Origin of the sequence: Streptomyces iconiensis, assembly GCF_028657195.3 — a bacterium.
In the GTDB taxonomy this organism is placed as follows: domain Bacteria; phylum Actinomycetota; class Actinomycetes; order Streptomycetales; family Streptomycetaceae; genus Streptomyces; species Streptomyces iconiensis.
Genome location: NZ_JANCPR020000046.1, coordinates 1 through 57,671 on the forward strand (window position 1 = coordinate 1; position 57,671 = coordinate 57,671).

The window sequence follows — 57,671 nt, forward strand, 5'->3', positions numbered from 1 at the left end:
GGTCTGTGTCATTTTCAAACCAGACGGACTTCCGGGAGCAGAAGCGGCCGGGACGGGCGTCGGTCCTCCCGGCGAAGCCTGAGACACATGCCGCCTACGCCTCGAAAGCTCTCAAAGTGGGGCAGGGGTGAAAGCCGCATGACGGAACAAGCCTGGGCAAACGCCCTCTGAGAGGGCGGTTCGTGTGGTTTTGAGTGGCTCTGCTGTCGCCTGATGGCCCGCGTCATGGAGTTGCGGTATTGCCAACCGCTGTTCATGGCCGCTCCCTTGGTCTCCTTCGCGAAGGAGAAGCGGCCCACGCTGTCGTTGGTGGTCTTCTTACTGCCGGGCGCGGTGAGTTCGGTCAGACGGTTGGCAGCGTCGTACGCGTAAGCCGTCTTCCCGCCCGGGTCCTCGTACGACTCGACGTTCCCGTCCAGCGTGCAGTGAGGACTGTCTGAGAGCCGTGCGACGGAGAGGGGGTTGCCCTCGCGGTCGGCCTTACCGGTGCGGCGTTGGGTGGGGATGAGGGTGGTAACCGGGCGTCAGGTCACCCGTTTCCTCACCCGTTTCCGCTGAACGGCCAGGAGTGACGGTGGCGGTCCGATCCGGTTCAGGACTCGGTGAACTTGTCTGCCAGGCCCCGTTCCAGGTAGTCGTCCGGCAGGTCCTGGACGACCAGCTCGGCCTCGGTGCGCCCGGTGTGCAGTCGCCAGTAGGCGTCGGCGATCGTCTCGGGCTGGGAGTCGTGGCCGCCCTGGCCGATGTAGGCGGCGATCGCCACGTGCGCGGCGTAGACGCCGGTGCCGGAGAGCGCGGCGTGGAGGTTGAGGATCCAGTTGCGCATTCCGGCGGTGGCGATCTGCACGTTGGCCACCTGCGGGACGATCAGCGGCCCGGAACCCGCGCCGCTGCTGACCAGGACCGTCCCGGTGCCGCGTTCCAGCATGCCGGGCAGAACGTGTCGCACCGCCGCGATGCCACCGAGCAGGTAGAGATCCATCTGGTCGAGGACCGAGTCGACGGTGACCTCCGTGGCCTCGACGAGCGGTGCCCTGCGCAGGTCGGCGGGGGCCGGCGCGGGCGAGTACTCCAGCACGTCGATCGGTCCCAGCCGCTCCTCGGCGGCCGTCAGCGCCGCCAGCAGAGCCGACCGATCGGTGATGTCGGCAGGGAACACCCCGACCCGAGTGCCCGCACCGGACAGATCCTCGGCCACCGCCTCAAGCGTCGTCCGGGTGCGGGCGATCAGCGCCACGTCGAACCCCTCGGCGGCGAACCGCCGGCCGATCGCCCGGCCAAGCTGCGGACCTGCGCCGATGATCGCGATCGTGCTCACTTTTCCACCTCGTTACGATCGTTCTGGTTCACGACTGAACCGTAGGAAGGCGTTGGTCGCGCGGGCTTGGATCGGCGCGACAACCTGGACGGAAGATTCACGACACACGATGAGCTGCACGATCTCGGTGAGTCTGAGCGGTGCGCACGCGTTCAGCGACTTCGCCCGCGAATGGCAGAACCGGATGGGCGAGACCTTCGCGCTGGCGCCCTACAGCCGGGCGACCGTCGCCGGCTTCGGGGCACGCTCCCGGGGTTTCCGGCTGCGGGACATGATGTTCAACCGCTTCGCCAACACGGCCGCACTCCGGACGAAGGGGCCGCGGGTCGGGGCCGACGATCATGTGCGCCTGTGGATCGTTCACCGGGGCGCTTGGCACGTCAAAGAGCCAGGAGGAACCGAACACACGGTCCCGGCCGGCCGCTTCCTGCTGCAGGCGGGGAGGCTGTCCCACTTCGCCGCGACGCCGCACAGCAGCGTCCAGGTGCTCGTACTGCCCGCCGCCGAAATCCGGCATCAACGGGGCACGACAGGCTCCGGCCCGGCCGACACCGCCGAACTGCGGCTGCTGACCGCGCACGCCACCATGGTGAGCCGGATGGCGGACGACCTCGGTCCGGCCGGGATCGACGCCGCCCGCAGCACCCTGGCCGAACTGGCCCGGGCCGCGGTACGGACCGGCCTCGACGACGTGGAGCCCTCGCTGGCGCCGGCCCTGGCCCAGGCCGCGCGGGACTTGGCCGACCGGCGGCTCACCGACCCCGCCCTCTCCCCCACGGCTCTCGCACGGGAACTGAACGTCTCCGTGCGCACCCTGCAACGCGCCTTCGCCACCGAAGGACAGCCGCTGAGCGCCTACATCCGCACCCGCCGCCTGGCCGAGGCACGCCGCGCCCTCATCGCACCGCACCGGCGCACGACCATCGCGGAGATAGCCGTCCGTTGGCAGTTCGCCGACAGCAGCCACTTCGTCCGCGCCTTCCGCAGCCGCTACGGCCAGACCCCGACCGACTACGCGGCGACCGCCGCTCCGGAAACGGACAGCAGGTAGCAGCTCGATGTCCGCAACTTGACCCGTACCGGGTCGCCGCGTCGAGGGCTGGTGTGCACCCGGCGGACCCATCGGGCCTCGGTCCCGGGGCCCTGGGTACCCGGCTCAGGCCGGGTCTTCCAGGGCTTCGATGAGGAGATGGGACAGACGGCGGAACTCCTCGGTGTTGGCCCTGTCGAACTTCTCCAGTGCCGGAGCCAGTCGGGCCTCAATCTGGGTGAAGGTCTCATCCATCACCTTGTGTCCCTTGGCCGTGAGGTGGTTGTCCACCACCCGGCCCCGGGCCGGGGAGCGCTCCACCAGGCCCTCCTCCTGCAGGGTCCGGACGAGACGGCTGACGGCCTGCGGCGTGTGGACCGCGGCGCGCGCGAGCTCTGAGGCGGAGGCGCCGGGTGTCCGCTTCAGCTCCCGCAGCACCGTCCACTGCCCGAGGGTGAGTCCCAGAGGGTGGATGACCTGCTCGATCCGGTCGGCGAAGTGTTGCCGAATGATCCTGGACAGTGCACCGATTTCGATCCCCTGGGGTAGCGGGTCGGCCGAGTTCTTCATGTTTGACATGGTACTCGTCGCGCTCTATATTGAATCACAGTTCAATATGGAATCCCGATTCTAGATCAGCCGGCTGCTCGCTCGACCGGTCGAGGTGTCCGCTTCAGGCCAGGGCACAGGTCCTGGTCCGGCCGATCCGTGGAGTCGACCCGGCTTCCGCCCCTCCCCACGTCCGCATCCGGAGATGGACAATGCCCGTGCCCACAGACGCCCGTGCCACACCGGAGTCAACCCCGCGACAGAAAGCCCTGCCGGGCTGGCTGGTCGTACTCCTGGCCACTTCCTGCGGGCTGACCGTGGCCAACCTCTACTACGCCCAGCCGCTCCTGGAGATGCTGCGCCGCGCCTTCCAGCTCCAGGACTCGACCGCCGGCCTGCTGATCACCCTGACCCAGCTCGGCTACGCCGCCGGCATGGTGTTCCTGGTCCCGCTCGGCGACCGCATCGAGAACTCCCGTCTGGCCTCCGTCCTGCTCGTCGTCACGGCCCTGGCCATGGCCGCCGGCGGCCTCGCCCCCACCTTCACCGTCCTGCTCGTCGCCGCGCTCGTCGCGGGCACCACCTCCGTCGTCGCGCAGATCCTCGTCCCCTACGCCGCCGACCTCGCCCCCGATCACCTGCGCGGAGCCGTGGTGGGCAAGGTCATGAGCGGACTGCTCGCCGGGATCCTGCTCTCCCGCACCGTCGCCAGCCTGCTCGCGGACGTCGCAGGCTGGCGCACCGTCTACCTGGTCTCCGCAGCGCTGATGGCGATCCTGGCCGTTGTCCTGCGCCGCGTGCTGCCCCACCGGGCCCCCACCAGCACCGATTCCTACACCGCGCTGCTGCGTTCCACGGCCCGCCTGATCCGCGTGCACCCGCGGCTGCGCCGCCGGTCCTTCTACCACGCCTGCATGTTCGCCGCCTTCAGTGCGTTCTGGACGACCATCTCCTACGTACTGACCACCGCGCCGTACAACTACTCCCAGCTCCAGGTCGGTCTGTTCGCCCTCGTCGGCGCCGCCGGCGCGCTCGTCGCCCCTCTCGCGGGCCGCCTCGCCGACCGAGGGCTCACCCACCGGCTCACCCCCGTGACCTGCCTGCTCGCCTCCGCCACCCTCATCTGGGCCGGCCTGGCCGCCCACCAGATCCTCGTCCTCGCCGCCGCGGCGGTCCTCCTGGACTGCGCCGTGCAGTGCTCCCTGATCTTCGGCCAGCACACCATCTACCAACTCGACGCAGACGCCCGCGCCCGCATCACCAGCGTCTACATCGCCACCTTCTTCATCGGCGGCGCCATCGGCTCCCAACTCGGCACCCTCGCCTACCACTTGGGTAACTGGCATACGGTCACCCTCACAGCGGCGGCCTTCCCCTTCATCGCCCTGCTCGCCTGGACCACCGACCGCACCCATACCGGCAGGGAGGCGAACAAAGCAGTGGGTACGGGCGCTTCGGACTAGGTGACCAGCTCGGCCCTGGCGGCGGACGGGCGGGAGGGATCACCGAACGGCTCCAGCCCAGCATGTCGGGTCGGCGCCCCCGCTGCCCCCCAACTGCTCCCCGCTGCCGAGGCGGTGGGGAGCAAAGCGACCGTACGCCGGGGCACCAACCGGTGGCAGGTCAGCCGCGCATCACCGGCGACAGGTCGTCCGCGATGTCCTGGACGATACGCGGCCAGTGGTCCGAGCCAGGGTCCGGGCGAGTCCCGTGACGTCGCGCACCAGCGGCCCCCCGCTTCTGGTCCCGTGTCCTGGTACCTCCAAGGAGCACAGTCCGCCGGACTCCGGGAGAGCTTCCGCCGGCGGGAGGCAGAAGGCGGCGGCCCCCAGAAAGGGAAAGCAGTACAGCCGCATGCGTGGCTCGCGCCGCCGCACCCTGGCGGACGTCCACAGCGCTTGCTGTGACGGTGCGGGTGCCGTTGGGGACACGCGGCCGAAGAACGGTGCCTTCACAGAAAAACTCCCACCGGACGGCGGACGGCGGACGGCGGACGGCGATTTCCCCTACTGGCACGCCCGGGCACCGCGCTCAGCGCTCTTCCGCGCGGACGCGGTGTCCGGCCGTGTGAAAACGCCGGGTCAAGGCCCGGTAGCCGCGCACGGACAACGGCCACAGGGCGGTGTTGCGCCCGCTGCGGGAGTCCAGGTACCAGCTGTGGCAGCCACCGCGGGACCACACCGTGCGGCGCGCGCGCTCGTGGAGCCAGGAGCTGTAGGCGCTGTAGGTCTCGGAGAGCACCTCGACCTCGGCGAGACCGCGCCGCGCCAACTGGCCGAAGCAGTCCAGCACATAGTCGAGCTGAGCTTCGAGCAGCAGGGTGAGAGAGCTGTGGCCCAGTCCGCTGTTGGGCCCGAGCAGCAGGAACATGTTCGGGAAGCCCGGGACCATGACGTTGCGGTCGGCCGCCATCCCGCCGCTCCACGCGTCCGACAGACGCTGTTCGGCGTGCCCCACGATGCGTCGGGCGACAGCCGGCTGGTCGGCCTGGAAACCGGTGCCGAGGACGACGACGTCGGTCGGCCGGACGGTGCCGTCGCGGGTGACGACGGCGTCCGGGCTGAGGTGGGCGATGGGGTCCGTGACCAGCTCCACGCCCGTACGCCGCAGCGCCGGATAGTAGTCGTTGGACAGCAGCACACGCTTGCAGCCGAGAGGGTAGGACGGGGTGAGACGGCGGCGCAGTTCCCGCTCGGGAACCTGACGGCGCACATGCGCCCGGGCGAGTACCGCGGCGCCGGCGCCGACAGCACGGTGCGCGGGTCCGGTGAAGCAGAGCAGCCAGCTCTCGCGCAGCCAGTAGACGGCGGCCCTGACGAACCTGCGCAGGCGTGGCCGGCGCCGGTACAGGGCCGATTCGACGGCCGGGACGCGGCGTTGCAGGCGCGGAAGCACCCAGGGCGGGGTGCGTTGGTAGACGGAGAGCGCCCCGGACGCCTTCGCGAGATGCGGAACGCACTGGACGGCAGAGGCGCCCGTCCCGATCAGGGCCACCCGCTTGCCGGCCCAGTTGCAGGAGTCGTCCCAGCGGGCGGTGTGGAGCACCGGGCCCCGGAAGGTGTCAAGGCCGGCCAGCTCGGGCACATGCGGTTCGCTGAGCAGCCCGGTGGCCACGACGAGGAACCGGGAGCGGTACCGGCCGCCGACCGCGCGGATGTCCCACCGCCCTTCGGGCGCGTCCCAACGGGCCTGTTCGACCTCGCTGTTCAGCCGCAGGTGCCGTACGAGACCGAAGTCGGTCACACAGCGACGCAGATACCGGTGGATCTCGCGGGCCGTGGGAAGGGTGGTGCGCCACTGGGGAGCCGGAGCGAAGGAGTAGGCGTACAGGTGGCCCGGCACATCGCAGGCGGCCCCCGGGTAGCGGTTGTCACGCCAGGTGCCGCCGACGTCGTCGGAGCGCTCCAGGACGACGAAGTCCTCGATGCCCGCTTGCCGTAGCCGGATGGCGGCGGCGACACCGGACATACCCGCGCCGATGATCACGGTGTGGCACACCTCGGCCGCGGCGGTTGGTTCGTCCTGGCTGGGCGGCACACCCGGTTCCGGCTGGGGAGAGTCGTACATGGGCGAGATCCGTTGAGTCGGCGGAGACGGTGGAGACGGTGGAGGGGATTGTGGCCGGGCTCGCCTCGCGCTCACCCGGTCACTTGTCCGTGCCGTGCGGCATGTTGCGGTGTCTCAGGCCGGACTCGGTTCCATGACGCAGCCGAGAGCCCGTGCGAGGTAGGCGCTGTCGATGGGGTCCGGGTCGGGAAGGTCGCCGGCGATCCGGAGCAGGTTCGTGCGGTCGTAGGTGCGGCGGTGCATGGTGAAGGTGAGCAGGTCCGCGCCATGGCTGGCCGCCAGCGCTTCGAAGGGCGTGGGATGGGCGAGGGTGGGGGTCACCGTCACGTTGACGCCTTGGTACAACGCCTCGAAGGCGGAAGCGGCGCTGTCGAACGTGGTGTTGTGCGGGTGTGTGACATGCACGGTGCGTACGCCTGTACGGGGAGGCGAAGCTGCCGCGCGCACCATGGCCCGTGCCGCGTGGTCGACCTGAATCAGGTTGAGGGTGCCTTCCGGATCGCCCTTGACCCGGAAGTGCAAGGCGCTGCCGTGGAATCCGTCCTCGCTGAGAAGGTTGACCAGCGCCTCGTCCTCGGCCGTCCTGACCCGCACCAGATCGTCGACGAGCCGGGCGAAAACGGCGAGGGGCTGGTGGGGCTGCCCTTCCGGAATGGGCTGATCCGTGGCGAGCAGGCTGGGCCGCAGAATGGTAGCCGTCCTGCCGGTGCGCCGGGCCCATGAGTGGATCATGCGCTCGGCGGTGTGCTTGGTCTCCTCGTAATAGGTCTGGAATCCGTACTCCTCTGTGAGTTCGTCCTCCATGACGTGGCCGGTCCTGCGGCAGCCGGCGACGTAGGCGGTGCTGATGAACAGCAGATGCGCAGCGGGCGCTTTGTCGGCGAGGGCCAGCACTTCTCGTGTTCCCAGCACGTTGGCCCGGTACAGAGAAACCGGATCGCCCTGGAGATTGAGGTAGGCCGCGCAGTGCCATACGGCGGTCAGGTCTTCCGTGACGTGGTCCCGGTCGGTTTCACTCAGGCCGAGGCCCGGACTGGTGAGGTCGGCGCTGACGAAGCGCAGGCGGTCGAGCGCGTCCGGTGCGGTCGGCAGGAGTCCCGCCCCTGACAGAGCGGCCTCGACACGCTCGCGGAGTTCGGCCGGGGTGCCACGTCCGAGGACGGTGATGGCGTCGGTCTCCTGAGCCAGCAGTCCACCCAGGATTCGACAGCCGAGAAACCCGGTGGCACCGGTGATCAGAACGGACATACGGGAATTCCTTTCAGTGGCGGAGCAGGAAAAGCCGAACAACGGTATGCCCGCGCCGACTTCGTCATCGGGCAGCGTGACAGGCGCGGGCGAGAGGCACAGGACACCGGGAGGGGAATGCGTCCGGGGCAATCGCGGGATGAACAGGCGCGTACTGGCGAGGCCGTCGGCAGCTCATCACTTCTCAAGGATGAAGGAGAGTTCCGGGGTCACCAAAATCCCTGGGGGTGAATATCCAGTTGCCGCCCCCGGACGAGTGACTGTCGGCGATCTGCACCTTTGTTCGCTCGCTAAGGTGCGGGGCAGCCTGACACAGACAGGGAAGCGGAAGGCGCTCCACCGCTGCATTCCGTACGGAAGAAAGGCAACGCACATGAATGGAAAACTGACCGCTTCGACGGAGCGGGCAATCGCCGTCGTCGGCGTGGCATGTCGTCTGCCTGGAGGCATCACCGGCCTCGGCGATCTGTGGAACGTATTGCAGGAGCGCCGGGATGTGGTGGGACAGGTACCCGAAGACCGGTTCGAGGTGAACAGGTTCGTGGACACCTCGATGCCCCGGACCGGAAAGAGCTATACCGCGGCCGGTGGGTTCTTGGACGACATCGCCGGTTTCGACGCCTCCTACTTCGGTATCTCGCCGAAAGAGGCGGCCCACATGGATCCGCAGCACCGACTGCTGCTGGAACTGACCGCCGAGGCACTGGACGACGCGGCCATTGACCCCGGGGTGTTGGCCGGGTCCGACACCGGTGTTTACGTCGGCATCTCCGACGCCTCCTACGGCGGCATGCAGATGGCGTCGCTGCGGACCGTCAATGCGTACACGATGTCGGGTGCCGCTTCCTCCATCGCGGCCAACCGCCTGTCACACGCCTTCGACCTGCGCGGCCCGAGCATGGCGATCGACACCGCCTGCTCCTCCTCACTGCTGGCCCTGGATCAGGCCTGCCGCGCCCTGTGGACAGGCACCAGCCGCACCGCACTGTGCGGCGGCGCCAACATCCTGCTCAGTCCCTTCCATTACGTCGGTTTCTCCCAGGCGTCGATGCTGTCGCTGCGGGGCAAGTGCGCGGCCTTCTCCGCCCAGGCGGACGGATTCGTACGCGCCGAAGGAGGCGGCGTGGTCCTGCTCAAGCGGCTCAACGAGGCGCTTGCCGACGGCGATCGCGTCCACGGTGTGATCCTGGGCAGCGCTTCCAACAGCGACGGCCGGACCATGGGGCTGTCCCTGCCCAACCTGGAGTCGCAGGAGGACCTGCTGCGCCAGGTGTACGCGGACGCCGGAGTGCATCCGGACGAGCTGGTGTACTTCGAGGCGCACGGTACCGGCACGCTGGTCGGTGACCCGATGGAGGCCCATGCCATCGGACGGGCCCTGGGTATCCGCCGGATCACCGGCGAGCTGCCGATCGGCTCGGTCAAGAGCAACGTGGGGCACCTCGAACCCGCCTCCGGCATGGCCGGGCTGTGCAAGGCGCTGCTGGTGCTCAAGCACCGCGCGGCGCCCGCTTCCCTGCACACCGATCCTCCGCACCCCGAGATCGACTTCGCGGGGCTGGGGCTGAGTGTGGCCTCGGAGCAGCGGGTTGTCCCAGCCACCGAGCGTCCTGTCGTGGGCGTCAATTCCTTCGGTTTCGGCGGCGCCAACGCGCACGCCATTCTCACGTGTGCCCCGGAGCTCCCGGCGCCGGTCGCTTGCGACCCACCGCCGGAGGGCCTGCCGGTACTGGTGAGCGCCCGTTCCGCACGGGCGCTGTCCGATGCGGTGGTGAAGATGGCGGCACGTCTGGAGGGCGCCGCCCAGGAGGAGTTCTACGACATCGCCTACACCTCGTGCCTGCGCCGGGGCAAGCACGAGCACCGCGCCGCCGTGCTGGCCCACACTCCCCAGGAGGCCGCTCGGGAGCTGTCCGCTCTGGGCACCGAAACCGCGGCACGTCCGGACGGAACCCCGGAAGGGCAGGCACCCGCCACTGCGGCGGGTGCCACTGCGGCGGGTGCGACGGCCGAGGCCGTCAACAGCGGCCAGGTCGCGTTCGTTTTCGCCGGCAACGGATCACAGTGGGCGGGCATGGGCGCTGACCTGCTCGCCCAGGACAGCGTCTTCCGCGACACAGTGGCCACTGTGGATACAGAGATGGCCCCCTACCTGGGCTGGTCTGTGGCCGAGGAGCTGGCAGCTTCCCCGGCGGGACACCGCCTGTCGGCCACCGAGGTGGCGCAGCCGTTGCTGTTCGCGGTACAGCTCGGTGTCGTGGAGGTACTGCGCTCCCAGGGAGTGAAGCCTTCCATGGTGATCGGCCACAGCGGCGGCGAGGTGGCCGCCGCGTATGCCAGTGGTGCGCTCAGCCTCGCCCAGGCCGCGCAGGTCATGGCGGAGCGCAGCCGCATCCTGGCCGCGACGGCCGGCAGCGGCCGGATGGCAGCGGTCGGCCTTCCCGCGCACCAGGCGGCCGAGGAACTGGCCCCGTACGGTGGGCGGTTGGAGATCGCCGGTGTCAACAGCCACAGTGACGTGACCGTCACCGGAGACGCGGAAGCGCTTGCCGCCCTCGGTGAGGAACTGCAGCAACGCGGGGTGTTCTTCCGCGACCTGGACCTGGACTACGCCTTTCACAGCCGCGCCATGGACTCCTGCGGGGAGGCGCTCACCACGGCTCTGGCCGGCCTGGTGCCCGGACAGCTGACCGTCCCGTTGTACTCGACCGTCACAGGCGTACGGGTCAGGGGCAGCGACCTGGACGCGCGGTACTGGCAGCACAACATGCGCCGGCCGGTGCAGTTCGCCTCGGCGGTCGAACGGGCGATGGACGACGGCGGGGACATCTTCCTGGAGATCGGCCCCCACCCGGTGTTGCGGAGCTATCTGCGGCGGATCGCCACCGGGCGCCCTGGTCCGTCCGTCGCCGTCCTGCCCACACTCCGCCGTGACAGCGACGGCCCGCGCGCGCTGAATACCGCGCTGACGGCACTGATCGCCTCGGGCGCGGCCATCGAGTGGGAGCGGTACTTCCGGTCACCGGGGCGGGTGGCTGACCTCCCCGCCTATCCCTGGCAGCGCGAGAAGCACTGGAGCGGCACACCGCAGTCGTGGGTCCGTTCCGGCGGCAGCGGGATCATGGAGCACCCGCTGCTGGGCGAAAGGCTCACCGCCCCGCTGCCCGTCTGGGAAGGAGCCGTCGAACCCGCGGTGGTGCCCTGGCTGACGGACCACCGCGTGGCCGGCTCGGTCGTCATGCCTGCCACCGGCTACGCCGAAATGGCCCTGGCCGCCGGACGCGCCACGTCGGGCGGTCCGGTGGAGGTCGAGCGCCTCGACATCAGCAGCGCCCTCGTTGTGCCCTGGGCGGACGCGTCCGCCGTGCGCCTCCAGGTCTCGCTGACCCCTGACGACGGAACCGTGACCATCACCAGCGCGGACGACAGGGCCGAGGAACCCCGCCCGCACGCCAGGGGCCGCGTCCGGTCGCTCCTGCGACCGCGCCCCGCGCCGCTCGACCTTGAGAGGCTGCGGAAGACCTGTACGCGGTGGATCGAGGGCGAGGAGCACTACCGCGCCTGTGCGGTGGCGGGACTCGGCTACGGACCCGGCTTCCAGGTTCTCCAGCACCTGCAAGCCGGCGAAGGTGCCGTGGTGGCCGCCTATCGCCACGACGCACCGGGCGGGCCCTACACCGTGCACCCCGCCCTGCTGGACGGCGCGCTCCAGGCCGGGGCACCCCTGATGGCGGAGAGCCTCGCCGACGGCCATGCCTACCTGCCCACCGCGATCGGCGCCGTCCGGGTCTGGAGCACCCCGGCCACCACAGGTGCTGTGTGGGTCCGGCAGCGCAGCCGGACCGGGGACGAGGTCTGCTGGGACATCACCCTCACCGACGAGGACGGCACCGTCACCGTGGAGCTGAGCGGTTGCCGCTTGCGGCGCCTCGCCGCCGGGCGCCGCACCCCCGTCACCACCCACCACACCGTGCTGCGTGCCGCGCCGCACACCGAAATCCCGTGCCCGCCTTCCCCGTTGCCCTCTCCGGCCCGGATCACGGCGGCGGCACAGGAGCGGATCGCCGAGCTGCGCACCGAGTGGCGGCAGATGGGCTATGGGCGATACATCTCCCTGTCCAAGAAGATCGCGGCCCATCGTCTGGCGGGCGCCCTCGCCAGCCTCCTGCCCGACCCGGCCGGGCCCTTCTCGATGGACGATCTGGTGACAGCGGGCATGCGGGACCAACACCGGCGCCTGATCAGGCTGGTGGTCCCCTCGCTGGAACGGCACGGCGTCCTCGCCCTCGAAGACGACGGGCGATGGAGACTGACGACGACGGACTTCGCCGCCGAGCCCTTGTCGTGGAGCGTCGTGACGGCGGATCCCGGCTTCGTCACTGAGCTGTCTCTGGGCGCCCACCTGGTGCGCAGCCTCCCCGAAGTGCTGCGCGGCACCATCGATCCCACGGAACCGCTGGTCTCGGAGACCGCCGCCCCGGCCCTTGAGCAGTTCTACGACACCGCCCCTGTCTGCCGGTTCCACAACCGGATCGCCCAGGCGCTGCTGAGCGAGATGGTCAGCAACTGGCCTGCTGACCGCCCGCTGCGCGTGCTGGAAGTCGGGGCGGGCACGGGCGGCGGTACCGCAGCGCTGCTGCCGCTGCTCCCCGCGGACCGCACCCGGTACTGCTTCACCGACGTGTCCCCGTTCTTCTTCTCCCGCGCCCAGAAGCGGTTCGCGGCCCACGACTTCGTGGAGTACCGCACCCTGGACCTGGATCTGGACCCCCTTGAGCAAGGCTATTCGGCACAGGGATTCGACCTGGTGGTGGCCGTCAACTCCCTGCATACGGCAAAGGACCTGCACACCGCGCTGACCCGCATCGGCACGCTGCTGGCTCCCGGCGGCCAGCTCCTGATCAGCGAGACTCACGACTCGGAGTCATTGGTGCCGTACTTCGGCGCGCTGGACAGCTTCCACGCTCAGACCGACACCGATCTGCGCCCCGATTCCGTCCTGCTGGCAGGCGACCAGTGGCCGCCTCTCCTCGAACGCTGCGGCTACACCGGTGTCGTCCGGACCGGCGACGACGAGGCGCCCGCATGTGACGACTACTCCGTCCTGCTCGCCGCGATCCCCGCCGACCGGTCTCAAGCCGCGCCGGCCACGCCCGCCGCGCGGACGGGCACGGCCTTCGTCGTGGCGGCGGAGACCCCGCAGGAAGAGCCACTGACCCATGCCGTGGCCGACACCCTGTCCGCAGGCGGCAACAACCCGGTACGCGGGCTCCTCGCGGGCACGGATCCCGGGGACTGGGAGTCGCTGCTGGACATCGCGGACGGCACTTCGGGAACCGGCGCCGCGGTCGAGACGGTGTCCGTCGTGCTCGTACTCGCCGACACCCCGCAGGCCGACCCGGAGGCGCTGGTCCAGCACGGCTCCCGGCGCGGGGACCTGTTGCGTGCCGTCGCCGACGTCTGCCGGCGCCTGCCGCAAGAGGTCAGCGGCGAGCTGTGGCTGGTGACGCGCGCCGGCGGGGCGGTGCCCGACCCCGGCGAGATCACCCACCCCGCTGACGCGATCCCCTGGGCGGTGGCCAGGTGCCTCCCCAACGAGTATCCGGGCCTGCAAAGCCGCCGTGTATGCCTGCACCGCTCCGCAGACATCGCCGCCGACGCCCGGCGCCTGGTCCGCGAACTGCTCACCCCCACCGACGAGGAGGAGATCGTGCTGGCCTCCGGTGGCCGGTTCGTCCCCCGCGAGAAGAAGCGCACCAGGGCTCGGGCAGTGACCGGGAACCCGTCGTTCGCACTGAAGGTCCGCAACCCCGGCCTGACGTACGAGTTGGCCTGGGAGGAAACGGCCTCGCCCGAGCCAGGTCCTGGACAGGTCGTCCTCGATGTCCGTGCCGCGGCGCTGAATTACCGCGACATGCTGCAGACCGTCGGCATGCTGCCGGCCGAAGTCGTCGAAGGCACCATGTCCCAGGAGGGACTGGGCTTCGAGTGCGCAGGCGTCGTCCTCGCCTGCGGAGCGGGAGTGACCGGACTCCGGCCGGGCGACCGGGTCGCCGGTGTGGCGACCGCCTGTCTGGCGTCACGCACCGTGGCCAGCGCACAGGCCGTCCGGCGCATCCCCGACCACCTCACCTACGCCGAGGCCGCCACAGCCCCTGTGGCCTTCGCCACCGTCCACTACAGCCTGGGGCACCTGGCCCGCCTGCGTCCCGGAGAGACCGTACTGGTGCACGGCGCCGCCGGGGGCGTGGGAATGGCGGCCGTCCAATACGCCAGAGCACACGGCGCGCAGGTGATCGCGACAGCGGGCAACGACCTCAAGCGTGACTTCCTGCGTCAGCTCGGTGTCCGCCATGTGCTGGACTCCCGCTCGCTGGAGTTCGCCTCCCAGGTCATGGACATCACCGAGGGACAAGGCGTGGACATCGTGCTCAACTCCCTTGCGGGAGAAGCGATCACACGGAGCCTCGAACTCCTGCGGCCGGGTGGCCGCTTCCTGGAACTCGGCAAACGGGACATCTACGAGAACAAGCCGCTGCTCCTGGGCCCCTTCGCCAACAACATCGCCTTCTACGGCGTGGATCTCACCAAACTCCTGGAAGACCCCCAGCAGGCGCTCCCCTTGCTCGCCGAGATCGACGACCTCATGCTGGCGGGCAAGTGCCATCCACTGCCGCACAGCGTCTTCCCGGCGGCCCGTGTCGGTGACGCCTTCCGGCTGATGCAGCACTCCCGGCACATCGGCAAGGTCGTCGTCGCCTTCGACCCGCTGGATGAGCCCGTCCCCGTCGAACACGCGCCGGTCAAGCCCCGGTTGGACCCGGAGGCCACCTACCTCGTCACCGGCGGAACCAGCGGCTTCGGAGCGGCCACGGCCGAGTGGCTCGCCACCCTCGGCGCCCGCCATCTGGCACTGGTCAGCCGCCGCGGCGCGGAAGCGCCCGATTCCGCAACCGTGCTCGCGCGGCTCGCCGACCGCGGAATCGACGCCACCGCCTACGCGGCAGACGCCAGTGATCTGGAGGCCATGCGCGGCGTCGTCGACAAGATCGACGCCGGAGGGCACCCGGTGCGCGGCGTGGTGCACTGCGCGATGCACCTCGACGACGCCCTCCTCGCCGACCTCGACCACGACCGGTTCGCAGCCGTGCTGGCCCCCAAGGCGGGCGGCGCGGCCGTCGCGGACACCCTCCTGCGGGGCAGGGAGTGCGATCTGTTTCTGCTGTACTCCTCCACCGCCGCCCTGGTCGGCAACCTGAAGCAGGCTCCTTACTGCGCGGGGAACCTCTACCTCGAAGCGCTGGCCCGCCGCCGCAGCCGCCGCGGTGACACCGGCCTCGCCATCGCCTGGGGCACCATCGGAGACACCGGCTACGTCGCCCGTAACGGACTTGAGGACCTCCTGAGGGCGCTCGGCTACGAGCCGATCGACCCGCACGAGGCGTTCGCCGCCGCCGAAGGGCTGCTGAGCGCACACGCTGATGTCGCCGGTGCCCTGCGCTGCGACTGGGCACGAGGTGGTCTGATCGCCTTCGGAAACAGCCCACGCCTGAGTGACCTGATCACATCACGTTCCGAACACACCGGTCCCAGCCGCGACGAACTGATCCGCAGTCTCGGACAGATGTCCCCCGAGGACGCCGTGGCGTGTATCGCGCAACATCTCACCACGCTGCTCGCTGAAGTCCTGCAGATGGAGCCGGAACGGCTCGACCACCACCGAAGGATCGACGAGTACGGTCTCGACTCCCTGATGGCCACCGAACTTCTGGTCTCCTTGCAGCACCGCTTCGACATCGACATCCCCCCGATGGAACTCCTGCGCAGCAACGGCACCATCGCCGAGCTCGCGCAGATCATCCACCTGCGCCTCGGTCTCGCCCAGACCACCGGCACCGTCCCCCTCCCCGGCCAACCGGCGCCGGCCCCCTCACCGGTGGCCCGAACCACCGCCAAGCTGCCCGCTCAGCAGGAGGCGCCCCTCTCCGAGTCGGTCACGGGTTAGCACTCCGGTGAGGCGTCACCTCAGCTGAACGCGGCGGCGCGCGCTCATCCACCGCAGGTGGGTGGGCGCGCATGCGCTCGGGCGTCGGCGTCGGCGTCCCTAAGTTCGGGCGCGTGCCGCCGGCACCCCGTTCTGCGCCAGGGGGTCGACGGATCGTGGCAGCCACTGCGAGGCGGGGTGGACGGTGCGCCAGTGGCGGGCGATGTCCACGCGGCGTGTGACCCACACCTCGGGGTGGCCGGCTGCGAAGTCGAGGAACCGGCGCAGGTCCGCTGCGCGGCCGGGGCGCCCACTGATACGCAGGTGCAGCCCGACACTCATCATGCGTGGGGCCTGCGCACCCTCTTCCAGGAGGAGTTCGAGGCCCCGTATGAGGTATGCGGAGAACGACTCGGACTGGAATCCGTAGGTGTTGACGTAGCGGCCGTCGTTGTTGTCGAGGGTGTACGGGAGCACGAGGTGGGCGGTGCCGCCGACGTCGGTCCAGTACGGCAGGTCGTCGCTGAAGGAGTCCGAGTCGTAGAGGAAACCTCCGTGTTCGACGACGAGGCGCCGCGTGTTCTCGCTGTTGCGGCCCGTGTACCAGCCGAGCGGCGCCTGACCGCACACCTCGGTATGGATCCGCACGGCCCGCTCGATGTGCTCGCGCTCGACCTCCGGATCCAGCTCGGCGTAGTTGATCCAGCGGAGCGAGTGCGAAGCGATCTCCCACCCGGATTCCCTTGCTGCGGCCACCAGTTCAGGGTTGCGGCGCAGCGACTCCGAGATACCGAAGACCGTCACCGGCAGACCGCGTTCTTCGAACAGCCTGCGCAGCCGCCAGAAACCCGCTCGGGTGCCGTACTCGTACTGGGACTCGACGTTGAGGTTGCGGCGGCCCCGCAGCGCGGTGGTCGGTTCCTCGGTGAGGAACGCCTCCGACGCCTCGTCGCCGTGCAGGACGTTGTTCTCCCCGCCCTCCTCGACGTTGATGACGAATTGCACGGCCACCTTCGCTCCGCCTGGCCACTGTGCGTGCGGAAGCTCGCTGCCGTAGCCGGCGAGGTCTCGGGGGTAGTCGCTGGAGGGGAAGGCGAGCGTCATCAGCAGTCCCTGCCTTGATCGCGGAAGGCCGTGCCGCCACAGGAACAGGCACGGTATCCTGAGAACGGCAGGCGTTGGTCAGTTTTGACTAACCATGGTCGCCCGGGGGTTCCGAGTCAAGCGCCCCGCCTCGGCGGCCTGCCCCTCGCCACGGGCGAGGATGGGCCGGGCGGCGAACGAGGCGTCCGGCAGGACGAGCGAGGGGACGATCATGAACGACCGCGAAGGGGCGATGCTTGCGCTCCTGCAGCTGATGTCGGCATCGGGCGGACCGCTGGGCACGCGCAACGCCCAGCGCGAACTGGCCGGACGGGGCAGGGAGTTGAGCGAGTCCTCCGTCTCGCGCCTGCTGCGGGAGATGGACGCGCGCGGGTGGACCACGCCCGTGGGCACCAAGGGGCGAACGCTGGCCGCCGAGGGGAGGCGCCGTGCGGCCGAAGCGGTCCTCACCCACCGCGCTTCGGGCTCGGTACAGCACGCGGTGCGCGACACCAAGGACCTCCTCGACCTGCTCAGGGCACGCCGCGCCGTCGAGAGCGCGGTCGCGGGCGACGCCGCCAGGGCACCGGAGGAGGACCAGGTGCTGGAGTTGAGGGACCTGTGCGACCAGCACGCGGGCGCCGTCGGCAGCGCTCCGCTGATCGAGCAGCCAGGGCTGCGGTTCCACCGGGCCGTGGTCGAGATGTCGACGAACAGGATGCTCAAGGTGGCGGCCGAGATGATGCTCGCGCCGCACCTGGACCGGGTCGAGGCGGTGCTCGACACGATCCTGGCCACCCGCAGGGACGAGGAGAAGGTCGTCGCCGAGCACCAGGCGGTCCTGGACCGGATCGGGCACCGGGACCCGGCCGGCGCCGAGGACGCCATGAGGGCGCACTTCGAGGCGATGATCGCGGCCGTGGAGACGTCGATCGTCGGGGGCAACGAGGTGCTCGTCCAGCGACTGCTGGACTGGGTGCCCGGGTGATCGGCCTGGATGGTCGGCCCGGGAGGGACCTCCGGACTCCTGGGCTTCTGGACTTCTGAGCCCCTGCCGCTGCCCTTGCCCTTGCCCTTGCCCTTGCCCTTGCCCTTGCCCTTGCCCCTGGTCATCGTTAGTCACTATTGACAGACGCTAACCCCTGCTCAACACTGTCGTGCACCGTCGCACGTTCGACGATGCGCCACCACCCACGACAGGAGCAGGCATGCCCCAGGCAGGCACCATGTCCCCCGCCCGGATCCTCTCGCGCCCCACCGGTGCCCGGTATCAGGACGAGCACCGCAAGTGGCAGGGCATCCCCTCGGTCGAGCGCACCGACGGCGGCCGGCTCTATGTCAACTGGTACACCGGGATGGAGACGGAGACCGGGGGGAACTTCCTCGTCGTCACGAGCAGCGACGACGACGGCACCAGTTGGGCCGGTCCCCGGTTCGTCGTCGAGCACGACGACCCCGAGGTGCGCGTGTACGACCCCTCCCTCTGGCGGGACCCCACGGGCAGGCTCTGGCTGATGTGGAACCAGAGCCGGGACTTCTTCGACGGCAGGATCGGTGTCTGGGCCGCCACGAGCGCCAACCCCGACGACGACGAACCCGCCTGGTCCGAGCCGCGCCGGATCGCCAACGGGATCCTGATGAACAAGCCCACGGTGCTCTCCGACGGCACGTGGCTGTTCCCCGCAGCCATCTGGGCCTGCCACACCCCCACCGAGCAGCACGCGCTGGAGGCGGAGCGGTTCTCCAACGTGTACGCCTCGGCCGACGACGGCAGGACGATCACCTACCTCGGTGGGGCCGATGTGCCCAACCGCAGCTTCGACGAGCACATGGTCGTCGAGAAGCGCGACGGCAGGCTGTGGATGCTCGTACGGCGTTTCGACGGCGTGGGCGAGAGCTTCTCGGAGGACGGGGGCAGGACGTGGTCGCCCGGCCGCCTCAGCCACATCGACGGTCCCTGTTCCCGCTTCCACATCCGCCGGCTGCCGTCGGGCCGCCTGCTCATGATCAATCACGCGGACTTCGGTGACCGGCGGTCCCGCGAGGAGATCGAGCGGCAGGGCAATGTCAAGGAGTGGAAGGGGCGCACCAACCTGACGGCGTTCCTCAGCGACGACGACGGCGCGACCTGGCCGCACCGGGTCCTTCTGGACGACCGCGACGACGTCTCCTACCCCGACGCCGCCATCGGCCCTGACGGCCGGCTCTTCGTGGTCTACGACCACGACCGCTTCGGTGACCGTGGCATCTACCTCGCCCGGTTCACCGAGGACGACGTACTGGCCGGCCGGATGGACGGCGCGGGCTCCGCCGCCCGCGTCCTTGTCAACCGCGCCCTCGCGCTGCCCGCACCCGAGAGCGGCACACCGTCGGGGGCGAGCACTGCCGCCACCGGGTGACCGGGCGCCCGCTGTGATCGTGCCGACCACCTTCGAGGGCTCACATCGACGTCCGCACCTGCTCGCACCAGCAGAGGAAAGACCCATGGCGACGACAACGGCAATGCCGGCGAAGCGGTGGACGACGCTGCCCAACTGGAAGTTCCGGCTGCTCCCCCGGGACACCCGCACGATCATCACGTGCGTGTTCCTCGGCCTGACCATGGCCGTGATCTCCCAGATCACCGAGCGTCTCGATCTGGCTCTGACCGGCGGCAGCATTCCCCTCGTTTCGGCGATCGTCGTCTGCGCGATCTGGGTTCCCTCCGCGGCGTTCTACGGACTCACCGGGGCGCTGATCACCGCGTGGATCAACCCGGTCATCTCCAACCTCACGGCCTCCCAGCCGATGGCGCCGTTCCTGTTCCTCACCAACGCCGCCCACACGGTCCCGGTGGCGCTGCTGGTGTGGCTCATGAAGTCCCGCGCCAAGGGCATGAAGCCGTGGCAGCTCATCCTCATCGGACAGGTCGGCGGCCTGTGTGACGCGCTCATGTTCGGCCTGGGCAACCGGGTCATCCTGCACCTGCCCTGGGACTTCGTCACCGGCCAGATTCTCGTCGTCCAGCCGTGCTACCTCATCGGCTCCCTCATCACCTACCGGATCATGCGCCGGCTGATCGACACCGGACTCGTGAAGAAGGAACGCGACCTCAAGGCGGCTGTCGATGCGATCTGACCGGCCGTCACGAACAAGGGGGAACCCGCGATGAGCGGAACGCTGCTCTACCAGCCAGGACACACCTTTCTGCATCGCGCCGACGCCCGCGCCAAGATCGCCGCCATCATCGTCGTCCTCGTCCTGGCGCTGACAACGACGCGCATCGACGTCCTCGTCGCGCTGACCGCCGTCGTCGTACTCGGCCTCGCCGTGCTCGCACGGATCACTCCGGTCTCCTACGCCAGGGCCCTGCTCCTCATCGTCCCGTTGATCCTGCTGCTCACTCTGCTGCAAGCCCTGGTGCAGGGCGGACCGGCGCTGGCCACGGTCGGTGGCGTCTCCCTCTCCCAGGAGGGCGTACTGCTGGGGCTGGGCATCGGGATGCGCCTGTTCGCCATGGGCATCTGCTTCTACGGGTTCTCGCTGACCACCAGCCCCTCCGACATCGCGCTCGCACTGCACAAGGCCGGTCTGCCCTACAAGTTCGCCTACCTGACGAGCTTCGCTTTCCGGTTCCTGCCCCTGCTGCAGGACGAGGCAAGGACCTTGCTCACGGCCATGGCGGTCCGCGGATCGGCCGAGACCAGCTCACGCCACCCGATCCGCCGGGGCCGGGCGATCGTCCGCATGCTCTTCCCCATGCTCGCCGGCTCCATGAAGCGCAGCAGCGAGATCGCCCTGTCGATGGAGCTGCGCGGCTACAGCCTGCCGGGGCCGCGGACGTTCTACCGGACGCACTCCTTCCGGACGGGCGATGCCTTCCTGGTCGTCGGCGTGCTCCTGCTGGCAGCCGCGCTGCTGGTCATGCAGTGGCAGCTGCCCGCACCGTTCACCGAAGGGGCATGAAACATGACTGCACCAGCAATCGCGGTCTCCGGCCTGTCCGTTCGCTACGACGGTGCCGACCGGCGCGCGCTCGACGAGGTCGCCTTCGAGGCCGTCCCCGGGGAGATCCTGGGCATCCTCGGTCCGACCGGTGCCGGGAAGTCCACCCTCATGCAGTGCCTGTCGGGCGTCATCCCGCGCCACGAGGAAGACGCCGCCATGCGGGGCGACATCGAGGTGTTCGGGCGCCCGCTGCCGGACTTCGCCGGCCTCTCCGAGATCACCGAGAGCGTCGGCCTCGTCATGCAGGACCCGGAGGTGCAGCTCGTGAACACCATGGTGCGGGAAGAGCTGGTCTGGGGCATGGAAAACCGTGGCATCCCGGTACCGGAGATCGAACGGCGCCTGCGGCGGGCCTGCGACCTGTTCGACATCGGCGGCCTTCTCGACCGGTTCACGCACGCGCTGTCCGGCGGGGAGAAGCAGCGCGTCGTCGTCGCCTCGGTCTTCTGCCTCAGTCCGCGGATCATGCTCCTGGACGAGCCGACGTCCGAGCTGGACCCCGCCGGTACCGAAGGCGTCATGGACGCCATCCGCGTGCTCGCGGACGAGGGCGTCACCGTCCTCGTCGTGGAACACAAGATCGAGGAACTGGCCGTACACGCCGACCGTCTCCTCGCCATGCGGCGGGGTCGCGTCGAGGCGATCGGCACGCCACGGGACGTGCTCATGGGCTCCGCCGCACCGGACCGGCCCCAAGTGCTGGACATCGCCCTGCGGTTGAGGGAGCGAGGGCACTGGGACGGCGAGGTCCCGCTGTCCGTACCCGCGGCAGCGGCCACCTGGCAGTCGATGACGAACGACCCGCGCAGCGACAGGAACCGCTCATGAGCCCTCAGGAAACCGTCATCGAGATCACCGACGTCGAGCACACCTACGGCCGGGCCACCACGGCCCTGGCCGGAGTGAACCTGAGGATCGGACGGGGCGAATTCGTAGCGGTCATCGGCAGGAACGGCTCCGGCAAGACGACTCTCGCCAAGCACTTCAACGGCCTGCTCCGGCCGACCAACCCCGGCGGAACGGTCCGTCTGCACTCGCGGGACGGCACGGCCACGGACACCCGCGGCGCACGGCTGCACCACCTCGCCGCGACCGTCGGATACGTCTTCCAGAACCCGGACCGTCAGATCTTCCACGACACCTGCCGTGAAGAGCTCGCCTACGGCCCGCTCAACCTCGGCGCCGACCCCGAGGCGTCGGCCAAGAGGTGAGCGCGACCCTGGAGTTGGTGGGGCTGGAGGGGCATGAGGAGACCAACCCCGTCCACCTCTCCCGTGGCGAGCGCCAGCGCCTCGCCATCGCCTCGACCCTGATCATGGGATGCGACGTCGCGGTCATCGACGAACCCACCACCGGGCAGGACCGGGCCGAGTCACGCAAGATCCTCGACGCGCTCGCCCACCACCACGCCCACGGCCGGACGGTCGTCATCATCTCCCACGACATGGCGCTGGTCGCCGAGTACGCGACCCGGGTGATCGCCATGCGCCAGGGCCACGTCCTCATGGACGGCACACCGGCGGAGGTCTTCTCGCGGCGTGAGGTCCTCCAGGAGACCAACATCCGGCCACCCCAGGCAGCGGTGCTCGCCGCCGAACTCGGCCTGCCGGGCGTGCTGACGGTCGATGACGCGGTCCGCGGGATGAGCGACGTCCTCACCCGGGCACCGTCACCCGGCGCACCCGCTCCCCACGACGACAGGGTCCACTGAACATGCACTATCTGGTCACCGGCGCCCGGGGCTTCGTCATGAGCGTCCTGGTCAAACAGCTGCTCACCGCCGAGCCCGACGCCACCGTCACCGCTGTCGACCTGCACCCACCCGACGACGTACTCACCGCTTTCCTCGCGGGGCACGAGGACCGTGTGCGCTGCCTCCAGGCCGACGTCACCGACGGCGAGGCGGTGCAGGACACGGTCACGGAAGCCGCACCTGACGCGGTGGTTCACGGCGCCACCGTCACCCACGACGCGTCGAGCGAACACAATGACCCCGAGCGTTTCGTCCGGGTCAACGTCGGAGGCACGACGAGTGTGCTGGATGCCGCACGGCGCACAGGCAGTGTGCGGCGCGTCCTTCTCATCAGCAGCGGCGCTGTCTACGGACGTTCACCGCAGCGGCTGCTGACCGAGGACTCCCCGCCGGCCCCCGACGAGATGTACGGCATCAGCAAGACGGCCGCCGAGCTGATCGCACAGCGGTTCGGCCAGCTCTACGGCCTTGAGGTCCCCATCGCACGGCTGACCAAGATGTTCGGCCCCATGGAGCGGCCCAGCTCAGGCCGCGCCGTCATGTCCCTGCCGTACCACCTCGCGGCAGCGGCGCTCAGGCGGCAACCCGTCAGGCTGACGGAACGAACACTCCGGGCGGGCGGTGACTGGCTCAGCGTCACCCAGGCCGCCCACGTCCTCCACCTGCTCGCCCGCGGGCAGGGCGAAGGCAAAGGGGTCTACAACGTCTCCAGCGGCATCCGCACACGCGTCCCCGAACTCCTCGCGCTCTTCGGCGTCGAGTGCGACCTAGCCCCGGCCGACACCGCCGACGCCGACATGGACCCCGCCACCGAGACCGGCAAGAACGGCATCTACGCCTGCGACCGGGCGCGGCACGAACTCGCCTGGAGGCCGACCGGCGTCGAGGACCAAGTGGCCGAGTACCTCGGCTGGGCTCGGGAACATCCGGACTTCTTCATGAACGGCCGGTGACCGCACCCTTCATGAACGGCCGGTGACTCCGGCCGTCCGCGAACGGCCGGAGTCCGCACCCGATGTGACGCGGCGACCCGGCCTCGCCGTCGCCCGTTCCCCTACTCCGCGAACAGTTTCCGTGCCGCGGCACGCGCGTCGAACTCCTCCAGCCGGGCCTGGGCATCCGGAAGGTGGTCGCACATCGCCTCCAGCAGCATCCTGCCGAGCAGCATGGGGCCACAGGCGGTGTCGAACGCGAGGCCGGTGCCGACTGCCGCCGGCAGGAGCACATCGGAGTGGCGGGCGACCGGCGCCAGGACGGAGTCGGCCACGGTGACGACGTGCAGGCCCCGTTCGCGGGCGTGCGCGAGGGCTTCGACCACCTCACGCGGGTGGCGGGGGAACGCGAAGCAGAGCAGGGCCGTCGCCCCGGCGCGTGCCGCGTTGTCGATGCGGTCGCCGAGCATGCTGCCGCCCTCGTCCAGCAGCCGCACGTCGCTGTGCACCTTGGCGGCGAAGTAGGCGAAACCGAACGCCTGCGACGCGGCGGCCCGCAGGCCGAGGACGGGCAGGGGGGTCGAGGCGGCGAGCAGCCGGCCGGCCTCGGTCACAGGACCCGGGTCGGCGAGCGCGTTGGCGAGCTGCTGGAGGTTCTCCACCTCCCCCGCGACCGCCTGCTGGTACTCGTTGACCGTGACGTCGGGTGTGGACCCCTCGGGGGCGTTCTCGCGCAGGTGGCGGCGGAGCGCGGGGTAGCCGTCGAAGCCGAGCGCGGCGGCGAAGCGGGTGACCGAGGGCTGGCTGACACCGGCCAGCTCCGCGAGTTCGACGCTGGACATGAACGGTACGGCCGCCGCGCTGCGCACCATGCTGTGTGCGATACGGCGCTGGGTCGGCGTGAGCCTGTGCCCTTCGAACAGTTCCTGGAGCCGGGCCGCCGGGCTGTTGCTCATTGCTCGTCCTCCTCGCGGGGCACGCGGCCCGCCGTACCACCACGGTGCGTTCATCCTGCCTCAGGCGGTGCCGGTCGGCGGCGGTGGGGGTCCAGGGCCGAGGAAGTCCGCTGGAGCCAGGGTATTGCATTCCATTCAGTCAACAATAAACTTGCATACTTATATGCAGGGTCGACGCGAGCAACAACTCCCGCGCCCTCCTCGACGGTCGGTCCGTGGTGTGCCCGTGATCCGCGACCCACGCCCGATCCCCATGCCGCCGGACCACGGTCCGGCGCCGTCAGGACGGAGCCCCCCCCATGCCGCAACCAGTCGTCGAACGACGCTCCATAGATGTGGTGCCGGACGCGGAACGCCACGGCACGGCCTTCTCCCAGTTCACGCTGTGGCTGGGCGCCAACCTCCAGATCACCACGGTGGTGACCGGCGCCCTCGCGGTGGTCTTCGGGGGCGATGTGATCTGGTCCGTTGTGGGGCTGCTGGTCGGCAACCTCCTCGGCGGGGCGGTGATGGCACTCCACTCGGCGCAGGGACCGCGGCTCGGACTGCCGCAGATGATCTCCTCCCGGGCCCAGTTCGGGGTGCGGGGCGCCGCGGTACCGCTGGCGCTCGTCGTGGTGATGTACGTGGGCTTCTTCGCGAGCGGCTCGGTGCTGGCGGGCCAGGCCGTAGGCAAACTGACCCACCTCGGAGCGGTGCCGGGCATCATGCTGTTCGCCCTGATCACCGCGGTGACGGCGGCCGTGGGCTACCGCGTGATCCACGTCCTCGGGCGGGTCGCGAGCGTCGTCGGAGCCCTGTCCTTCGTCTACCTCGGCATCCGGCTCCTGGACCGGATCGACGTCTCCCACGTCCTGCACGAGCAGCACTTCGCACTGCCGATGTTCCTCCTCGCCGTGTCGCTCTCGGCCTCCTGGCAGCTCGCGTTCGGCCCCTACGTCGCGGACTACTCGCGCTACCTGCCGCGGAACACCTCGCCGCGCTCCACGTTCTGCTGGACGCTGGCGGGGACGGCGCTGGGCGCCCAGTGGTCGATGACCTTCGGCGTGCTGGTGGCGGCCACGGCCGGCACGGCTTTCGTGGACGACCAGGTCGGTTACGTGGTGAGCCTCGGCGGCACCGGCGTTGCCGCCTCGGTGCTCTACTTCGTCATCGCCCTGGGCAAGTTGACGATCAACGTGCTCAACACCTACGGCGGCTTCATGGCGGTCGTCACCGGTGTCAGCGGTTTCCGCGGCCAGCGGACGCTGGGGAGCCGGGGCCGGTCCCTCTACGTCGGCGGCATCATGGTGCTGGGTACGGCACTCGCGCTGCTCGGACGGAACTCTTTCCTGGACTCGTTCGCCGACTTCCTGCTCTTCCTGCTGGCCTTCCTGACGCCGTGGTCGGCGATCAACCTGGTCGACTACTACCTGGTCTCGCGCGAACGCTACGACCTGGCGGCGCTCACCGACCCCGAGGGGCGGTACGGCGCCTGGCGGCCCGGCGCGCTGATCGTCTACACGGTCGGCCTGCTCGCCCAACTGCCCTTCCTGGCGACCAGCTTCTACACCGGCCCACTGGTGGGGCCGCTCGGTGGCGCGGACATCTCGTGGCTCGTCGGCCTCGCCGTGCCGGCCGCGCTGTACGGGGTGGTCGGCACGCGCCGCGCCCGGCAGCTGCCCCCGCTGCCCCCGGCCGCTCCCGGCGGCCCAGTGGTTCCGACGGCCCCGACGCCGGCCGGGACCACGACAGCCATTGACTAGATCCCATTCATGATGTGAACATCTGAATGAATATTGAATAGAAGCCTGGAGGCAAGGATGTCAGGAGCAAGGCCGGTGCGGGCCCCCCGCGGCAGTGAACTCACCGCGCTGGGATGGCCGCAGGAAGCCGCCCTCCGCATGCTGCAGAACAACCTCGACCCGGAGGTCGCCGAACACCCCGACAAACTCGTGGTCTACGGCGGCACCGGCAAGGCGGCCCGCGACTGGCGTTCCTTCGACGCCATGGTCCGTACCCTGCGCAACCTGAAGCAGGACGAGACCATGCTCGTCCAGTCCGGGCGCCCGGTCGGCGTGATGCAGACCCACGAATGGGCACCGCGCGTGCTCATCGCCAACTCCAACCTGGTCGGCGACTGGGCCAACTGGGAGGAGTTCCGGCGCCTGGAGCAGCTCGGCCTCACCATGTACGGGCAGATGACGGCCGGTTCGTGGATCTACATCGGCACCCAGGGCATCCTCCAAGGCACGTACGAGACGTTCGCCGCTGTCGCGGCGAAACGGTTCGGTGGCACCCTCGCGGGGACCATCACCCTGACCGCGGGACTCGGCGGCATGGGCGGCGCACAGCCGCTCGCCGTCACCATGAACGACGGCGTGGCGATCTGCATCGACTGCGACCCCCGGGCGATCGAGCGCCGCATCGAACACCGTTACCTCGACGTACGCGCCGACAGCCTCCAGCACGCCCTGGCCCTGGCCACCGAAGCGCGTGAAGCCCGCCGTCCGCTCTCCATCGGCCTGCTCGGCAACGCGGCTGACCTGCTGCCGAGGATGCTCGCCGAGGGCGCGCCCATCGACATCGTCACCGACCAGACCTCGGCGCACGATCCCCTCGCCTATCTGCCCGCAGGCGTCGACTTCGCCGACATGGCCGCGTACGCGCAGGAGAAGCCCGCCGACTTCACCACCCGTGCGCGCGAGTCGATGGCGACGCACGTCGAGGCGATGGTCGGCTTCCAGGACGCGGGCGCCGAGGTCTTCGACTACGGCAACTCCATCCGGGGCGAGGCCCAACTCGCCGGCTACGCCCGGGCCTTCGACTTCCCCGGCTTCGTCCCCGCCTACATCCGCCCCCTCTTCTGCGAGGGCAAGGGCCCCTTCCGCTGGGCGGCGCTCTCCGGCGACCCCGCCGACATCCACCGCACCGACCGGGCCGTCCTCGACCTGTTCCCCGAGAACGAGTCCCTCGCCCGCTGGATGCGTATGGCCGCCGAACGTGTCCACTTCCAGGGGCTGCCGGCCCGCATCTGCTGGCTGGGGCAGGGCGAACGCGCGCTCGCCGGCGAGCGGTTCAACGCCATGGTGGCCTCCGGCGAACTCTCCGCGCCCGTCGTCATCGGCCGCGACCACCTCGACACCGGCTCCGTCGCCTCGCCCTACCGGGAGACCGAGTCCATGCTCGACGGCTCCGACGCCATCGCCGACTGGCCGCTGCTCAACGCCCTCGTCAACACCGCCTCCGGTGCCTCCTGGGTCTCGATCCACCACGGCGGCGGCGTCGGCATGGGGCGTTCCCTCCACGCCGGACAGGTCAGCGTCGCCGACGGCACGCCGCTGGCCGGGGAGAAGATCCGCCGGGTACTGACCAACGACCCCGGCATGGGCGTCGTCCGGCACGTCGACGCCGGCTACGAGATCGCCGAGCGCACCGCCGCCGACCAGGGCATCCGTATCCCGATGCGGGAGGGTGACGCCAAGTGAGCGCCTCCTTCCACGAGATGTGGGCCGATCTGCGGCCCATCGGACGGGACGGTGGGACCGGCGGCTACCACCGCTACGCGTGGACAGGTGCCGACGCCGACTGCCGCGCGTGGTTCCGCGCGCAGGCCACCGCGCGCGGCATGACCTACGAGACCGACCGCAACGGCAACCAGTGGGCCCACCTCGGCGACCCCACCGCTGGGGACGCCGTAGCCCTCGGCTCCCACCTCGACTCGGTGCCGTCAGGCGGCGCCTTCGACGGACCGCTGGGCGTGGTCTCCTCCTTCGCCGCCATTGACGAACTGCGCCGCAAGGGGGCGGAGTTCACCCGGCCCGTGCGCGTCGCCAACTTCTCCGACGAGGAGGGCGCCCGCTTCGGCCTGGCCTGCGTCGGCTCCCGACTCGCCGCCGGAGCCCTCGCCCCCGACGCTGCCCGTGCCCTGCGGGACGCCGACGGCACCACGCTGGCCGCCGCCATGGAACGCGCGGGCCAGGACCCCGAAGCGCTCGGCCCCGACCCCGAACGCCTCGCCCGCATCGGCGCCTTCGTCGAACTCCACATCGAGCAGGGCAGGGCGCTCGACCTGACCGGCGACCGGATCGGTGTGGCCTCGGCGATCTGGCCGCACGGCCGCTGGCGCTTCGACTTCCGCGGCGAGGCCAACCACGCGGGCACCACGCGCCTGGAGGACCGCCGCGATCCGATGCTCGCCTACGCGGCGACCGTACTCGCCGCCCGGCGAGCGGCGGCTTCCGCCGGTGCGCTGGCCACGTTCGGCAAGGTCGCCGTGGAACCGAACGGCGTCAACGCCGTCCCCTCCCTCGTCCGAGGATGGCTCGACTCACGCGCGGCCGACCACACCACCCTGGAAGCGCTGGTGACCGCGGTGGAACAGGCGGCGAGCGAGAGCGCGGCACAGGAGGGCACCACCGTGGACGTCGTACGCGAGTCCTTCAGCCCCGAGGTCTCCTTCGGCGCCGGGCTCCGCGACACCCTGGTGGAACTCCTCAACGGCGCCGTCCCCGTGCTGCCCACCGGCGCGGGCCACGACGCCGGCATCCTCTCCGGCACCCTCCCCAGCGCGATGCTCTTCGTCCGCAACCCCACCGGCACCTCCCACTCCCCTGCCGAGAACGCCGCCGAGGACGACTGCACCGCGGGCGTCACCGCACTCGCCGACGTACTCGAAGGGCTGGCCTGCGCATGACGAACGACCCCGGAACAGCGGCCGGTTCACCCGCGCCGGAACCGGCCGCCGCCACCGGACCCGCCTACTGGCTGGAACACGCGTGGCTGGGGGACCGGGTCGCCGCCGGCGTGCTGCTGCGTACCGCCGGCGAGCACATCACCGAGCTGCGCACCGGCGTGGCCACAGCCCCGCCCCGCACCGTCCCGCTGCGCGGCCTCACCCTCCCCGGCCTCGCCAACGCCCACTCCCACGCCTTCCACCGGGCTCTGCGCTCCCTCGCCCAGACCGCTCCCGACGGCGGCCCGCCGGGCTGCGCTCCGGACTCCTTCTGGGCCTGGCGCGAGATCATGTACGCCACCGCCGCCCGTCTCGATCCCGACAGCTATTACGAACTCGCCCGCGCCGTCTACGCCGAGATGGCGCTGGCCGGGATCACCGCGGTGGGCGAGTTCCACTACCTCCACCACTCCCCCGACGGCACTCCCTACGCCGACCCCAACGCCATGGGCCTCGCCCTGGCCGCAGCCGCCGACGAGGCGGGCGTGCGGCTCACTCTCCTGGACACCGCCTACCTCTCCTCGGGCTTCGGCGCGCCGCCCGAGGCAGGACAGCGGCGCTTCAGCGACGGCACGGCCGACGCCTGGGCGACGCGCGCCGGCGACCTGAAGGACGGCGAACGGCTGCGGATCGGCGCCGCCGTCCACTCGGTACGCGCCGTGCCCGCGGACGAACTCGGCACGGTGGCCGCCTTCGCGGCCGAGCGGGACGCACCCCTCCATGTCCACCTCTCGGAGCAGACCGCCGAGAACGAGGCGTGCCTGGCCGTTCACGGCACCACGCCCACCCGGCTCCTCGCCGACCACGGAGTGCTGGGCCCGTCCACCACGGGCATCCACAACACCCACCTCACCGAGGCGGACATCGCCCTCCTCGGCTCCACGGGAACCGGCACCTGCATGTGCCCCACCACCGAACGCGACCTCGCCGACGGTATCGGCCCCGCCGTGGCGCTCGACCGGGCCGGCTCGCCACTGAGCCTCGGCAGCGACAGCCACGCGGTGATCGACCTCCTGGAGGAGGCACGCGCACTGGAACTCGACGAACGGCTGCGGACCCGGACCCGCGGCCACTGGACAGCGGCCCAACTCCTCGCCGCCGCCACCAGCGGCGGCCACCGCGCACTCGGTTGGCCCGAAGCCGGGCGCCTGGCGGTCGGCGCCCTGGCCGACCTCACGACCGTCGACCTGACCTCGGTACGGACCGCGGGCGCCGACCCGCGCCACGGGGCCGAGACCGCGGTCTTCGCCGCCTCGGCCGCAGACATCCGCCACACGGTGGTCGGCGGCCAGCACCTCGTCCGCGACGGTATCCACACCAAGGTCGCCGACGTGCCGGGCGCTCTCGCCGGGGCCATCACCGCACTGCGCGGCTAGGGTGTGTCCGAAGGATCGTGGTCGGAGCGTGTCGAGCAGTAGAGCCAGCTCCTCGCGACTTCCCTGGCTAACCCGTGAATCGTCTGCCTACAGGCCGGGCCGGTGCGCAGAGGGGGATTCGCTGCAAGCCAGCTGTACCGGCTGCACGATCCGCCGAGGCCGCGTCGCGTCCCGAGCAGCGGTTTCAAGGACCGGGTCGCCGCGAGCCAGCACCCGCTTCGATTGTCAGTGGATCGTGTGAGGCTGTCCGAGACCCACCGTACTGATCACCGGAGTTCAGGTATGACGACCCCTTCGCCCCTGACGGTCGCGGAATGGCGCGCGTTCCTCAGCGACTACAACGCCAGGCACATCAACTCGGACGAGGTCCGTGAGGCCATCGAGGACCATCGCCAGGTCATCAGCAAGAAGCGGCTGGAGGCCGGGTGGGCCGGCGCCGAACCGGCGGGCGAGGAAGCGATCGTGGCCGCCGAGGAGCGGCTCGGGGTGAGGCTTCCTCTCTCGTACCGAAACTTCCTCCAGGTCAGTGACGGCTGGGAAGACATCGGGTCCGTCGACCTGTTCCAGGTCAGGGACATCGGCTGGTTCGCTGACCTGGACGCCGACCTCATCAAAGCGTGGTCGGACAGCGACTCCTTCGTGGACCAGCTCGCCATGCTCAAGCGGTGCCTGCTGATCGGCGACGACGACGGCGGCAGCGGCTGCTACTGGCTGCTGCACGCCGACGGCGTCGGGGAAAACGGCGAGTGGACCGCGTATGTGTGGTGGCCCGGTGACGGTGACGACCCCGAGCCTTACCACGACTTCGCCGCCATGGTGCGGGAAGCAGTGCACTCCTAGTGATCTGAGTCAGATCACTAGCGCTGTAACCCTGGGGTCACCGGATCGGTGGCCGTGGCATGGCGGTTGGACGTTGCGGTGACGCCCGGCGCGACCGTTGCTCACCGACGGCGAGGCTCGCCCGTGAGCGTGATGTGAGGTGCCGTTCGCGCACCGGTTCGCGGCCACGTCGCTGCCGCGCCGTCCCGCGCGCTTGCCGCCGCCCGCCGTTCACCGCGCCCGTGTGCGTTGCCGCTTCGCGGCCCACAGGGGGAGTGACCGGGCGGCGCCTCGCGTGGCCGGACCGTGAGGAGGTCGGTTTCCGGGATCCTTGCGAGCCAATCGTCTCGCGCAGGTACGGTGTTCGACTGCTGGAGCTGACAAGCAGAGCGCGCCGAGTGCTCAACTCGCGGGCAGCACAGGCGATTTGACGGCAGAGAGGCCGGACTGGCGATGTTATTCGAACAGCCACCGAACGACCCCGAGTTACCGCTCTCCCCCACGCCTTGGCCTCCGCCGCCCCCGCCTCCTCCCCCGGGCAAGTCCCGGACGTGGAAGGCCGTGGTCATCGTGACCGCGATTCTTGTGCACCTGGGCGGGGCCGGGCTCGCCGTGGTCAGCTTCCAGCAGTTGTCGGAACCGGGCCCGGACGCGAGCGGTCCGGCGCCTACGTACAAAGTCCGACTGCACAAGAAGCTGAAAGGCGCGGGGCTCAGCTTCGTCAGCAACAGGGAGGCCAAGGAGCCCAACGTCGGCCGCTACTCAGGGAAAGGCGCGATCTCGGGGACCTACAAGAGCGATGGGGGAACCGTCGAGGTCCTCATCATCGCGGTGAACTCCTCGTCCATGAAGAACGGCCTGGCTGCCGACGATCTCCTGGAAACAACGGGAAGCCGGTTGAACGGCGAAGGCACAAGGAAGCCACAGGACTTCAGGCGAGGAGGCGCGAAGGATCCGCTCCGCTGCGCCATCCATGTCGATGAGGGCCCGGGCCTGGACACCACTCCGTTCCCGGTCTGCGCCTGGGACGACAACGGCTCGGCAGCGCTCGTGTTCGACTTCTCCGAGAGCACCATTGAGAACGATCCACTCGCGTACGATCTCGGCGAACTGGCCGATCAGACGGCACGGATACGCGCCGCCGTACGCGAGCCCGTCAGCGGCGCCGTACACGAGCCCGCAAGCGCCGACAGCTAGACCATTTCTGCCGGCCCTCTTCGAAGGCAGCGTCACCCCCTGTCCCGGCAAGGCGGGCGGTGCCTCAATTGGGGAGGCAGTGGCGCTGCCGGAGAAGTGGTTCGGCTCGTAGCTCTCCGGCACATCGCAGGTCTCGGGCCGACCACCGATCTCGACATCGCGGCGCGAGCGGATTTCCCAGCGAAACCGGCGTGGCGGCGCCGGTGACGCGGATGGCGCCGGCGTCACCGGCGTCACCGGCGTCACCGGCCATTACGGTCATGAATCGACGCGGGGTAAATCCGGGGGGCATCTCCGCTGCTTTCTCCTCAGTGCGATATGTGCGACCGCAGCAACAGCCGCGGTGATGACGCCGGCTGCCACGAGCCCGGCGCAGATGGCGACAACGGGGTTCACCCAGCCGGGAACCAGGTCGAAGTCGGCGTTGCACTTGTTGTGCAGCGGGAACCAGTGGTCCATTTCCCCGGCGTGCTGCTGCCGATAGCCGGCGTCATAGGACTCCTGCTGGACCATGCACGCCTTACGCATGTCCAGGGCGCCGGCAAAGGCGCCGACGGCGTACGAGACGAGCAGTCCGAGCAGGGCCACGGGTGCCGTTGCCGCGCCGAGCGCCAGCCACGTTCCGGGGCGCCGGCCCTTCCCCGCACGCAGCGCCGAGGCGCCCCGCCGGGCGGCCCGCGCGATGAGGAAGCCGACCGAGCCCAGCGCCGAAGCAACCGCCGCGAGTACCACAGCGGGCCAGCCGATGGCGAAGAGCATGAGAAGGCCCATGACGGCGACACCGCTGAGGTACAGCCACTTTTCCGGGTTCCGGCTCCCCACGGATCAGCCCTTGATTTCTGCCGACGGGACGGACTTTCCGTTGCTCCCCCAGGTGGTGCGGTTCTGGAAGCAGCCGTTGCGCGGTTGCGGGCCGCGCCCGCCGGTGCCGGAGTACGCCGTGACCGTAGACATACCCATCTGCCGAGGCAGCCCTGTGATCAGGGAGTGCATGGTGTCCCAACCGCTGCGGTCGTTCTCGGGGCAACCTGCTCGTCCATGCCGCATACCTCTCAGTCGTTGGGTCCCGCACGCCAACAAAAGGCACACCCACCAGTTTTCGGGCCCGGCCCGCCGAAAGCATTCCGGAAGGCCACAGCGACGATAGACATGCAGCAAGCCACACCGCAGCACTCAACTGACAGCCAGAACACCGAAAGGCGGGCATAGGGCCCATTCGGTCGCGTAGGAAGAGTCACGGTTGCCCGGAAAAGCGGCACAGAACGATAAAGATCCCCACACCACGGCTCAACGCGTCACCGTAGGCCAGGTTTTCGCCTTCGACGAGTCCGGCCCGCGTACTCCCCCGCGTAGAGGGCCGCCCTGAGCCACCTCTTCAAGGCGCGAGCACAGCAGTTGCCGGTGGGCCCGGTCGAACAAAGCGTCCGCGCAGAGACTGTCGGCCTGCCGGAGCAGCGCGGTGACATCAGCTACAGCTACAGCTACAGCGAAGGTGTGCGGAGAGCTTTGCCATGCCGGGCGCGGGCCCGTTCGATCTGCTGAGTACCGAGGTCGACTCCCACCGCGTCACGCCCGCCCCCTGCACGGGAGTCTCCCTCGACGCGCCTACGGGGCACAGGTGGACCGCGGGCATGAGTGGGACCGCGGGCATTGATGAGACCGCGGGTCGATGGGACTTCGGGCATGGGTGGACCGCCGCTTCGGGTGTCAGTCGACCGGGCGCCCCTCGCCGGCCTCGATCGCGCGGAGTCGCGCAATGGGCGTGGCCAGGGCGAGCGCGAGTGGGACCACCCCGGCGAGAAGGAGGGCGAGCCCGGTGCCCGAGCGGTCGATGACGATGCCCGCACCAGCGGATGCCAGTGAGGCGCCCAGGTTGATGGCGGTGTTGATCCAGGTCGACGCCTCCGTCCGGCTGCCTTCCGGAGCGATGGCATCGGCGATGAGGTATCCGGTGACGAGGGAAGGGGCGAGGAAGAGGCCGACGAGGACCAGGCCGGCGGCGAAGAGCCCGAGCGGGGTGATCCAGGAGACGCTGACCGTGGCGATCCCCATGCCGGTGCTCAGGGCGAACAGCCTCGTTCCGACCCCCGCCTTGAGGTTCAGCCGGCCGTAGAGCAGGCCGCCCAGGGCGCTTCCAGCGGAGAAGGCCGCCAAGAGCCAGCCCGCTGCTGACGCGGCATCATGCTGTGCGGCGACCGCCGGAGCCACGACCTCCACGGCACCGAGCACGGCGCCCGCGCCCAGAAGGACGAGCAGCACCCGGCCGAAGCCCGGCCGGCGCAGCACGCGTTCACGCCGTACCGCGTCCCGGCGGGTCCCCCGCATCGCCCCCGAGGCCGGGCTGGAGACCATCGCCACCGTTCCCAGGAACACGGTCGCCGCAGTCACTCCCAGTCCGAAGCCGGGCGAGGTGGCACCGATGACCGCACTGATGAGGACAGGACCGGCCAGGAAGAGAAGCTCCTCGGACACCGCATCGAAGCTGAAGGCCCTCTTCCGCTGGTCCCCGGCCTGTGTGAGGGACGCCCAGACCATGCGCATCGCGGCTCCCAGAGGCGGGGCCGTCAGGCCACCTTCGGCGCTGAGAACCAGCAGAAGCCAGGGGGCGGCGTCCTGCCTGCCGTCGACGAGGAGCGCGAGGGCGAAGAACCCCGTGGCTTGGCCGGTTGCCATCACCGTGAGGGCTCGCCGCTGACCGAAACGGTCGATGGCTCGGGCCCGCCAGGGTGCGCCGGCAACGGTGGCGATTCCGAAGGCGGCCGTCGCAAGACCGCCCTGCGCGAAAGAGCCCGTCTTGTCCTGGACTGCCAGGAGAAGCGCGAGACCGCTCATGGCGAGGGAGGAACGCCCGATCAGGGCGGGGAGGAAGGCGCGCAGGGCGCCGGGGAGAAGAAGCACTCCGAACACCGGGACACTCCGATGATGGGCGACCGGCATCGTGGGCACGGTCGGCGAGGTCTGAAGGTCGGTGGAGATCCGGAAGGCGCGGCCAAGCGCGCCCTCAACGGATCAGGATCTGGGCGGGCGATTTCCCAGGACCGTCAGATGAACATCGGAATGCGCACCCGGCGAGGGTACCTGACCGTCCCGTGCCCCTGCCGGTACCGGCGTCGGGGCCGTGCTGGTGCTCGGCGACCACCGCTGGCGGGGCCGCACGTACCGCGTCAACGATGTCCGGCTTACGGGTCAACCGCCGGGCTCCCGCCGCCTGACGCGCCGTCAGGGAAGTGCCCCGCCTGCGCGCCACTCAGACTTCCCCCGCGCGCCGAAACCCGTAAGACCAGGCTCCGAAGACCGCTCGGTTCCACGAACCGCCGCCCCTCCACCCGCTACGACGTGAGTAAAAGCGTGAAACGCCCCCGTCAAAGCGATTCCTGGTGCCCAACAAGGGCGCACGTTGGATCGCGGCCAACCGCTGACACGCGGAGATCGACTTCACCCAACTCGGCAATCAGGTCACACAACTCGTCACCACGCACGCAAGTACACAGCCGCCTCATCCGTGGCAGGAAGAGCGTGATTCACGTACCCACTATGCCCCGCCGGCGCAAGCGGCGTGACCGGGCACCGAAAATGACCTTATGCCTGCCCCTCCGTGTCTCGAATTTTCTGGCGGACTCGGTGATCCCGCAGAATTGATCTTTCATGGGATTGGTTACTGACCTCGGAGAACAGGCATCCCGCCGGGACTGATGACCATTCCGGCGAAGGGGCTGGAAATATATTGTCTGCGCCTTCGGAGATGGGCTTAAATTGTGCTGCGCCGAGCGACCGGCCCGGGGGGCTTCAGATCTGAACGGGCGCCCTCGTGATCTCTCCCGGCCACATCGATGTAAGCGCACAGCACGCTCCCGCCAAAGAATCTTGGAAGAAGAAGGCCATGACGAACGAGGACTTCATCCGCTCCCGTGAAGAGGGAGAGGCCGCCACTAAGTGGTAATGGCCGGACATTGAGCGACGGAGCCGGGCGACGCGGGAAATCGGTCGCCCGGCTCTGAAATGGCGCACCTCCCACTACGGCGATGCAGGAGCCACGTGTGTTCGACCATCTCGTGAGTCCACCGGTCCTGGCACCCCTCGACGACGCCGCCTACGCCGAGCGGCTCCGGGAGCTGGAAGCGGCGCTGGCGGCGCGCTCCGACAGCCGGGAGCTGCTGTCCCTGCTGTGCGACTGGACCTCGGGTCACCGGGACTGGAACGTGCGGCGCATCGCCGTGGAGACGCTCGCGGCCCGGTTCGTCAAGGAGGCCGAAGCACGTGAGGCCATCTGCGCCGCGACCCACGATGACGTCGACTGGGTGGCCTTCACCGCCATCAAGGCCGCTGGTGAGCACCGGCTGCCGGAGGCCGTCGAGCACATGATCAGGATCTCGGGCTGGCCGAGCAATTTCAGTCGGCCCGCCTACACGAGAAAACCTGTCGGCTGCGGGGCCGCCTTCACCAAGAAGGCACTCTGGGAGTTCTTCGGCACCCGGGACCCGGGCGCGCTGCGTGCCCTGGAGGACAAGCACTTCGCCGAGAAGCACGCCGCTGTCGCGGCGGCCCGGCGGGAACCCGACCTCAGAGACGTGGTCACGGTCCCTGCCGGCCCCTTCATCGCGGGTGCGAACGTCCAGGAGGCCGGCCCCTTCCAGACGGACGACACCGACAATCCGCTGCGCGTCGTCGATCTTCCGGCCTTCTGCGTGGACCGCACTGCGGTGACCAATGCCCGCTACAAAGAGTTCCTCCTGGAAGCCGCTCCGGGAGGCGAGTTCGCACACCCCGACGAGCCCCTGGACAAGGACCACACACCGGCGCACTGGCGTGACCCCCGCTGCAACGCTCCGGAGCTGCCGGCGATCGGTGTCGACTGGTACGACGCCTACGCCTTCGCGCGCTGGGCGGGCGGGCGGCTGCCCTCGGAGGACGAGTGGGAGAAGGCCGCCCGGGGGACCGACGCAAGGACCTATCCGTGGGGCAACACCTGGGACCCCGACAAGGCACGGTGCGTGTTCGGCGCGTACGGGCGTGAGGAGATCCGCGACCTGGAGGAGCTGGAGGAGCTACTCGTCCGCACCACCAGAGCGTGGCCGCCCGAGCCCGTCCTGCCCGCCGACGCGTTGCCCGACGGCGCGAGCCCTTACGGCGCGCTGAACATGGCGGGCAACGTCTGGGAGATCACGCGCACCAATTTCTTCACCCGAGCGAACATGGCGCCCTTTTTCAAGGGACGGAAGAACCCGGAGTTCATGAACCGGCCGGAGGGTTTCCATGTACTGCGCGGCGGCACGTGGACATCACCACCCGTCTGTCTCACCACCTTCTACCTGGGGAAGGACCTTCTCACCGACCGGCACAACGAGGTCGGATTCAGGTGCGCGTATGACGCACCTGTTCAGTGACTGAGTGGCGGTCGACGACGGAGTGACGGTCGATCATTCACGCGCAACGGCCACTGAATTCGCACGGCCGTCCTTTTCCGCGACGCCCCGCTGCCGCGAGGTTTATCGAGCTTGTCGAAGGGAGCCCTGCTCCATGGTGGACCGGAACATCACAGCCCGACGCATTCACTTCACCCGCAAGAACGGCACATTCGCGTCTTTCGACGGCGCACAGTTCGACGTGGAGAAATTCCTCTCCCGCGCTCTGGTCGGGCGTCTGGCGATGAACGGGCCGGTCGTACGCCCCTTTTGGTTCGTCTGGGAGGAGGAGGCATTCTGGATGATCACGGGCTCCTGGTCCATCCTGGACGAGCGGCTGTTGGCCGACCCCTCGATCGAACTCGTGATCGACACCTGTGATCTGGAGACGGGAGAGACGCTCCAGGTCATCGGGCACGGGCGGGGACATGTCGTCGACTTCGACGTGGAACGGGGCCGCCGCATCCTCACCAAGTACGCCGGATCGGACGAGGACTACTGGGACGCCCGGTTCCAGTTGCGCCCGGACCCGTCCATCTATGGCACCCGAATGGCCAAGCTGGTCCCGGACGACATCTGGACGGTCGACCTCTCCTTCGTGCCCGCGCCGGACGCCCGGCGGCTGGCCACCGGAGCTGCCGACAACGGAACGCAGCAGTAGGCCGCCCGATGCCCTCCCTGTCGACGATCCTCGTCTTTCTCGCTGCGAGCATCGGACTGCTGCTGATCCCCGGGCCCGTCGTCGTCTACCTCGTGACCAGAAGCGTGTCCCAGGGCCGCCGTGCGGGCCTGATCTCCCTGGTCGGCGTGCACCTCGCGACGGCGGTCTACGTCCTGCTGACGACTCTGGGACTTGCGACCCTGCTGACCGCGTCACCGACGGCCTTCGCCGTGGTCCAGTACCTCGGTGTCGGCTATCTGATCTGGCTCGGCGCCCGCAAACTGTGGAACGCCCGCGCGAACCGCGTCGACGACGTCGACGCCCCACTGCCCCGGGAGTCGCTTCCACGCGTGCTCCGGGACGGCTTCGCCGTCAACATCCTCAGCCCGAAGAGCCTCATCTTCTTCACCGCGTTCCTGCCGCAGTTCGTGGACACCGGCCGAGGCCCCGCCTCCTTCCAATTGCTCTTCTTCGGGGCCCTGTTCACTGCCGTCGCCGTACTCAGCGACGGCACCTACACCCTTGTGTCCAGCGCACTCGCGGGCAGACTGCGTCGCAGCCCTACCGTTCAGCGCCACCTGGACCGCTCCAGCGGCATCATCTACCTGCTGCTCGGCGCGTTCACCGCACTGCTCTCGCCGTCCTGACAGGCACAGCCGACGACCCCGCCGCGATGAACGGTGCGCCAGCGGCCGGCGACCCACGACACCTGTCGCGCGTCTTCGAGCGTGGCGACGATGGCGAGGCGGGGGGGAAGGGAGTTGCTCACTACCGTCGTCCGGGCTGTCAGTGCGCCCTTGTAGCCTCCCGGCCATGACAACCGAACTGGCCCATGACCCACGTCCGATCTTCGCCAGGTCACTTGATCAGGCCGGGAAGCAGGTCGCGGCGGTACGTCCCGACGAGCTGAGTAACCGCACTCCCTGTGCCGAGTACGACGTTCGCGCGCTGCTCGGACATATGGTCTCGGTGCTGCACAAGCTCGCCCGTGTCGGCACGGGAGGCGACGCGAGCGACCTCCCGGATGTGATCGACGGTATAGCCGACGACGGCTGGGCCGGCGCATTCGCCCGGGCCCGGAGCGAGGCCGAGCAGGTGTGGGCCGACGACGGGCAGCTGGACCGAATGATCGAGCTGCCGTGGGCCACACTGTCCGGCCGGGATGTTCTTGATGCCTACAGCCACGAGTTCACGGCTCATTCCTGGGACCTCGCACACGCCACCGAACGGCTCGCCGAACTCGACCCCGACCTCGCCACCCGGGCCCTTGAGGCGTTCTCGAAGTTCGCGCCGCCGGATGACCGCAGCGAGCAGGGCCCGTTCAGCCCGGCCGTACCGGTGCCCGACGACGCCGACATCCACACCCGGCTGGCCGCCTACCTGGGACGCCGCCCCTAGGCGGTTTCGTTTGGGCCTCACCGCCGTGGCGCGAGGGCGTTCGCACTCTTGACGGCGTCCGCCGGGGCCATTGGGATGGTGAGCCCTGGTGGCCGGCCTCACTTGCCCTCGGAGGGTGCGGGATGCAGACGCGCCGTACCGGTGTGGTCTATCTGCTTCTGGCGTTGTGCGGCACGGCGGTGGCCGTCTGGCTGTTCCGGGCGCGCGGGGAGGACGGCAGCGCCGTCGCGGCCGTGGTGACGGTGCTGCTGGGACTGCCCACGATGTGGCTCACATGGGAGGCGTTCCGCGTCGGCCGCATTGAAGCCCGGGCGGCCGGAGGCCCGAGCGCGCAGCTCAGCGCCGCCGCCGACGAGCTGGCCGACGAGGTCTGGGACGAGTTGCAGCAGGCGGCCAGCGACCGGCAGCTGCGCTCGCCCGCGCCGATCCCGGTGCGCTGGCGGTGGTCGCGCTCTCCAGTGGCAGGCCCGATGGAGGCCGCGTTGGGGGACCCGCAGAGCTTGACGCCTTTCTCGCGGCTGCCGCAGGTACCGGCATCCGATGTCACCACGGTGCGCGAGGGCGGGCTGAGCGATCTGTTCAAGGTCTACGGTGGGCTGGGCTCCGGCCGCATCGTCGTGCTGGGCGGCCCCGGCAGCGGCAAGTCCGACGCCGCGATCCTGACGGTCCTGGAGGCGCTGAAGCACCGCCGCGACCAAGTCAGCGACGACGAACGCGACCGGGTGCCGGTCCCGGTGCTGCTCAAACTCACCACGTGGGACACCGGCCGGCTGTTCTTCAAGGACTGGGTATCCGCCCAGCTCTCGGCGGACCACCCATTGCTGCGCTCCGCCGAGTACGGAGGCAACGTCGCCGAGCGGCTGTTGAAGAAGCACAAGATCGCCCTTTTCCTCGACGGCTTCGACGAGCTGGACACCGACCTGCGCAAGGCCGCGCTGAAGGGCATCAACGAGCACGCGGCATCGCGGGTGATGATGTTCACCCGCACCGCCGAGTTCACCGGAACTGAGCAGGCCGCCGAGCACACCAGGGGCGCCGCGGTGCTGGAGCTCACGCCGATCACCGGGCAGGAGGCCGCCGAGTACCTCCGGCGCTGCCCGAGCGTGTCGGCCGCCGAACAGTGGGAACGGCTCATCTGCCACCTGCGGGATCACCAGGACAGCGTGCTCACCCAGGCCCTGAACTCCCCACTGACGCTGACGCTCGTACGCGACGCGTTCCCCGACCCCGAGACGCTTGAGGACTTCCTGGCCCCGGGCCGGTTCTCCTCGCGAGACGAGGTCGTGTTACATCTGCTCGACCGGTTCGTCACCATCGCCTACCAGCCACCTCTTTTGCAGGGCCACGACCCGTCTGCGCAGGCTCGGCCCCGGCACTGGCTGCGCTATCTCGCGGCCCGACTGTCGGAGCAGGGCGACAGCCTCGACTGGCGCCACCTGAACCAGTGGGCACCGGTGTTCCCCCGCATCGTCGCCCTCGGCCTCATCAGTGTGCTCACCGGTGCGCTTGGCGGCGTGTTGGCCTTCGCCTCCTGGGGTGGCGGCTACAGCGCCCAAGGCATCGATGGAGCGGCGGGCGGCGCGGTCTACGGCGCCGTCATGGGGCTCATCCTGGGTGGCGCGGCGGGCCTCGGGGCGGAGTTCCGCGGCTATGGGCGCGGCGGCCGTACTGCCAGAGGCCCCTTACGGCGGGATCTCAACCCCGGGGTGGCCATCGTCGTCGGCAGCATGATGGGGTTCTGGTTCGCCGACTACGTCTACACCCGTGCCGCCGACGGCAACACGGCCACAGCCGCGTTCGCGGGCATTCTCATCGGCGTGGGCTCCGCTGCGGTGGCCGGCATGGCCGCCACCCAGGGCCGCCGGGCCCGCCAAGCCCTCCGGGACAATGCGTGGACTCGGTGGAAGGCGTTCTACTCCCGCGTCCCGCTTCTCCCCGGCGCCGTCGCCGGCGGCCTGCCGATGGGCTTCAGGTACCTGTTCCCGTACGAGCCCTTCGAGAGGTACGAACTCGCCGAGGGGCTGTGGAACGGGGTATGGGGCACGGTCATAGTCTCCCTCATCATCGGCGCGGGTCGCCCGGCGTCCCGGCAGGGCATCCTCACCGGCCGGAGCGCCGCTTGGCGCCGGGACCGCCGCGAGTCGATCGTGTACGGCTTGCTCTTCGGGCTCAGCACCGGGGCGGGCTGGGGATTGCGCGAGATCTTCATGTACCACCCCGATGGCCAGGAATACGGGTGGCAGAACGACATTCTTCCCGGCCTGTTCCAGACCGTCGGTATCGCCATCCCCTTCGCCGTCGGCTGCGTGATCGCCGGCTCCGACTACTGGCGCAACACCCTGCTCTTCCTCCAGCTGTACTTGCGCCGCCTCCTCCCCGCCCGGGGGATGCGGTTCTTCAACGACGCCTACACACGCGAGATCCTGCGCACGGAGGGCCCCCGGTACCAGTTCCGCCACCGCCAGCTCCAGAAACTCCTCGCCCGGGAACACAGGAACCCGGTCTAGGAATTCGTTGGGAACATCGGGCAGTCCAGAGGAAGATGCCGGCGATGTGAAGCCCGGCCCCCTTTTGCGGGCCCCGGTACCGGCTCACCAAAGCAGGCGGCGCCGTAAGCGGCACAGTGGCGTCAACCCCCCGCCGTCGGAGCGGGAGTTCGGCCCGGGCGGGTCTGCTGGCGGCGGCTACAGCGGTGGCCGCCGCTGCCGTGCGAGCCGTCATCGGCCCCGGTCACGTAAACGCCCTGACCGGGGCCCCAGCATCAGCTGTCGCCAAGGTGCCGACCGCCGCTAGTTCCGGTACCGGAACACGATCCGGCCGCGTGTCAGGTCGTACGGCGGGAGCTCCACCAGCACCCGGTCTCCCAGGTAGATCTTGATGTAGTGCTTGCGGATCTTCCCGCTGATGTGCGCGAGTACTTGGTGACCGTTCTCAAGCTCCACGGTGAACATGGCGCTGCGCAGGCACTCGACGACCTTGCCCTCGACTTCGATGACGTTTTTGTGCTTCGTCATCGCACCAACTCCAGGTTGCTGCTCATCGGCCGGGCACCCATGCCCTCGAACAGCGCCGAGGCCGCTCGATCGGGCTCTTGGATCTCGGCCCAGGCCGCGGCGGACCCGGCGCGGTGCAGCGTCCCCAGCGCGTGGGCGAGCAGCGCCCGCGCGATGCCGCGCCGCTGCTCGCCGGACCGGACCGCGAGCAGCCCGATGCGCGGCCGGGCCGCCGATACCACCCGGATCAGCCCCAAGTAGCGGTCCGGCGCCGCGGCCACCGCGTACTTCGACGGATCGACGATGGTGTCGCCCTCGTGGAGGAGAACCACCTCCGCCGGCATCGACTGCCACCCGACGCTCGCCTCGACTTCGTCACGGATCGCGCGGTACACCGCCCGCAGCAGGCTCTCGTCCGCCTGACCGGCGGGAACGATCGTCACGCCCGAAGGCGGCAGGACTCCGTCGAGCCCCGTGACCCCCGGGTCGGTCGGCACGACGTACTCCCACTCGCGGCGCCGGACCGTGAACCCGGCCCGCCGCCAGCCGGCTGCCAGCTCGATGTCGGCTTCGTCGACCACCGTGTACAGCGGTGCCGGCAGTTCCGCCAGCATCGCCTCGGAGAGCCGGTCGAAGGTGGCGTCGTGCCAGGCGTCTATGCTGACGAACAGGCGTCCGTCGGGCCGGTGCTCCGCATGCCCGCGGCCGACCACCAGGTCGTCATCCAGCGCGTGCCATTGCCCTGCCGCGACGCGCGTGGTCAGCACCGCGTTCTCGCTCAGGCCGGATGGGAAAGGCTTCGTGTTCATTGGAGTCTCCTTCAGGAGTGCCTCGATCTCAGGCGCTCCTGGCGACACCGAACGTCAGCCGCAGGACCGTGACGGGTTGAGGGAGCACCCATAAATAGCTGTGTTCACGGGTCTCACCTCCATACGACGGCTTCACGGTCCACCACGACGGTAGCCGCGGGCACCGACTCGCTCAATTCCTTTTCCGCAGAGGGGACATGTCCTTTTCCGCGGAGGGCCGTCAGACCGCCTCTCTGCCAGACCGCCTCTCTGTCCGCCGCATTCATCCAAGTCGTTGTCCGGGCGGAGCCGGCCGCCGTCGTCGTAGGCGCCGGAGGTGGTCACGGCACGGTGGTCACGGCACGGTGGTCACGGCACGGTGGTCACGGCACGGTGGTCGCGGAGGTCTTCGCGGGACCCAGCTCGCGGAGGATGCGGGTCAGGTCGTTCGGGGCAGCCGCGAGGCGGACCGTGCTGCCCGCGTCATCGAGTTCGGCGATGTGCCAGCTTCTCGGAACGGTATCGCCGTCACTGCCCCGGGCACGCCGCACGTCCTTGAGGGCGAGCCGCTCCCCCGGTATGCGTTTCGCCGCGAACCGGCCCGGGCCGGGGTGGGGTGTCACTGCGGGCGGGCCGTCTCCCAGGACGATGTGGGTGCCGAAGCCGTACGGGTTGTAGTCGGTGTGGTCGAGGAAGCGGGCGGCCAGGAACACTTCACCCTCCTTCTCCCCCTCGTTCTCCATCTCGGCGCCCACTCCGGCCCGTTCGGCCGCTCCGCCCCGTTCGACCGCTCCGGACAGTCGTGGCTCGCCGGCCTCCCCGGGCGTATGGATGCGGGTGGCACGCCAGGCCCAGGTGAAAAGGGCCAGCGTGGCCAGCGAGCCCGCGGTCGCCCACGCGATCGCCCCCGGGGAGGTGGGCAGGGCCGAGGGGTGGCGGTAGCAGAAGGGCAGCAGCCACAGGGCGGTGCCCACGAGCGCGCCCGCGAAGGGAAGGGCCGACGGAAGGACCTCGTCGTCGGCCAGCCGACGCCCGCGCAGGCGCATCAGCACCCGGGTGCCGGGGTAACCCGCTGCGAGGACGCACAAGGCCGCGATGACGGCCCGACCTCCCGGAGCGGGAACGTGCTCGCGCCACACGTGGTGCTCTCCGGCCACCTCCATCACCTCGCGGCGCCAGACGCTCACTTCGACGCTCTCGCCGGCCTGGAGCCCCTGGGCTGCCTCTCGGGAGACCCCGAGCCGCTTCAGTGGCCGGCTGTCGGTGAAGTACAGCCAGCTCGGCTTCCTGTACTGGCCGGCCTCGGTCCGCGCGATCACGGCTGGCAGGGTGGTCACACATTCCCGTCGCTTCGTGGCCGGCGTCCCGGCGGTGCACGGACTCGCCTTCTGCCACGCCTGCTCATACGAAGCGGCGCTCGGTACGGACCAGGCGGCCACGCCCGCGCCCGCGAGCAGCAGCACGCACAGGACCAGCCACATCGCCGTGCCGCGCCCGGCGGTGCCGCGCGAGATGACGGGGATGTGGCCCGGCTCCGGGGCTCCGTAACGGCGGTGCAGCGCGCGGAGCGCCTCCAGCTTCGCGTCGAAGCCCGGGTCGGCTTGCCGCGCGTCCCTCGGCAGGGGCAGAAGCCGCTTGTTTCCCTCACGGTGCACCAGGCTGACGCGACGGAACTCCTCGTCACGCGTGTACTGCAGGTACACCCGCAGTTCGGCGACGTCGCGCCACGGCACGCTCCAGCGGCGCAGCAGCGTCCGGACGTGCAGGCCGTACGTGTCGGCGCGCACCCGGGCGCTGAGCCAGCTGAGCCCCATGGTGCCCAGCAGTACGAAGAGCAGGCCGACGCCCACCCACACGTCCAGGAATGCGTTCCAATACGTCATACGCGCCACAGCCACGCCGGCCCCGGCCGCCCCGAGCCAGACCAGGACCCACAGGGCACGCTTCTGAAAGGGAAGGCAGGTCAGTTCCCAGACATCGTCCATACCCGGAAGCCTGCCACCTGCCGGACTGCGCTTACTTGTGCAGCCTCCGGCAGCCTTCCGACCCGCAACGCTGCCGGGTGGACACGACCTGAGCTCGGGCTGTGTCCTCGCCCGGTCGCACCAAATAACCGTCCTTCCACGAAGTTTCGTCCCATGGGGCAGGTGCAGCCCGGGGAGGGTGCCGCGCTGACCGCGAGCGCCTGGGTGACCTACATCAACACCCACCGCATCTTCAACACCCGGCTGTTCATCGGGCAGATCTCCGTGAACACCAACGTCTACGTCTCGCTGTGCGAAGTGAACCGGACCAACAACAGCCCGTTCCTCGGGAACGCGAGCATGAAGGTCTACAACGTCGTCCCCTACAACGGCTTTGCCGACGTACGCGGCGAAGTCGACTGGGACGAAGACATCCGCATCCGCCTGAGCATCTACATCACTCCCTGAGCCCGGGTCCTCCACTCGCTGGACGAACGGCGCTGCGAACGTGATCGCTCGTAGGGAGAAGCGCTGTTCGGCAGGGGCGGCCTTCGTCTGATCCTGCGCTCCGTCACAGAGGCACCGGACCCACACGAAGGTCGTCCCTCACCGCATGGCTACGGTGAGGGACCTCCTCGCGTCACGGGTATCCGCTGAGCATCAGGTCCGGGCCGTGCCCCGCCGTGCTCAGCCAGGCAGCCAGGCAGGCTCAACCGCGCCTTGGCCCCCTCGGCGACGGCGGCGAAGAAGCGCGGCAGGTCCCCGGCGGGCTCGTACTCCACCGTCCCCCCGGCCCTTCCAGCCCTCGGCACCTTCGTAGGCGAGGCCCTCCGCCGCGGGGTGGAGCGGGCCCCGCGGGGAGTCCCGGTTCCGGGTCGGCGGCGGCAGCAGCAGGCCGAATGGGCAACCGAGTGGCGGTCGGCCGCGGTGGCCGCTGGAGGGACCGCCGGTGCGCGGGAGGTTCGGGCGATCGTCGGGGCGCCCGGGCGGGGCTGTGGCGCTGCGCAGGGGTTCGGAATACCGAACCCCCTACCCGGGTGCCTCCACCATCGCGCCGTGACCTGCGGGTTCGTACCGTCGAAGGATCGTCGGCGCGCACCGGACGCCGACCCGACAGCGGAAGCAGGCACCGCACCATGGACACCGCCCTCGAACTGGACCACGTCACCCGGACCTACGGCCGCGGTCCGCACGCCGTGCATGCGCTGCACGGTCTCAACGCGCGGCTGTACGCGCACTCCCTCAGCGCTGTGATGGGCCCCTCCGGCTCCGGGAAGTCGACGTTCCTGCAATGCGCAGCCGGGCTCGACAGACCCACCTCCGGCACCGTGCGGCTGGCCGGCCGGGAGGTCAGTGCGATGAGGGAACGCGAGCTGACCCGGCTGCGGCGCGAGCGCATCGGCTTCGTGTTCCAGTCTTTCAATCTCCTGCCCACGCTCACCGCGCAGGAGAACGTCCTGCTGCCCCTGCGGCTTGACGGCAAGCGCCGCGACCCCGTCCGGGCACGCCGGATGCTGGCCCGCGTCGGTCTGGAAGGGCGCGCGGACGCCAGGCCGGGCGAGCTGTCCGGAGGGCAGCAGCAGCGCGTGGCGATCGCGCGTGCGCTCATCACCGAGCCGGACATCGTGTTCGCGGACGAGCCCACGGGCGCGCTCGACAAGGACACGGCGGCAGATGTGCTGGGGCTGCTGCGCGAGTCGGTCAGTGCCTACGGGGCCACGGTCGTCGTCGTGACCCACGACCCGGCGGTCGCCGCCCGGGCTGACCGGGTGCTGCGGCTGGCGGACGGCCGGCTCGCCGAGGAGACGGCGCGGGTGCCCGCATGAGCCTGTTCTCCACGACCGGCCTTGCCGCCGCCTCGGTCAAGGCCCGGCCCTCCGCGTTCGTCGGGACGTTCGCCGCGCTCGTCTTCTCCGCGACCGTCGTCACCGCCTGTGTGGCCATCGCGGTCTCGGCCGGCGGTGTGCCCGCCTCGGCTGACCAGGCAGTCATGTCCGACATGGGCGTGGCCTTCAGCCTGCTCACCGTCTACCTGTCCATCTTCGTCATCGGCCAGGTGATGTCCCTGGCCGTCGCCCAACGGCGGCGGGAGAGCGCTCTCCTGCGGGCGGTCGGCGCCGGGCCGTGGCAGATACGCCGCATGGTGGCGACCGAGGCACTGTGCACGGCGCTGCTCGCGCTGCCCGTCGGGTACGGACTGGGGGCCCTGCTGGCCCAGGTGTGGTTCGACGGCATGGCCGGGCAGGGGATGGTGCCGGACGGGATGGCGCTGCGCGTCGGACTGCCGTCGCTGTTCGCGGCGTTCGGGGTGCTCTTCGTCTCCTCACAGCTCGGCGGCTTGATCGCGGCCTGGCGTGCGTCACGTACCCGGCCGTCGGCGGTGCTGGCCGGCTCGCAGGTGCAGGGCGGTGAGCGGCCGGGCTGGATACGAGGGCTCGCCTCGCTGGTCTTCCTCGCCGGCGCAGCCGCGCTCACGGCCGCCGCTGAGGCGGGCTCCGCCGAGGACGCGGCGTCCGAGGTCCCGCTCGTGCTCCTGGCCTATCTCGTGGCGATCGGGCTCGCCGGGCCCTGGATCGGGCGGCTGGCGACGGTGGTCGCGGCTCCGCTGCTGCGGGGCTTCGGCGGGGCCGCGGGAGAGCTGGCCGTGGCCGGGTGCCGGGCGCGCTCGCGCCGCCTTTCGGCGGCGATCACGCCGATCGCGCTGGTGACGGCGTTCGCGGTCGCCAAGTTCGTCTCGCTGACCGGGACCGGTGACCCCGAATGGATGGACGTCTTCGGGACGCTGCTGTACGCGGGCTTCGCTGGATTGGTGGCCGCGAACACGCTGGTCATGCTGACGCTGGAGCGACTGCGGGAGTTCTCCCTGTTGCGGACGGTCGGTGCGGACAAGCGGCAGGTCGTGGCGGTCGTGGTGGCCGAAGGAGCGATCACGGCGCTGGCGGGGGTGGGCGCGGGAGTCCTCGCGGCCTGCGCGGTGATGGTGCCGCTCGGCGGCAAGACCGGCACGCCGGTGTCCGGGCTGCCGGGGTGGGCTTGGGCGGCGACGCTGTTCTGCGGCGCCGTACTCGTGTGGACGGCTTCGTGCGCGCCACTGGCACGCATGCTGCGGGTACGGCCGATCGAGGGGGTGGTGCGACGGAGCAGTTGAGGGCCGGGATGAGGGGCGGGACGAGGGTGAGTTGAGGGCCGGGATGAGGACGAGGTGAGGACGGGCCCGACACCGGTGTTCGCAGCAGGTCGCGTCAGCGTGCGGAGGATGGCTCACGCGGATGTTCCCTGAGATGGGCGGGGACGGGGTGTCGTTCGATCCCGCGCAGCCAGGACTCGACAGCCAGGGTGAATTCCACGGCAGGGCCGTCTGCTGCGCGGAGGGTGGCGGGACTGAGCCAGGCATGGCGCAGCGCACGGGGTTCGGCCAGACCGGCGGCCACGAGGCGGGAGTCCTCAAGCCAGGCGGCGAGACACCGCTGCTGGACCTTCAGGCCCGTGTGCCACTCACGCGTGGCATCTCCCTTGGTGGTGCGATTCAGCAGCGGTGCGGGCACGATGCCGCGCATGGCGGCGGCCAACAGGGGTTTGTACGTCCACGGAGTGGCCGCCTCGTGGGCACGGACGCGCAGGCATGCGTGGAGTACCGCGTCGTCGCAGAACGGCATCTCCAGGCCCATGCCGTACTGGTCGTAGATAAGAGCGACCCGGCCCGCCTGGCGCGCTTGGTGGATCCACCCGTGCCGGCCACGCGTTGCCGCCAGCGGCAGAGTGTGCGCGGCCTCGCGCAGCAGGTTCGCGTACATCTCCCGGGCGCGCGCTGTGGCCCAGAACGGCATCCCGACCGGCGGGTCCCAGGCCGGCGGAGCTGAGGGCGCCGTGCCGGTGCCGCCGAGCAGGGTTTCGGCCTGGGCGGCGAGCCAGGTGCCGTAGGGGCGGCGGTCGGCCAGTACCCGCAGGGTCCGGGCCCGAGGCCAGCGGTACTTGGCCGCATACCCGGCCAAGTACCGCGAGGCGAGGCGGGGTTGATGCCGTACAAGGTCGTGCAGGTGGCTCGTGGGCGGCAGAACGACGTGGTCGCCGCCATGGCCGCACAGCCGTCGCCGCGCCCCGCGGCTGCGATGCGTGTGGGAGAGGTGTTCTTGCTGGGCCAGGTCCCGCTGCTTGAGCGAGGGCTCGTCGTCCGGCTCTCCGCCGTCGCCGAGCCCGGTCAGATACGGGGGGAGCCGAGCCGAGGGGAAGAGCAGGTGCACGGTGCCGGAGGGGAGATCGGCCACGGCCTTGCGCGCGTAGGCAGGGTCCTCGCCCTCCGGATTGCCCCAGTCCAGTGTCAGGGCGACCAGTTCGGCCCCTGCCTCGGACGCCAGGAAGCACAACGAGGTCGAGTCCATGCCGCCGGACAGGTCCGCGGCCCACACCTGACCGGGCCGCACGCGTGCGCGGACCGCCTCACGCAGTGCCGTGCGCAGTCCGGACGCTCCCTCGGCCGGCGGGAGTTCGGCCGTCGGGGCCCGCCACCAGCGCCTTTCGCCGGCGTACCCGTTCCGGCCCAGTTCCAGCGCGCGGCCGGGCGCCAGGACGTGCACACCGAGGAACATGGATGCCTGGTCGAAAGGGTGGGGCGGAGACCCCAGGGACGACATCCTGACGGCCGCCTGAGCCATGTCCACGCGCGCTTGAATGAGCCACGCCAGCGTCCGGGCCCGGTCGGCGAGGACGGTGACCCCGCCGACACGCGTGTGGTGAAGCCGTCGATCGCCGACGGCAGTGCCCCGCGCGTACACCTGGCCCGACACCGACGCCAGCAGATGGAAGCTGCCGGCGACCCCTCGGCCGACTTCCTCCACCTCAGACAAAGAACCAACTGCCCGTGCACGCCGCAGCAGCGCGTCCCTGTCCAGCCCGCAGGTGCCAAGCATCGCGAGGCGCACCTCGCCGACGACGGCGAGGTGCGCCTCCTCCTTCTGCCAACAGCCCGCCAGCCAGGGACGGCCGGACGCGTGCGCGAGCACCTGACAGGCACGGTCCCGGACTTTGGCGAAGACGGCGGACGCCGCCTCGCAGTCCGGAAGGACCACGAACCAACGCCCACCACACATCTCAGGACAGCCCGAGGAAGGCGCTGAAGCCGTCCCAGTAGCTACCGCTGTAGCCCTCGGTCACCTCGGCGTAGCGCCCCACCTCCACCAGCACCGGCGGCTCGTAGACCGCTGCCTCCTCGATTCCCCACTCTTCCCGCACGACCGCTCTCCCCTCTTGCCGGACATGGGCGACAGTCACGCCCACTCAGCAAATCCCCGAGGGAAAGGGGCAGCACGCCGCGAGACACACATGTAGGTGACAAAATAGGTAAAGAGCCTTTCCCCTCTGACGTCTCCAATCGCAATGCCGCGACGCGGCGACGCGTGCCTGCCGCGCAGAAGGTCCAGCGAGGACTGCGGGGCGACCAGCTGGTCGCCGACCGCGCGGACGCGCCGCTCGGCGGCGTCCTTCACCGTGGCCACCGGCTCACTGCCGCAGCCGTGGGGACCTTGGGGTGATGTGGACGGCGGCGGGGCGGGTCGCCGCGTCATAGGCGGCGCGTGCTCCGGTGGCTCCCATGCCGCTGTCGCGTGCGGGCTCGTACAGTCGCTCGGGGCCACCGCCCTGCCACTGGTTGACCCACACGACGCCCGCGGGCAACCGCGTGGCCGCCGCGACATGTTCCGGGTCGTCGGTGTACACGGTGGCGGCGAGGCCGTAGCGGGACTCGGCTGCCCGCGCCAGCCCCTCTTCGAAGGTGCGCACGACGGCGACGGGTGCGACCGGGCCGAACGTCTCCTCGACCATGACGAGCATGGTGGCGTCGACGTCGGTGAGCACGGTGGCAGGGAAGAAGTAGCCGGACCGCTCCGGCACCACTCCCCCCGTACGGAGGGTGGCGCCCTTGTGCACCGCGTCGTCGACGTGCCGTCGCACGATGTCACGCTGCTGCTCGTCCACGAGGGGCCCGAGCACCGTGCCGGGCTCCATACCGTCGCCGAGTGTGTACGTCTGCGCCTCGGCGACCAGCGCCTCGACGAACTCGTCCGCGATCTGCTCGTGGACGTAGATCCGCTCCATAGAGGTGCAGATCTGGCCGGTGTTGACGAAGGCGCCGAACGCGACAGCCTGCGCGGTCGCCACCGGGTCGACTCCCGCGTCGATCAACACCGGGTCCTTACCGCCCAGTTCGAGCACGGAGCGGTGCAGACGGGCGCCGGTCGCGGCTCCCACGGCACGGCCGGTACCCACCGAACCGGTGAAGTGTACGAGCTGCACGTCTTCGTGTTCCGCGAGCGCCGCACCGGCACGTCCGTCGCCCAGCACCAGGTTCAGCACACCAGGCGGCATACCGGCACGGTCAGCCAGTTCGAAAAGGCGCACTGTCGAGACGGGCGAACGCTCGGACGGTTTGACCACCACCGTGTTCCCGGCTGCGAGCAGTGGGCCGAGCGCGGCCAGGACCATGGGGACGGGGAAGTTCCACGGTGTGATGACCGCGGTGGCGCCGAGCGCGTGCCGGATGATGTCGGTCCGCGCTTCGTCAGGGCCGGTCACCGTCTCGGTGAACGGATAGGTGAGGGCCTGCGCGGCGGCGGCCTTCAGCCCGGACACGGCGCCTTCGATGAAGGAACGGCCGACCGCGACCGGCTTGCCCATCTCACGGCACTCCAGTTCAGCCAGCTCAGCAGCGTGTTCGGCGACCGCGTCGGCCCAGACGTGGATGCGGTCCACCCGCTCCGCGACGGGGAGGGCGGCCCACCCGTGATGTGCCTCGGCCGCCGCCGTGACGGCCCGGTCGACGTCGTGTGCGGACGCGGGACCGAAGCGCGCGAGGGTCTTCTCGGTGGCGGGGTTGACCACGGAGAGCAGCTCCCCGCCGGCGGGCTCCCCACATCGGCCGCCGATGAAGTGCCGCAGTTCTTCCATGTGCAGTTCTCCCATGTGCGCTGCCGTTTCTGCTCCGTAATGGGCGAGTTCAGCCATCGAGCCGGTCGGCCATGAGTTCGCCGAGCATGATGGTGGCGAGGTTGGTGTTGGCACGAGGCACCGAGGGGAAGACCGAGGCGTCCACGACGCGCAGCCCCTCGACACCCAGCACCCGGCATGCGGGGTCGACCACCGTCTGCGCGGCGTCGGGTGCGCCCATTCGGCAGGTACTCGTACCGTGCTGGGCGTCGACGACCGTGGCCAGCAGGTGATCATCGAGGTCGCTGTCGCTCGCGAGGGCCTCGAAGAGCGGCCGGTTCGCCTCCTGGAGCGGTCCGGCGAGGATCGCGGAGGTCTCAGCGCTGCGGCCCAACTCGACGAGAGCGCGCACCCCTTCCCTCAGCGGGGCGAGGTCGCGTTTGTCCGAGAGCATCCTCTGCGCGACCCGCGGGTGCACCGAGGGATCGGTCGACACCAGGCTGAGTTCTCCGCGCGAGTAGGTCTGGTTCAGCCAGACGCCGAAGGCGCCGGAGTGTGCCCCGGTGTCAGCGGTGGCCATCGTCAGCACGTTCTGGTTCAGCGAGGCGAAGAGCAGGTCGTTCGTGTGCGTGCCGGACTCGCTGGACCAGCGCACGCAGACGTTCGTGTGCCGGTCGTGCGGGGACTTGATCGCCGCTTCAGGGCGCAGCGGCAGCGAGAGCAGCGCCATAGCGTGGTCCTGCATACCGAGTCCGACCGGGAGGTCCTGGCGAACGTCGACGCCCAGGCGGCGCAAGTGGGCGGCGGGGCCGAGGCCCGAGCGCAGCAGAATCGCCGGCGAGTGGATCACGCCCGCGCTGAGCACCACCTCGTCCGCGTACTCGGCAACGGCCGTCCCGTCGAGCAGCAGGCGGACACCGACCGCTTGTTCTCCTTCGAAGACGACGGTGTCCACCAGAGCATCGCCGCGGATGGTGAGCTCGCTCAGATCGCGAGCGGGTTCGAGGTAGGCGTCGTTGACGCTGATGCGACGCGCGTCACGGGAGTTGACCGGGTACGGCGACACCCCCGTGGCACCGGGTGCGTTGACGTCGGCGGCCCACTTGAAGCCGGCGGCGAGAGCCGATTCGGCCAGGGCACGGTCGACGGCGCCCCAGGCTTGCTGGGGAGTCCGGTGGATCGGAGTGGGGCCGCCGCGGCCGTGATGGATCTGGTCACCGAAGTCCTCGTCGTCCTCCAGCTTGGCGAAGTACGGCAGGACATCCGCCGGAGCCCATCCGCCGCAGCCGAGACCGGCCCACTCCTGGAAGTCCTCCACCGGCGGCCTGATCGCGATCTGGCCGTTGACCGACGAGCTTCCGCCCACGCCCCGGCCGCGCCAGTACGGGGCAGGCGGCTGTTTCTCGGTCCGTGAGGAGTCCAGACCTGGCCAGACCAGATGCGCCGAGGCCGCTGGGTCCGCCAGGGCCACCACCGGATTCGGTGAGCGCCACACCTCCGGCATCTGGGCCGAGCGGTAGTCGGGCCCGGCCTCCAGCAGCAGCACCCGTCTGCCCTGAGCGGCAGCGCGCGCGGCGAGCACCGCACCTGCCGACCCCGCGCCCACCACGATGAGATCCCAGTTGCGCCTTGCCATATCTTCACCTCTGGATGCTGATGCGGCAGCGTCATGCGTCGGCGAACCCGGCGCGGCCCCTTGGTAATCTGGCGTACCCGGAACATCCAGTCAAGAGTGAACGTTCAGTTTTTTCTGTACGGGAGAAGGCCGATGCCGCACGCCCCCCATAACGGCGAAGCCGCCGACAACAGTCAGCTGATCGACGACTTCGGACTGAGGATCGGCAGGGCGATGGGGTGGCCCCCCATGGCCGGACGCCTGGCGGGCATCTTGATGCTCAGCCCGGCTCCCATGACCCTCTCAGAGCTGCAACAGGCGCTGGGCGCCAGCAAGGGATCGGCGTCGGAGATGACCCGCCTGCTCATGACCCACGGCACGGTCGACCGGATCAAGCTGCCAGGCGTACGTCAGGCCGTGTACGAATGGCGTGACGACGCCTGGGTCGGCTGCCTCCAGTACCAACTCGACCAGACGACCCAGCTGCTGGACCTCGCGCGGACCGCCCACGACCGTGGCAGCCACCTGCCGTCCGCCCAGCAGACCCGGCTGCTCGACATGCGGACCTTCTACGAGTTCATGGTCGAGCAGTTGCGACAGCTGCTCGGCGACTACAAACGGCAGTTGCGCACCCATGACTCCCGGTAGGCGAGCAGCGTGTCGTCAACGTCCGGGATCGGTCCCAGCGCTGGACACGTCGCGACCTTGACCGTCGCCTTACGCCGGCGCGGCGGGCGGGCTCTGCCGTGATCAGCGACAGCCGGAGGACCACGCGGCTGACGCCTCAAGTCGTCGCTGAACTCCTCGCGGGGACCGGCACTGAGCCGGGTGAAGAAAATGACGGTGATCAGGGCGGTGCCGAGCGCGATGCCGAGCTGGGTGGCGGTGTTGAAGAGGCCGGAGGCCGACCCGGCCTGGTGGTGGGCGACCTTGCCGAGGGTGAGGTCGGCGAGCGGGGCGCCGATCACGCCAAGGCCGAAGCCGACGGCGAGCGTCGGGGCCGCGGTCGGCACGGTTCCCATGCCGGTGCCTTGGCGGTGATGAGGTAGTGGTAGCCGGACAGGGTCGCGGCGGCGAGCAGGGCTCCGGCCTGCGGCACGGCTCGTCCGTAGCGCCCGACGAGGCTCATGGCGAGCCAGGCGCCGCCCATTTCGCCGAGGGACGCGGCGACGAAGCCGGCCTCGGCCTGGCCCTGGGGCAGGCCGAGGCCATCCTGCACCCTGACATCCCCGCAACGGAATTATTCACCGCCGCCCGCGGGGCCGCAGGCGGAGCGGCCGACGCCGAGCCACACGGCGATGGCGGTGACCGACTCCTCCGCACCGCGGCACCCCAGCCTCCGACCCGTCGCAGCGCCGCTCGGTGCGAACGAGGCTTACGGCGCTTACGGCGCGTTCTACCCGGGCACGGGCCCGGGCCCGTGCCCGGGCCCGTGCCCGGGCCCGTTACCGAACGGCAAGAAGGCCCGGTTCACCGGGTTCGGCGCTGTCGAGGTAGCTGCCGCGACCGGTCTCGTCGCCTGCGGCCTGTACGGAGAGAACCGTCCTCCCCGTTCCAGCCGCCGACGGGCAGGGCCGACCATCACCTTGGCGCTGGCGAACGCCCGCTGGTGTGGACCGGCCGGCGCCTGCCGGACGTCGGCACCACATCCGCGTCGGTGCTCGCTCCCGAGTAGTTCCAGGCCGCCGTCGCCTCATGCGCGCAATCGAGGCCAGGGGCCGATCGGACAGGTCAGCAGCCCGGGGACCTGTTCGGTTCCGTATCCGTGCAGCGGCACTGCCCCGGACCGAGTGCGAGGGCCGGCACCACCGGCCGCGCGACCTGCCGATGGCTGTCCGGGAAGCCGTCGCCTTGCCGAAGGCCGCAGGGCGCGTCAACGTCATCGCCACCTGCGGCTACTTCGGCGGGTTGAGTTTGCGGAAGTACGTCCAGCTGGTCTCGTTCGGTTCGCTCCACTTCTCCGGGGCATGGGCGAACTCCGGGTGGTGGTCGGCGATGTAGGCGCGGGTCCGCTCGGGGACCTCGGCGTAGGAGTCGAGCTTGCGGCCCCGGCAGTGGAAGGTGAGGCCGCCGGGGCGCTGGCCGCGGGCCATCCACGGGAGCCACGGGGACATCCGCGTCCACGACATGGTGGCGGGGACGCTCGGGGCCGAACCCGCCAGGTCGGCGCGGTCGGCGAAGAACTGGAAGAGTTCCAGGGCCTTGTACGTGTCGCCGGCCGAGTGGACGGGGTACTCGGCCACCGGCAGCGGCGAGGGATAGGACAGCGGGATCTCCAGGCTGAAGCAGACCTGTGCGCCGAGTTCGGTCGTGGGAATGGGGAAGGGACGCCATTTCTGGTTCGCCGGGTCGTTCCAGATGTGCACCACCGGCAGGTCCTGCCAGGTCTCCAGGATCTCGCGGCCGACGGGGTCCAGGAAGAAGGCGGCCTCCCGGGTGAGCAGTTGGTAGGCGTCAGGACCGGCTTCCACGTCCTGGACCAGGCGGGCGACGTTGAGCCCCTCGAAGCCGAAGACTCGCTGGTAGGGCTCCTCGGGAGCCCAGGAGTACACGTCTCCCGACCACCAGTACGTGACCTCCGCACCGTCGAGCGAGGCGCGGGTGCGGGCGAAGGAGCGGAGCAGTTCTGCGGGCGTCGTCATACGGACCACTCTGCGCGACCCGCCACCCCGGCCGCGCGGGAACCCCCTGGTGAGTACGGAAGCGGCCGGAAAAAGCCGCTCCCGCCGACGGGTTGGACCCGGCGGCCATGACGCTCCGGTGATCGCCTGGAGCGTTGCCCCGCGACCGGGCACCCCACCCGCCGCGAAGTGGACGCGGAACCATGCCGGGAAGACGGCTCGTGACTGCCCAGCGGTCGTCCTCGGCACAAGCCACGTCCGCCAGCCTGTTTGACTGTCCGGCATGACTACCAACCTCGGTGTGCGCCGCCCCGACAAGGCGGCCTACATGCTGCGGGCCGCCGCCACCGACGCGGGCCGCGCGTACAAACAGCAGCTTCTCGACCTGCTGGACGTCCGGACCGGCCAGACCACACTGGACGTGGGCTGCGGGCCCGGCACCGACCTCGGCGCCTTCGCCGAACTCGTCGGCGAGAACGGCACAGTGATCGGCGTGGACCGGGACCCGGCGATGCTCGCCGAGGCCCGCGACCGCACCACAGGGCTGCCCACCGTCGAGATCCGCGAGGGCGACGCGCACGCGCTCCCCGTCGAGCCCGGCAGCGTGGACCGGGCCCGGATCGACCGGGTCCTGATGCACGTCGCCGACCCCGCCGCCGCCCTCGCCCCACTGCACCGGGCCACTCGCCCGGGAGCCCTGGTCGGGCTTGCCGAACCGGACTGGGACACGCTGATCGTCGACGCGGACGATCTCGACACCAGCCGAGCGTTCACCCGCTACACCACCTCTGTCGCGGT

General features: G+C 70.0%; 45 protein-coding genes (1 of these 45 running past the window's edge). 27 read left to right on the forward strand and 18 right to left on the reverse strand.

Translation table 11 applies throughout. The annotated features are described in order from the left end of the window. Positions 1 to 592: 592 nt before the first annotated feature. A complete protein-coding gene (locus NMN56_RS33510; RefSeq protein WP_274043376.1) occupies positions 593 to 1,318 on the reverse strand; it encodes an SDR family NAD(P)-dependent oxidoreductase in 726 nt (241 codons plus the stop codon). Between the two features lie 109 nt (positions 1,319 to 1,427). Here NMN56_RS33510 and NMN56_RS33515 point away from each other — a divergent pair, with 109 nt between their 5' ends. Continuing rightward, positions 1,428 to 2,369, forward strand: a complete 942-nt coding sequence (locus NMN56_RS33515; protein WP_274043377.1) for a helix-turn-helix domain-containing protein — start codon at positions 1,428 to 1,430, stop codon at positions 2,367 to 2,369. A gap of 105 nt (positions 2,370 to 2,474) precedes the next feature. Here NMN56_RS33515 and NMN56_RS33520 read toward each other — a convergent pair whose 3' ends face one another. Then, positions 2,475 to 2,918: a MarR family winged helix-turn-helix transcriptional regulator gene (locus tag NMN56_RS33520; RefSeq protein WP_274043378.1), complete on the reverse strand. Its 444-nt coding sequence runs from the start codon at positions 2,916 to 2,918 to the stop codon at positions 2,475 to 2,477. Between the two features lie 191 nt (positions 2,919 to 3,109). Here NMN56_RS33520 and NMN56_RS33525 point away from each other — a divergent pair, with 191 nt between their 5' ends. Then, the gene (locus NMN56_RS33525; RefSeq protein ID WP_274043379.1) at positions 3,110 to 4,360 is read left to right on the forward strand and encodes an MFS transporter; all 1,251 of its coding nucleotides are present in this window, start codon (positions 3,110 to 3,112) and stop codon (positions 4,358 to 4,360) included. 568 nt (positions 4,361 to 4,928) lie between these two features. Here NMN56_RS33525 and NMN56_RS33530 read toward each other — a convergent pair. Together NMN56_RS33530 and NMN56_RS33535 are read right to left on the reverse strand one after the other, a co-directional pair. Next, a complete protein-coding gene (locus NMN56_RS33530; RefSeq protein ID WP_274043380.1) occupies positions 4,929 to 6,464 on the reverse strand; it encodes a flavin-containing monooxygenase in 1,536 nt (511 codons plus the stop codon). 114 nt (positions 6,465 to 6,578) lie between these two features. Further along, entirely contained in the window at positions 6,579 to 7,712 is a 1,134-nt protein-coding gene (locus NMN56_RS33535) for an SDR family oxidoreductase (RefSeq protein WP_274043381.1), read from the reverse strand. A 373-nt stretch (positions 7,713 to 8,085) separates the two neighbouring features. On the opposite strand from NMN56_RS33535, the gene NMN56_RS33540 reads away from it, so the two are divergent. Further along, complete coding sequence (locus NMN56_RS33540) at positions 8,086 to 15,717, forward strand: type I polyketide synthase (protein ID WP_274043382.1); 7,632 nt, start codon at positions 8,086 to 8,088, stop codon at positions 15,715 to 15,717. A 99-nt stretch (positions 15,718 to 15,816) separates the two neighbouring features. On the opposite strand, the gene puuE is transcribed toward NMN56_RS33540, so the two are convergent. Next, complete coding sequence (puuE, locus tag NMN56_RS33545) at positions 15,817 to 16,800, reverse strand: allantoinase PuuE (RefSeq protein ID WP_274043383.1); 984 nt, start codon at positions 16,798 to 16,800, stop codon at positions 15,817 to 15,819. Between the two features lie 211 nt (positions 16,801 to 17,011). Between puuE and NMN56_RS33550 the strand changes: the two genes are divergently transcribed. From NMN56_RS33550 to NMN56_RS33585, 8 genes are all read left to right on the forward strand, one after another. Continuing rightward, entirely contained in the window at positions 17,012 to 17,767 is a 756-nt protein-coding gene (locus NMN56_RS33550; protein ID WP_274043385.1) for an FCD domain-containing protein, read from the forward strand. Positions 17,768 to 17,987: 220 nt separating this feature from the next. Next, a complete protein-coding gene (locus NMN56_RS33555) occupies positions 17,988 to 19,178 on the forward strand; it encodes a sialidase family protein (RefSeq protein ID WP_274043386.1) in 1,191 nt (396 codons plus the stop codon). 85 nt (positions 19,179 to 19,263) lie between these two features. After that, a complete protein-coding gene (locus tag NMN56_RS33560) occupies positions 19,264 to 19,896 on the forward strand; it encodes a hypothetical protein (protein ID WP_274043387.1) in 633 nt (210 codons plus the stop codon). 30 nt (positions 19,897 to 19,926) lie between these two features. Then, the gene (locus tag NMN56_RS33565) at positions 19,927 to 20,724 is read left to right on the forward strand and encodes an energy-coupling factor transporter transmembrane component T family protein (RefSeq protein ID WP_274043388.1); all 798 of its coding nucleotides are present in this window, start codon (positions 19,927 to 19,929) and stop codon (positions 20,722 to 20,724) included. A gap of 3 nt (positions 20,725 to 20,727) precedes the next feature. Then, complete coding sequence (locus NMN56_RS33570; protein WP_274043389.1) at positions 20,728 to 21,594, forward strand: energy-coupling factor ABC transporter ATP-binding protein; 867 nt, start codon at positions 20,728 to 20,730, stop codon at positions 21,592 to 21,594. Beyond that, entirely contained in the window at positions 21,591 to 21,977 is a 387-nt protein-coding gene (locus NMN56_RS33575) for an energy-coupling factor ABC transporter ATP-binding protein (protein ID WP_274043390.1), read from the forward strand. Before NMN56_RS33570 ends, NMN56_RS33575 begins: the two co-directional genes overlap by 4 nt. Beyond that, entirely contained in the window at positions 21,974 to 22,477 is a 504-nt protein-coding gene (locus tag NMN56_RS33580; protein WP_274043391.1) for an energy-coupling factor ABC transporter ATP-binding protein, read from the forward strand. The genes NMN56_RS33575 and NMN56_RS33580 overlap by 4 nt, the downstream gene beginning before the upstream one ends. Positions 22,478 to 22,479: 2 nt before the next feature. Next, the gene (locus tag NMN56_RS33585; protein ID WP_274043392.1) at positions 22,480 to 23,472 is read left to right on the forward strand and encodes an NAD-dependent epimerase/dehydratase family protein; all 993 of its coding nucleotides are present in this window, start codon (positions 22,480 to 22,482) and stop codon (positions 23,470 to 23,472) included. A gap of 101 nt (positions 23,473 to 23,573) precedes the next feature. Here NMN56_RS33585 and NMN56_RS33590 read toward each other — a convergent pair whose 3' ends face one another. Next, the gene (locus tag NMN56_RS33590) at positions 23,574 to 24,407 is read right to left on the reverse strand and encodes a MurR/RpiR family transcriptional regulator (RefSeq protein ID WP_274043393.1); all 834 of its coding nucleotides are present in this window, start codon (positions 24,405 to 24,407) and stop codon (positions 23,574 to 23,576) included. A 299-nt stretch (positions 24,408 to 24,706) separates the two neighbouring features. Between NMN56_RS33590 and NMN56_RS33595 the strand changes: the two genes are divergently transcribed. The 6 genes from NMN56_RS33595 (at position 24,707) to NMN56_RS33620 (ending at position 32,513) form a co-directional block, all read left to right on the forward strand. Then, positions 24,707 to 26,152: a purine-cytosine permease family protein gene (locus NMN56_RS33595; protein WP_274043394.1), complete on the forward strand. Its 1,446-nt coding sequence runs from the start codon at positions 24,707 to 24,709 to the stop codon at positions 26,150 to 26,152. Positions 26,153 to 26,209: 57 nt separating this feature from the next. Further along, entirely contained in the window at positions 26,210 to 27,874 is a 1,665-nt protein-coding gene (gene hutU, locus NMN56_RS33600; RefSeq protein ID WP_274043395.1) for a urocanate hydratase, read from the forward strand. Further along, entirely contained in the window at positions 27,871 to 29,082 is a 1,212-nt protein-coding gene (locus tag NMN56_RS33605; RefSeq protein ID WP_274043396.1) for an allantoate amidohydrolase, read from the forward strand. Before hutU ends, NMN56_RS33605 begins: the two co-directional genes overlap by 4 nt. Next, positions 29,079 to 30,497: a formimidoylglutamate deiminase gene (locus NMN56_RS33610; RefSeq protein WP_274043397.1), complete on the forward strand. Its 1,419-nt coding sequence runs from the start codon at positions 29,079 to 29,081 to the stop codon at positions 30,495 to 30,497. Before NMN56_RS33605 ends, NMN56_RS33610 begins: the two co-directional genes overlap by 4 nt. Before the next feature lie 282 nt (positions 30,498 to 30,779). Next, entirely contained in the window at positions 30,780 to 31,337 is a 558-nt protein-coding gene (locus tag NMN56_RS33615; protein ID WP_274043398.1) for an SMI1/KNR4 family protein, read from the forward strand. Between the two features lie 549 nt (positions 31,338 to 31,886). Further along, the gene (locus tag NMN56_RS33620) at positions 31,887 to 32,513 is read left to right on the forward strand and encodes a hypothetical protein (RefSeq protein WP_274043399.1); all 627 of its coding nucleotides are present in this window, start codon (positions 31,887 to 31,889) and stop codon (positions 32,511 to 32,513) included. A gap of 258 nt (positions 32,514 to 32,771) precedes the next feature. Here the strand turns inward: NMN56_RS33620 and NMN56_RS33625 are convergent, their stop codons facing one another. Next, positions 32,772 to 33,335, reverse strand: a complete 564-nt coding sequence (locus NMN56_RS33625) for a hypothetical protein (protein WP_274043400.1) — start codon at positions 33,333 to 33,335, stop codon at positions 32,772 to 32,774. Between the two features lie 885 nt (positions 33,336 to 34,220). Continuing rightward, positions 34,221 to 35,420, reverse strand: coding sequence for an MFS transporter (locus tag NMN56_RS33630; RefSeq protein WP_274043402.1), 1,200 nt, complete (start codon positions 35,418 to 35,420; stop codon positions 34,221 to 34,223). Between the two features lie 1,130 nt (positions 35,421 to 36,550). On the opposite strand from NMN56_RS33630, the gene NMN56_RS33635 reads away from it, so the two are divergent. From NMN56_RS33635 to NMN56_RS33655, 5 genes are all read left to right on the forward strand, one after another. Next, on the forward strand, positions 36,551 to 37,897 hold the full coding sequence (locus tag NMN56_RS33635) for an SUMF1/EgtB/PvdO family nonheme iron enzyme (protein WP_274043403.1): 1,347 nt from the start codon (positions 36,551 to 36,553) through the stop codon (positions 37,895 to 37,897). A 133-nt stretch (positions 37,898 to 38,030) separates the two neighbouring features. Continuing rightward, on the forward strand, positions 38,031 to 38,576 hold the full coding sequence (locus NMN56_RS33640; RefSeq protein ID WP_274043404.1) for a pyridoxamine 5'-phosphate oxidase family protein: 546 nt from the start codon (positions 38,031 to 38,033) through the stop codon (positions 38,574 to 38,576). An 8-nt stretch (positions 38,577 to 38,584) separates the two neighbouring features. After that, complete coding sequence (locus tag NMN56_RS33645) at positions 38,585 to 39,223, forward strand: LysE family translocator (RefSeq protein WP_274043405.1); 639 nt, start codon at positions 38,585 to 38,587, stop codon at positions 39,221 to 39,223. 166 nt (positions 39,224 to 39,389) lie between these two features. Continuing rightward, the gene (locus NMN56_RS33650; RefSeq protein ID WP_274043406.1) at positions 39,390 to 39,974 is read left to right on the forward strand and encodes a TIGR03086 family metal-binding protein; all 585 of its coding nucleotides are present in this window, start codon (positions 39,390 to 39,392) and stop codon (positions 39,972 to 39,974) included. A 122-nt stretch (positions 39,975 to 40,096) separates the two neighbouring features. Further along, positions 40,097 to 42,481 carry an NACHT domain-containing protein gene (locus NMN56_RS33655; RefSeq protein ID WP_280842764.1) on the forward strand — a complete coding sequence of 795 codons (2,385 nt, stop codon included), beginning with the start codon at positions 40,097 to 40,099 and terminating at the stop codon, positions 42,479 to 42,481. A gap of 282 nt (positions 42,482 to 42,763) precedes the next feature. Here the strand turns inward: NMN56_RS33655 and infA are convergent, their stop codons facing one another. The 3 genes from infA to NMN56_RS33670 all read right to left on the reverse strand — a co-directional run bounded on the left by infA (position 42,764) and on the right by NMN56_RS33670 (position 45,740). Next, the gene (gene infA, locus NMN56_RS33660) at positions 42,764 to 42,988 is read right to left on the reverse strand and encodes a translation initiation factor IF-1 (protein WP_274043408.1); all 225 of its coding nucleotides are present in this window, start codon (positions 42,986 to 42,988) and stop codon (positions 42,764 to 42,766) included. Then, entirely contained in the window at positions 42,985 to 43,776 is a 792-nt protein-coding gene (locus NMN56_RS33665; RefSeq protein ID WP_274043409.1) for a GNAT family N-acetyltransferase, read from the reverse strand. Before NMN56_RS33665 ends, infA begins: the two co-directional genes overlap by 4 nt. A 362-nt stretch (positions 43,777 to 44,138) precedes the next feature. Then, entirely contained in the window at positions 44,139 to 45,740 is a 1,602-nt protein-coding gene (locus NMN56_RS33670) for a PH domain-containing protein (RefSeq protein WP_274043410.1), read from the reverse strand. Between the two features lie 153 nt (positions 45,741 to 45,893). Between NMN56_RS33670 and NMN56_RS33675 the strand changes: the two genes are divergently transcribed. The 3 genes from NMN56_RS33675 to NMN56_RS33685 all read left to right on the forward strand — a co-directional run bounded on the left by NMN56_RS33675 (position 45,894) and on the right by NMN56_RS33685 (position 48,867). Beyond that, positions 45,894 to 46,187, forward strand: coding sequence for a hypothetical protein (locus tag NMN56_RS33675; protein ID WP_274043411.1), 294 nt, complete (start codon positions 45,894 to 45,896; stop codon positions 46,185 to 46,187). Between the two features lie 668 nt (positions 46,188 to 46,855). Further along, the gene (locus tag NMN56_RS33680; protein WP_274043412.1) at positions 46,856 to 47,545 is read left to right on the forward strand and encodes an ABC transporter ATP-binding protein; all 690 of its coding nucleotides are present in this window, start codon (positions 46,856 to 46,858) and stop codon (positions 47,543 to 47,545) included. Beyond that, positions 47,542 to 48,867 (forward strand): ABC transporter permease, encoded by a 1,326-nt coding sequence (locus NMN56_RS33685; RefSeq protein WP_274043413.1) that lies wholly within the window; start codon positions 47,542 to 47,544, stop codon positions 48,865 to 48,867. The genes NMN56_RS33680 and NMN56_RS33685 overlap by 4 nt, the downstream gene beginning before the upstream one ends. A 94-nt stretch (positions 48,868 to 48,961) precedes the next feature. Here NMN56_RS33685 and NMN56_RS33690 read toward each other — a convergent pair whose 3' ends face one another. From NMN56_RS33690 to NMN56_RS33705, 4 genes are all read right to left on the reverse strand, one after another. Then, complete coding sequence (locus NMN56_RS33690; RefSeq protein WP_274043414.1) at positions 48,962 to 50,785, reverse strand: asparagine synthase-related protein; 1,824 nt, start codon at positions 50,783 to 50,785, stop codon at positions 48,962 to 48,964. Between the two features lie 22 nt (positions 50,786 to 50,807). Next, entirely contained in the window at positions 50,808 to 50,948 is a 141-nt protein-coding gene (locus NMN56_RS33695) for a lasso RiPP family leader peptide-containing protein (RefSeq protein WP_274043415.1), read from the reverse strand. A gap of 267 nt (positions 50,949 to 51,215) precedes the next feature. Next, positions 51,216 to 52,673, reverse strand: a complete 1,458-nt coding sequence (locus tag NMN56_RS33700) for an aldehyde dehydrogenase family protein (RefSeq protein ID WP_280842765.1) — start codon at positions 52,671 to 52,673, stop codon at positions 51,216 to 51,218. A 34-nt stretch (positions 52,674 to 52,707) separates the two neighbouring features. Continuing rightward, positions 52,708 to 54,273, reverse strand: coding sequence for a GMC family oxidoreductase (locus NMN56_RS33705; protein ID WP_274043417.1), 1,566 nt, complete (start codon positions 54,271 to 54,273; stop codon positions 52,708 to 52,710). A 132-nt stretch (positions 54,274 to 54,405) separates the two neighbouring features. Between NMN56_RS33705 and NMN56_RS33710 the strand changes: the two genes are divergently transcribed. Continuing rightward, complete coding sequence (locus NMN56_RS33710; protein ID WP_280842766.1) at positions 54,406 to 54,900, forward strand: GbsR/MarR family transcriptional regulator; 495 nt, start codon at positions 54,406 to 54,408, stop codon at positions 54,898 to 54,900. Here NMN56_RS33710 and NMN56_RS33715 read toward each other — a convergent pair. From NMN56_RS33715 to NMN56_RS33725, 3 genes are all read right to left on the reverse strand, one after another. Then, on the reverse strand, positions 54,864 to 55,274 hold the full coding sequence (locus NMN56_RS33715) for a hypothetical protein (RefSeq protein ID WP_274043419.1): 411 nt from the start codon (positions 55,272 to 55,274) through the stop codon (positions 54,864 to 54,866). The two genes, NMN56_RS33710 and NMN56_RS33715, sit on opposite strands and share 37 nt — an antisense overlap. Then, complete coding sequence (locus tag NMN56_RS33720) at positions 55,217 to 55,471, reverse strand: hypothetical protein (protein WP_274043420.1); 255 nt, start codon at positions 55,469 to 55,471, stop codon at positions 55,217 to 55,219. Before NMN56_RS33720 ends, NMN56_RS33715 begins: the two co-directional genes overlap by 58 nt. A 676-nt stretch (positions 55,472 to 56,147) precedes the next feature. Then, the gene (locus NMN56_RS33725) at positions 56,148 to 56,894 is read right to left on the reverse strand and encodes a DUF1838 family protein (RefSeq protein ID WP_274043421.1); all 747 of its coding nucleotides are present in this window, start codon (positions 56,892 to 56,894) and stop codon (positions 56,148 to 56,150) included. A gap of 262 nt (positions 56,895 to 57,156) precedes the next feature. Between NMN56_RS33725 and NMN56_RS33730 the strand changes: the two genes are divergently transcribed. Then, positions 57,157 to 57,671 carry the 5' portion of a methyltransferase domain-containing protein gene (locus tag NMN56_RS33730; protein WP_274043422.1) on the forward strand. Its footprint extends 259 nt past the window's final position, so 515 of the gene's 774 nt are visible here — the first part of the coding sequence; it begins with the start codon at positions 57,157 to 57,159; its stop codon lies beyond the right edge, outside the window.

Bases quoted from the DNA above. Each gene is read 5' to 3' on its own strand.
- NMN56_RS33515 (WP_274043377.1), top strand. From the start codon at position 1,428: ATGAGCTGCACGATCTCGGTGAGTCTGAGCGGTGCGCACGCGTTCAGC.
- NMN56_RS33520 (WP_274043378.1), bottom strand. From the start codon at position 2,918: ATGAAGAACTCGGCCGACCCGCTACCCCAGGGGATCGAAATCGGTGCA.
- NMN56_RS33525 (WP_274043379.1), top strand. From the start codon at position 3,110: ATGCCCGTGCCCACAGACGCCCGTGCCACACCGGAGTCAACCCCGCGA.
- NMN56_RS33530 (WP_274043380.1), bottom strand. From the start codon at position 6,464: ATGTACGACTCTCCCCAGCCGGAACCGGGTGTGCCGCCCAGCCAGGAC.
- NMN56_RS33535 (WP_274043381.1), bottom strand. From the start codon at position 7,712: ATGTCCGTTCTGATCACCGGTGCCACCGGGTTTCTCGGCTGTCGAATC.
- NMN56_RS33540 (WP_274043382.1), top strand. From the start codon at position 8,086: ATGAATGGAAAACTGACCGCTTCGACGGAGCGGGCAATCGCCGTCGTC.
- puuE (WP_274043383.1), bottom strand. From the start codon at position 16,800: ATGACGCTCGCCTTCCCCTCCAGCGACTACCCCCGAGACCTCGCCGGC.
- NMN56_RS33550 (WP_274043385.1), top strand. From the start codon at position 17,012: ATGAACGACCGCGAAGGGGCGATGCTTGCGCTCCTGCAGCTGATGTCG.
- NMN56_RS33555 (WP_274043386.1), top strand. From the start codon at position 17,988: ATGCCCCAGGCAGGCACCATGTCCCCCGCCCGGATCCTCTCGCGCCCC.
- NMN56_RS33560 (WP_274043387.1), top strand. From the start codon at position 19,264: ATGGCGACGACAACGGCAATGCCGGCGAAGCGGTGGACGACGCTGCCC.
- NMN56_RS33565 (WP_274043388.1), top strand. From the start codon at position 19,927: ATGAGCGGAACGCTGCTCTACCAGCCAGGACACACCTTTCTGCATCGC.
- NMN56_RS33570 (WP_274043389.1), top strand. From the start codon at position 20,728: ATGACTGCACCAGCAATCGCGGTCTCCGGCCTGTCCGTTCGCTACGAC.
- NMN56_RS33575 (WP_274043390.1), top strand. From the start codon at position 21,591: ATGAGCCCTCAGGAAACCGTCATCGAGATCACCGACGTCGAGCACACC.
- NMN56_RS33585 (WP_274043392.1), top strand. From the start codon at position 22,480: ATGCACTATCTGGTCACCGGCGCCCGGGGCTTCGTCATGAGCGTCCTG.
- NMN56_RS33590 (WP_274043393.1), bottom strand. From the start codon at position 24,407: ATGAGCAACAGCCCGGCGGCCCGGCTCCAGGAACTGTTCGAAGGGCAC.
- NMN56_RS33595 (WP_274043394.1), top strand. From the start codon at position 24,707: ATGCCGCAACCAGTCGTCGAACGACGCTCCATAGATGTGGTGCCGGAC.
- hutU (WP_274043395.1), top strand. From the start codon at position 26,210: ATGTCAGGAGCAAGGCCGGTGCGGGCCCCCCGCGGCAGTGAACTCACC.
- NMN56_RS33610 (WP_274043397.1), top strand. From the start codon at position 29,079: ATGACGAACGACCCCGGAACAGCGGCCGGTTCACCCGCGCCGGAACCG.
- NMN56_RS33615 (WP_274043398.1), top strand. From the start codon at position 30,780: ATGACGACCCCTTCGCCCCTGACGGTCGCGGAATGGCGCGCGTTCCTC.
- NMN56_RS33640 (WP_274043404.1), top strand. From the start codon at position 38,031: ATGGTGGACCGGAACATCACAGCCCGACGCATTCACTTCACCCGCAAG.
- NMN56_RS33645 (WP_274043405.1), top strand. From the start codon at position 38,585: ATGCCCTCCCTGTCGACGATCCTCGTCTTTCTCGCTGCGAGCATCGGA.
- NMN56_RS33650 (WP_274043406.1), top strand. From the start codon at position 39,390: ATGACAACCGAACTGGCCCATGACCCACGTCCGATCTTCGCCAGGTCA.
- NMN56_RS33655 (WP_280842764.1), top strand. From the start codon at position 40,097: ATGCAGACGCGCCGTACCGGTGTGGTCTATCTGCTTCTGGCGTTGTGC.
- infA (WP_274043408.1), bottom strand. From the start codon at position 42,988: ATGACGAAGCACAAAAACGTCATCGAAGTCGAGGGCAAGGTCGTCGAG.
- NMN56_RS33665 (WP_274043409.1), bottom strand. From the start codon at position 43,776: ATGAACACGAAGCCTTTCCCATCCGGCCTGAGCGAGAACGCGGTGCTG.
- NMN56_RS33670 (WP_274043410.1), bottom strand. From the start codon at position 45,740: ATGGACGATGTCTGGGAACTGACCTGCCTTCCCTTTCAGAAGCGTGCC.
- NMN56_RS33675 (WP_274043411.1), top strand. From the start codon at position 45,894: ATGGGGCAGGTGCAGCCCGGGGAGGGTGCCGCGCTGACCGCGAGCGCC.
- NMN56_RS33680 (WP_274043412.1), top strand. From the start codon at position 46,856: ATGGACACCGCCCTCGAACTGGACCACGTCACCCGGACCTACGGCCGC.
- NMN56_RS33685 (WP_274043413.1), top strand. From the start codon at position 47,542: ATGAGCCTGTTCTCCACGACCGGCCTTGCCGCCGCCTCGGTCAAGGCC.
- NMN56_RS33700 (WP_280842765.1), bottom strand. From the start codon at position 52,673: ATGGGAGAACTGCACATGGAAGAACTGCGGCACTTCATCGGCGGCCGA.
- NMN56_RS33705 (WP_274043417.1), bottom strand. From the start codon at position 54,273: ATGGCAAGGCGCAACTGGGATCTCATCGTGGTGGGCGCGGGGTCGGCA.
- NMN56_RS33710 (WP_280842766.1), top strand. From the start codon at position 54,406: ATGCCGCACGCCCCCCATAACGGCGAAGCCGCCGACAACAGTCAGCTG.
- NMN56_RS33715 (WP_274043419.1), bottom strand. From the start codon at position 55,274: ATGGGAACCGTGCCGACCGCGGCCCCGACGCTCGCCGTCGGCTTCGGC.
- NMN56_RS33725 (WP_274043421.1), bottom strand. From the start codon at position 56,894: ATGACGACGCCCGCAGAACTGCTCCGCTCCTTCGCCCGCACCCGCGCC.